Source organism: Streptomyces sp. NPDC012637 (genome assembly GCF_042954805.1).
In the GTDB taxonomy this organism is placed as follows: Bacteria; Actinomycetota; Actinomycetes; order Streptomycetales; family Streptomycetaceae; genus Streptomyces.
Genome location: NZ_JBIBDS010000005.1, coordinates 168,021 through 224,438, shown reverse-complemented (window position 1 = coordinate 224,438; position 56,418 = coordinate 168,021). Strand labels below are relative to the sequence as shown.

The window sequence follows — 56,418 nt, the reverse complement described above, 5'->3', positions numbered from 1 at the left end:
AGAAGATCCTCCGGCTCGCCGAGGAGGAGGCGAAGGACCTGCGCGAGGAGGCCCGGCGCGCCGCCGAGCAGCACCGCGAGCTGGCCGAGTCCGCGGCCCAGCAGGTCCGCAACGACGCCGAGGCGTTCGCCTCGGAGCGCAAGGCCAAGGCCGAGGACGAGGGCGTCCGCATCGTCGAGAAGGCCCAGGGCGAGGCGAACTCCCTGCGCGCCGAGGCCCAGAAGGACGCGCAGTCGAAGCGCGAGGAGGCCGACGCCCTCTTCGAGGAGACCCGCGCCAAGGCCGCCCAGGCCGCCGCGGACTTCGAGACCAACCTGGCCAAGCGCCGCGAGCAGTCGGAGCGCGACCTGGCCTCGCGTCAGGCGAAGGCCGAGAAGCGCCTGGCGGAGATCGAGCACCGCGCCGAGCAGCTCCGCCTCGAGGCCGAGAAGCTGCGCACGGACGCGGAGCGCCGGGCCCGCCAGACGGTGGAGACCGCGCAGCGCCAGGCCGAGGACATCGTGGCCGACGCCAACGCCAAGGCGGACCGCATCCGCAGCGAATCGGAGCGCGAGCTGGCGGCGCTGACGAACCGCCGCGACTCGATCAACGCCCAGCTGACCAACGTCCGCGAGATGCTGGCCACGCTGACCGGTGCCGCGGTGGCCGCCGCCGGCTCCCCGATCGACGACGAGCGGACCGCGGGCGTCCCCGCCCAGCAGACCCGCTGACCCTCCCCCGGGCGTACCGCTGACGCGAAAACCCCCTGCCATTCCGGTGGCGGGGGGTTTCGCGCACCCGTAGGTTGGTACGCATGATCGAGCTCGAGGGCCTCACCAAACGGTTCGGATCGAAGACGGCCGTCGACCATCTCACCTTCACCGTGCGGCCCGGCGTGGTCACCGGCTTCCTGGGGCCGAACGGGGCGGGCAAGTCGACCACGATGCGGATGATGCTGGACCTGGACAACCCGACGAGCGGGACGGTCCGGATCGACGGCCGGCACTACCGGGAGCTCCGGGAACCGCTGAAGTACATCGGGGCGCTGCTCGACGCCAAGGCGATGCACGGCGGCCGCTCCGCGTACAACAACCTCCTGTGCCTGGCCCAGTCGAACCGCATTCCGGCGCGAAGGGTCGGCGAGGTGCTCGACCTCGTCGGTCTGACGGCGGTCGCGAAGAAGAAGTCGAAGGGCTTCTCGCTCGGCATGGGGCAACGGCTGGGAATCGCCTCCGCGCTGCTCGGTGATCCCGAGATCCTGATGTTCGACGAACCCGTCAATGGTCTGGACCCCGAGGGAATTCACTGGATCCGCAATCTGATGAAGGCGCTCGCGGCGGAGGGCCGGACGATCTTCGTTTCCAGCCATCTGATGAGTGAAATGGCGCTGACGGCCGATCACCTGATCGTCATCGGGCAGGGAAAGCTGCTCGCCGACACGTCGATGGCGGATTTCATCCAGCAGAATTCCAGGAGTTACGTACGGCTGCGCTCGCCGCAGCAGGAACGCCTGCGGGACGTGCTCCACGCGAACGGATTCGTCGCGGTCGAGGCGGGCGGCGGGACGCTCGAGGTGGACGGCACGACGACGGAGAAGCTGGGTGAACTGGCCGCCTCCCATCAGATCGTGCTGCACGAGCTGAGCGCCCAGCGGGCCTCGCTCGAGGAGGCGTTCATGCAGATGACGGCGGGCGTGGTGGAGTACCACGCGCACGGTACGGACGTCCACGGCGGCGACGGGCCGGCCGGGCCCCGCTGGGGCGAGAGCTTCGAGGGAGTCTGATCGATGGCAGCGGCATCCGCGGTCCTCCAGTCGGAGTGGACCAAGATCCGGACGGTCTCTTCGACGGTGTGGACGCTGACGAGCGCGCTCGTGGTCACGGTGGCGATGAGCGCCGCACTGTCCGCGCTGATCAGGTCCACCTTCGACGACCTGAGCGAGGTGGAGCGGGCGACCTTCGACCCGACCTTCGTGAGCTTCTCCGGGATGGTGCTCGGGCAGCTGGCGATGGTGGTGTTCGGCGTCCTCGTGGTGGGCACCGAGTACTCCTCGGGCATGATCCGCACCTCGCTCGCGGCCGTACCGCAGCGGGCCACCTTCCTCTTCTCGAAGATCGCGGTGGCCGGCGGGCTCGCGCTGCTCGTCGGTCTGATGACGAGCTTCCTGTCCTTCTTCCTCGGGCAGGCCCTGCTCGGGGAACACCGCACCACGCTCGGCGCGGACAACGTGCTGCGGGCGGTGGTCGGCGCCGGCCTCTACATGGCCCTGATCGCGCTGTTCTCGATGGGCGTGGCCACGATGCTGCGCTCCTCGATGCTGTCGCTCGGCATCCTCGTGCCGTTCTTCTTCCTGATCTCGCAGATCCTGTCGGCCGTGCCGAAGGCCAAGGAGGTCGCCCGCTACTTCCCCGACCAGGCCGGCTCCAAGATCATGCAGGTGGTGCCGGACGCCCTGGGCTCGGAGAAGGCCCCGTACGGGCCGTGGGGCGGCCTCGGGATCATGCTGATCTGGGTGGCGGCCGCGCTGGCCGGTGGCTACCTGGTGCTGAAGCACCGGGACGCCTGAGCGAGCCCTGACCTTTCCCTGACCTTTCCCGGATCACGATCCGGGCTTCGCCGGAACCGTCAACGGCTGGATAAGCTCCTAGCTCATACGGGGGGCTCCGGCCGTCGGCCGTCACGCCCCGAGAAACACCCGACCATGTCGATGGGGCTGGAGAATGATCGAGGCAGTCGGCCTGACGAAGCGCTACGGCGCCAAGACAGCCGTGTACAACCTTTCCTTCCAGGTGAGACCGGGCCACGTGACCGGCTTCCTGGGCCCCAACGGCTCGGGCAAGTCGACCACGATGCGCATGATCCTGGGGCTCGACCGGCCGACGTCCGGCCACGTCACGATCGGCGGGCATCCGTTCCGGCAGCTGCCGAACGCGCCGCGCCAGGTCGGCGCGCTGCTCGACGCCAAGGCCGTGCACGGCGGCCGCAGCGCCCGCAACCACCTGCTCTCGCTCGCCCAGCTGGCCGGCATCCCGGCCCAGCGGGTCGACGAGGTGCTCGGCGTGGTCGGCCTCCAGGACGTGGCCAAGCGCCGCTCCAACGGCTTCTCGCTCGGCATGGGGCAGCGCCTCGGCATCGCGGCGGCGCTGCTCGGCGACCCGCAGGTGCTGCTCTTCGACGAGCCGGTCAACGGCCTCGACCCCGAGGGCATCCTCTGGGTGCGCAACCTGATGAAGAAGCTGGCCGCCGAGGGCCGGACCGTCTTCGTCTCCAGCCATCTGATGAGCGAGATGGCGCTGACCGCCGACCACCTGATCGTGATCGGCCGCGGCCAGCTGCTGGCGGACATGAGCGTCAAGGACTTCATCTCCGCGAACTCGGCCGACTTCGCCCGGGTGCGCACGCCGCACACCGAGCCGCAGCAGCGCGAGAAGCTGAGCACGGTCCTCACCGAGGCCGGCGGCCAGGTGATGCCGGAGCCGGACGGCGCGCTGCGCGTGACCGGCCTGCCGCTGCCGCGGATCAGCGACCTGGCGCACGACGCGGACGTGCGGCTGTGGGAGCTCTCCCCGCACCAGGCCTCGCTGGAGGAGGCGTACATGCGGATGACGCAGGGCGCCGTGGACTACCGCTCCACCGACGACCGGCTGGCCCACCTCCAGCCGCCGATGCCGCCCCACCAGCTGCCGCAGCCGCAGCAGCAGTACGCGGTCCCCGAGGTGCCGCAGCAGGGCTGGTACGCCCCGCCGCCGCCCGGACAGAACCCGTACGCCACCCCGCAGAACCCGCAGGGCCCGAACACCGAGGACGCCCGATGACGACCCCGTACTCGTACGTCTCCCCCATCCCCGTGCGCAAGGCGCACCTCGGGGACGCGCTCGCCTCGGAGTGGACCAAGATCCGCTCGGTGCGCTCCACGATCTGGACCCTCGGGATCATGATCCTGCTGATGCTCGGCATCGGGCTCGGGGTGGGCGCGATCGTGTCGGCGTCCGAGGTGTCCACCGAGGGCGAGACGGCACTCGGCCTCGGCTTCTTCGGTGTGCTGCTCGGCTCGATCTGCGTGATCACGCTCGGCGTGCTGACGATCGCGTCCGAGTACGGCACGGGCATGATCCGCACGACGCTGACGGCCTGCCCGAGCCGCGCCCGGGTGCTCGCGGCGAAGGCGATCGTCTTCTTCCTGCTCGTCTTCGGCATCACCACGCTGACCGCGACCGTCGTCGCGGTGGCCCAGGTGGCGATGGTGGAGGCCGCCGAGCCCACGACGGCGGAGTGGCTGCGGGCCACGGTCGGCGTCGGCCTGTTCGTCGCGCTGCTCGGGCTGCTGTCGCTGGGCGTCGGCGCGATCATCCGGCACTCGGCGGGCGCCATCACGATCATGATCGGTGTGCTGCTGCTGCCGCTGGTGTCGGCGATGTTCATGTTCGCGGAGTCGCTGGCCAAGGTGCGGGAGTGGCTCCTCGACTACGCGATCCCGAGCCAGCTGATCGCGCTGTACGCGGGCCGCTCGGCGGTGACCGTGGACGGCCCCTCGGGCTGGGACCCGGTCTGGATCATGGCCGTCCTGGCGGCCGCGGTGCTCGGCGGCGCGTTCGCGCTCATCAACAACAGGGACGTCTGAGGCCGCCGGCCGCTCAGTAGCGAGGCGCGTTGCGGGACCGCTGCACCCGGGTGGTGCGGCGGTCCTTCGCGTTCCAGCACGCCTTGTGCCAGTGGCGGCGGTCGTCGACCCCGCCGTACTCGGGCCAGGCCACCAGGTGCGGCGCACCGGAGGGGATCTCCTGGTCGCAGCCGGGGCAGCGGTAGCGCTTGCCGGGCGAGCTCGCGCCGGCGACGTGGCGCACGCACCACTCCTCGCCCTGCCAGGTCTCGGTGCTCTGCACACCGCCGTACCGGTCGCCCGGATCGCTCTGCCGCGGGGGCTGCGCGCCGCCTCGCGGGCGGTTGTGGCGCGGGGACACTTCGGCACCTCGCTCGGGGTCGGGGACACGGACGGTTCCGTCCAGCCTACGGGCCGCGACGGGGTGGCCCGGCACGGGTGGGCGGCGGATCAGCGGAAAATCGCAAGAACTTCATGTCGGGCCGTTGCCTTTGGCACGTGTCAGACGTTGTTGCCAGTACGAGGGGGACGCGCGGGCGAAGTCCGCGAAGGGGAGAACGCGCCGACCGCGAGGAGGCAGAAGCGATGCGCGTGGGTACGTTCGTGCTGGCCGCCCAGTTTCCGGGCCAGGGTCAGGGAGAAGCGCTGCACCGGGCGGTGCGGACCGCCGAGGTCGCCGAGGAGGCGGGCCTCGACTCGGTCTGGCTGGCCGAGCACCACTTCGTGCCGTACGGGGTGTGCCCGTCGGCCGTGACGCTGGCCGCCCTGCTCCTGGGCCGCACCCGCCGGCTCCGGGTCGGCACGGCGGTCAGCGTGCTGCCGACCGTCCACCCGGTGGCCCTGGGCGAGCAGGCGGCCCTGCTCCACGTGACGTCCGGCGGCAGGTTCACCCTCGGGGTGGGCCGCGGCGGCCCGTGGGTGGACCTGGAGGTGTTCGGCGCGGGGCTCCCCGCGTACGAGAAGGGCTTCCCGGAATCGCTCGACCTGCTGCTGCGCTGGCTGCGCGAGCCCCGGGTCGGCGCCGAGGGGGAACGATTCGCTTTCCGCGAGGTGGCCGTCGTACCGGCCCCCGGCGAGCTGATCGGCGGGCCCGCCGCGCCGGAGGTGGTGGTCGCCTGCACCTCGGCGAACAGCGTGCGGCTCGCGGCCGAGCGCGGGCTGCCGATGCTGCTCGGCATGCACTGCGGCGACGAGGACAAGGCCGAGATGGTGGCCTGCTGGGAGCGGGCCGCGCGGGACGCCGGACGCGACCCGGACGAGATCGCGCGGATCGGCGCCGGCCATGTCTCGGCGGGCGTGGTCCAGCTCGCCGACCGGACCGCGGACGCGGCGGAGGCCCTGGTGAAGGCGATGCCGGGCTGGCTGAAGCAGGGCCTCGACGCCCATGTGACGGTGGACGGCCGGTACCGCGCGATGCGCGACCCGGTCGCGTACACCGAGCTGCTGTGCGGGCTGCACCCGGTGGGCACGCCCCGGCTCGCCGCCGACCGGCTCGCCGCCACCGCCGAGCGCACGGGCATCACCCGCTTCGCGCTGCTCGCCGAGGGCTCCGGCGATCTCGCCGCCACCGAGGAGAACGTGCGGCGCCTGGGCGCCGAGGTGCTCCCGCTGCTCGTCTGAGACCGTGCGTGACCCGTGCGTGTGGTGGGGCATGTGGTGTCGCATGTGGTGGGCAGGACCATGCCGCCGCCCCGCGTCTCTTCGCTCTCCCGCCGACGCGGAGCGGTGGCACCAGGCCTGTCAGCAGTCGCGCAGTTCCGGCGACTGGTTGAGGAGCTGCGCCCGTACGGAGGTGAAGCGGGCGAGCCGCTCGTCGACCGACGGGTCCAGCGGGAAGACCGCCACGCGGTGGCAGTTCTGGAAGGCGAGTCGTACCCCGAAGTGTCGCTGAAGCGCACCACGGATGGCATCGCTCGCGAGAGCGCGCAGCAGCTGACCACGTGCCTGCTCGTCCGGCGGCGGCGTCTGGTTGTCGGCGAACTCTCCGCCGTCGACCTTCAGCTGTGCCACCAGAGAACTGATCATCTCCCATGCGTAGGGCAGGGAGGTCCGGACGCAGTCGACGAAGTCGGCTTCGTCGACCTCGCCTCGCTCGGCCTGATCCAACAGCGCCGGTGAGACGTCGAGCGACATGGGTTCTCCTCTCGCGACCCCGCCGGGCGGGGCCTTGCGGGCAGGGACAGGTGGCCGCGCCGCACACGCAGCGTGCCCGGACGACGACCTCCTGTCCTCCACGTTAAGCGCCGGGTCCTGCCCGCACCAGGAGAATGGGCGCACAACCGGCCAATAAGTGACGGGTGTTGGGCGCACGCCCGGCGGGCGCCGGCGGACGCCCGGCGCCCGAATCGCGTGCACGAGCCTCCGTCTTGTAGCGTTGCGGACCATGCGTCTCGTCATTGCCCGTTGTTCCGTGGACTACGCGGGCCGGCTCACGGCCCACCTGCCCTCCGCCCCCCGTCTGATCCTGGTCAAGGCCGACGGCAGCGTCTCGATCCACGCGGACGACCGGGCGTACAAACCGCTGAACTGGATGTCGCCGCCCTGCACGCTCAAGGAAGACGTCAACGGCGAGGCCGCCGAAGCCGGGGCCGCCGCCGTGTGGACGGTGATCAACAAAGCGGGCGAGAAACTGATCATCACGATGGAGGAGATCCTCCACGACTCCTCGCACGAGCTGGGTGTCGACCCGGGCCTCATCAAGGACGGCGTGGAGGCCCACCTCCAGGAGCTGCTCGCCGACCGCATCGAGACCCTGGGCGAAGGCTGGACGCTGGTCCGCCGCGAGTACCCGACGGCCATCGGCCCGGTGGACATCCTGTGCCGGAACTCCGACGGCGGCACGGTCGCGGTGGAGATCAAGCGGCGCGGCGAGATCGACGGCGTCGAGCAGCTGACCCGCTACCTGGAGCTGCTCAACCGCGACCCGCACCTGGCGCCGGTGAAGGGCATCTTCGCCGCCCAGGAGATCAAGCCGCAGGCGCGCGTGCTCGCGAACGACCGCGGGATCGACTGCGTGGTGCTCGACTACGACGCGCTGCGCGGCATCGAGGACGACAAGCTGCGGCTGTTCTGACGTATGGATGCGAGGAGGGCCCGGGTGCGGGGGATCGCGCCCGGGCCCTTCTCGTACGCGGTCAGGCCGCGGGGCTGCTGCTCTCGGAGGTGCCGGTGGCTGACTCGGAGCGGGAGGCGGTGGCGGAGTTGCCGGACTCGCCTCCGGTCCCGGTGCTCGGGGTCGCCGTGGTGGGCGGGGCGGTCGACGGCGTAGTGGTCGCCGTGGACGTCGGCGAGGTCGACGGAGAGGCCGACGAGCTCGACGGCTTCGGGGACGTCGACGGCTTCGGCGAGCCAGACGGCTTCGGCGATGTCGCCGGGTCGCTCGCCGTCGGACTGCCCGTCGCCGACGGCGAGCCCGACGTCGTCGGGGTGCCCGTCGTGCCGGTGGCGCCCGGGGTGGGCGTACCGGTCGTGGTCGGGGAGGCCGGGTCGGAGGGGCCGCCGGTGGCGTCCTCGGTGGGTTCGGCCTCGCCGCCGTCGCCGTCGTCGAAGGGGTCCTGGCTCGCGGTGCTGTCGGAGGTCACGCGTCCGGTGCCGCCCGGGTCCTCGGCGTCGCCGGAGGTGGCGCCGAGGGTGACGACGGTGCCGAGGACGGCGACGAGCAGGGCGCCGGCGCCGACGGCCGCCAGGTTGCGGCGGGCTCCGCTGAGGATGCCCTTGCGCAGGCCCTCCCGCCTGCCGTCCTGGCCCTGCTCCTTGTGCCGGTCCGGGCCGACGACGACGGTCGCGGGCTCGTCGGTGAAGGCCGCGAAGGCGTCGAGGGAGGCCTTCGAGGCGACCGGGGCCATCGGTCGCGCCGGGGTCGGCGGGGCGAGGTCCGGGAACGCGGGCTTCGCCGGGAGCGCGGGCTTCGTCGGGAGCGCGGGCTTCGCCGGGAGCGCGGCGGCTCTGGGGATGCCGCGCGCCGGCGAGGCGGGGCCGTCACGGCGCGGGAGCGCGGCGGGCCGGGGCGCCGACGGCAGCGCGGCGGTGGGCGCGGTGGCGGACACGGGAGCGGCGGGTGCCGCGGGCGTGGCGGGCGCGGGCTCCACGGGGGTGGCCTCGCCCGTGAGGTCGGCGACGAGCGCGAGGGCGCGGCGGCCGGCGACGGTGCCGCGTTTGTCGGCGAGGGCGCCGCGCATGGCGATGGAGGCCTCGAGTTCGGCGCGGGCCCGCTGGAGGCTGCCGCGGCAGAGCGCGAGGACGCCCAACTCATGGTGGAACCAGGCCTCTTCGGCGACCTCGCCGGTCAGTCGCGCGGCCTCCTGGCCGCCGCGCAGGGCCCGCTCCCAGGCGCTCCAGTGGAGTCCGGCGGCGAAGGCGGGCGCGGCGGCGCGGGCGAGCAGGACGGCGGTGGCGCTGTGCTCGGGGGTGGTGCCGGGGACCAGCGCGGCGAGGGCGGCGAGCAGCGAGTCGGCCTCGGCGGTGGCGCGTTCGGGCGTGACGGAGGGGTGTCCGGCCCACCAGGCGTAGTGCTGGGCGACGGTGTGGACGCGGGCGATGACGTCGGTCTCGTAGCGCTGCGCGACGAGCTGGGTGAGGACTCCGGCGGCGAGGCGGTAGCGGGTGCCGACCGGGGAGAGCAGTCCGCAGGCCATGAGTTCGCCGACGGCGGCGTCGGCGTGGGTGTCGCCGACGAGCGCGGGCAGGTGCGCCTGGTGCGGGACCTCGCCGCCGAGGGCGACGGCGAACCGCAGGGTGTCCTGGGCGGCGCGGCTGAGCCGGGAGGCGAGCAGCACGGCGGGGGCGGCGCCCTCGCCGAGGCTGGGCAGAGGTATGTCGCGCAGTTCGACGTCGGGGTCGTCGGCGGAGGCCGCCGGGTCGGCGGGTGCGGCGGCGCCCGAGGGGCCGAAGGCCTCTTCGAGTGCGCCGAAGGCGTCGAACTCGGCGGGGCCGACGCGGAGCCGGTCGCGCTGCCGGAGCAGGGCGCCGGCCTGGACGAAGCGCAGCGGCAGTCCCTCGGACTCGAACCAGAGGTCGCCCGCCCAGTTGATCTCGTCGTCGGTGAGGGCGCGGCCGGTGGCGTGCCCCAGGAGTTCGACGGCGGCGGCGCGGCCGAGGCCGGGCAGGGCGAGCTCTTCGAGTCCGGCGTCGGCGGAGGCGGCGGGCGTGTCGGGGCCGGCGGCGAAGAGGAAGGCGCAGTCGGGGGTGGCGGCGAGCAGCTCGTCGAGGGCGGCGCCGCCGAACTCGAGGTCGTCGACGAGGACGATGGCGCCGATGGTGCGGACCTCCAGGAGGAGTTCCTCACGGTCGGGCCGGAAGCCGGGAGCGTGCTGGACGGCGTGGAAGAGCTCGTACAGCAGGTCGGTGGGCGTGCGGTGGTTGCCGGAGAGCCGGACGACGCCGTCGGGCGCGATCGTGCCGCATTCGGCGGCGACGGCGTCGAGGAGGCTGGTGCGGCCGGAGCCGGCGGGACCGGTGACCCGGGCGGAGCGGCCCCGGGTGAGGTGCTGGACGAGCGTCTCGCGCTGTTCCTGCCGTTCGAGGAGCGGGAGTGAGGGTGCCGCGGGACCCGGCGGTACGGGCGGGGTGGCGGCGCGGGCGGCCTCGGCGCGCTCCTGGGCGGTGCGCCGGCGGGGTGCCGGGGGCGTCTCGCCGGGCGGGCAGACCTCGATCTCGCTGCCGTCGAGCGGGTTGACCGTGAGCAGGAGGCCGCCGGAGACCAGGCGGGCGGTACGCACGCGGGCAGGGGCGGTGGACAGGGGCGCGGGTGCGGCGAGACCGGGGCGGGCGTCCTCGCCCTCGGCGTCGTGACCGTACTCCTCCGGTCCCCGGTTGATCGGGTCCATGGTCCAAGCTCCCAAGCGGCGGGCGATGTGCAGGCGAGCCGACCCTAGACGGTTGTCCGTGCCCCGGGAACATCCGGGGGCCTGTGGAGACCAAGACGTCACGGTCTTGTGAGGATTGGGTGTGACGCCTGGTTCGCACAGGTGCTTCACAGCCCCGTGGTGTGCCCGTGACATATGCGTCATCGGTGCGCCACCGGAGGGATCGAGCACCGGTGGCCGGGCACGGGCCGTCGGACACCCACCGCGAGTGGCCGGACGCCGGTGGCCGGACGCCCTTGGCCGGGCGCGGGCGGTCAGACGCGGGGCAGGGACTCCGCGGCGAGGCCGCCCTCGATCGCGAGGATGCGGTGCAGCCGGGTGGCGACGAGCAGGCGCTGCATCTGGGGCGGCACTCCGCGCAGGACCAGGCGGCGGCCGCAGCGGCCGGCCCGGCGGTGGGCGCCCATGATGACGCCGAGTCCGGTGGCGTCCCAGGAGTCGAGGCCGGTCAGGTCGAGCACGAGGTCGCCGACTCCGTCGTCGACCGCCGAGTGCAGGACCGTTCGGGCGTCCGCCGCGCTGCGGACGTCGAGGCGGCCCCCGACGACCAGCTCGGCGTGGTCGCCCCTGATGTGCATATGCGCTCCCCGAGAGTGCTCCGTGTCGTGTGCCCGTCTACGCAACGCTTGACTGCCGCATCGGCAGAAGCGTTGCGCCTTGTAAGCGAACCGATATCGAAATTCACCCCTGGGGGCGATGGTGCCGGGGCGGTCGGACCCCTGTGCGTCATCGGAACGCCACCCCGGCCCGTGCTCGGCCGCGATGTCAGTACGTGTAGAAGCCCTGCCCGCTCTTGCGGCCGATGTCACCTGCGTCCACCATCCGGCGCATCAGCTCCGGCGGCGCGAACTTCTCGTCCTGGGTCTCGGTGTAGATGTTGCCGGTGGCGTTGACCAGGATGTCGACGCCGGTGAGGTCGGCGGTGGCGAGCGGGCCCATGGCGTGCCCGAAGCCGAGCTTGCAGGCGATGTCAATGTCCTCGGCGGTGGCCACGCCCGACTCGTAGAGCTTGGCGGCCTCGACGACGAGCGCCGAGATCAGGCGGGTGGTGACGAAGCCGGCCACGTCGCGGTTGACGACGATGCAGGTCTTGCCGACGGACTCGGCGAACTCGCGGGCGGTGGCGAGGGTTTCGTCGCTGGTCTTGTATCCGCGGACCAGCTCGACGAGCTGCATCATCGGGACCGGCGAGAAGAAGTGGACGCCGACGACGGACTCCGGGCGCTCCGTCACCGCGGCGATCTTGGTGATCGGGATGGCGGAGGTGTTGGAGGCGAGGACCGCACCGTCCTTGGCGATCTTGTCGAGGGAGCGGAAGATCTCGTGCTTGACCTCCAGCTTCTCGAAGACGGCCTCGACGACGATGTCGGCGTCGGCGACGGCGTCGAGCTCGGTGGTGGCGGTGATCCGCCCCAGCGCGGCCTCGGCGTCCGCGGCGTCCAGCCTGCCCTTGGCGACGAAGCGCTCGTACGAGGTCTTGATGGCGTCGGTGCCTCGGGTCAGGGCGGCGTCGGTGACGTCGCGCAGGACGACGTCCCAGCCTGCCTGGGCCGAGACCTGCGCGATGCCGGACCCCATGAGTCCGGCTCCGATGACGGCGAGCTTCCTGGCCACGTCTTCCACCCCTCATCGCCTTAACGGCTGTTCACTTCTGGCTCTTCGGCGGAGATTAGCGGGCGGGGGGCGCCATGTGACCGCTAAGTAAGCCACGTCACGCCCGGTTTGACGGACGTCACACTCGCGACACCCCGCGGGCGGCCCCGCGGGGTCCTCCAAGTGGCCTCGAGGCCCCTCGGGCGGACCCCCGCCATCCCCGGGCGGACTCGCGGACCCTCCCCGGGCGGACTCGCGGCCGGCCCTCCCCGGCCGGATCGCCGTCGGCCGGTGGCGCGCGCCGCACATCAGCCGGCGACGCGCACCGCGGATCAGCCGATGGCACGCACGACGTATCCGCCGACGGCGCGCACCGCGTGTCACCCGGCGGCGCGCACCGCGTAGCCGAGCACCTTCTCGCCGAGCAGGTCCTCGATCTCGTCGAGCAGGTCGAGGGCCTCGCGGGACACCTCGGTCGCCTTGCGCCCGGCGGTCATCTCGCCGCTGATGAACTCCACGAGGGTGCCCTGGATCCAGGCGATCTGGCCGCCGACGAGGACCGGCATCGGGTCGTCGGGCCCGGCCCCGGCCTCCTCGCGCAGGGTGGCGACGGTGACCTGGCGGACCTGCTGCTGGAGGGTGAGGAGCCGGGCCTGGAGGGTGGGGGCCTCGTCGATCACCCGCATGAAGTCGGCGTACCCGTCCATCAGCCCGTACGCGGGAGAGACGGCGGCGACATGGCCGCGGATCTCGCGCAGCACGGCCCGCGCGGCGGACTCCCCCGCGTCGCGGCCGCGGATCATCCGGGCGAGGCGGTGGGTGATGCCCTCCATGCGGTCGAGGAACAGGTCCTCCTTCGCGGGGAAGTAGTTGTACACGGTGTTGACGGAGACATCGGCCGCCTCGGCGATCTCCGCCACCGTGACGGCCGCGAAGCCGCGCTCCAGGAAGAGCCCGGTCGCGATGTCCGAGATCCGCTGTTTCGTCTGGCGCTTCTTGCGCTCCCTCAGCCCTTCAGCCACGCCGCCATCCTAGACCCCATGAAATTTTGGGGGCGTTGCAAAATTTCAGAGACTCTGTTTTTGTAGTCGCCATGGCAATCATCAGCACCTCCGGACTTTCCCGGACCTTCCGGACCAGGCACGGCGAGGTGACGGCGGTCCACGGGATCGACCTCACCGTCCGCCCGGGCGAGATCCTCGGCTTCCTCGGCCCCAACGGCGCGGGCAAGAGCACGACCCTGCGCATGCTCAGCACCCTGCTCCCGCCCACCGGCGGCGTCGCGACCGTCGCCGGCCACGACCTGCTGCGCGATGCCGTGGGCGTACGGCGGAAGATCGGCTACGTCGCCCAGTCCGGCGGCGTCGACCCGCAGGAGACCGTCCGCTCCGAACTCGTCCTCCAGGGGCGGCTCTACGGGCTCTCCCGCGCCGAGGCCGCCGCCCGCGCCGCCGGACTCGCCCGCGACCTCGACCTCACCGAGCTGCTCGACCGGGGCTCCACCGCGCTCTCCGGCGGCCAGCGGCGCCGGCTCGACATCGCCCTCGGCCTCACCCACCGCCCCGAGCTGCTCTTCCTCGACGAGCCGACCACCGGTCTCGACCCGGGCAGCCGGACGGCCCTGTGGGCGCTGGTGCGGCGGCTGCGGGACGAGCACGGCACCACCGTCGTCCTCACCACCCACTACCTCGACGAGGCGGACGCGCTCGCCGACCGGCTGGTGATCATCGACAAGGGCGTGGTCGCCGCCGAGGGGACACCCGCCGCGCTCAAGGCCGAGCACGCGGCGGACACCCTCCAGGACGCCTTCCTCGCCGTCACCGGGCGCGGCCCCGCGCCCGTCGACCGGACCCCCGTCGCCGTCTAGGAACCCACGATGCTTCTCCACGACACCGCGGTCCTCTTCGGGCGCTACGCCCGGCAGACCCTCCGCTCGCCGTTCCAGATCTTCTTCGGCACCCTGATGCCGTTGCTCTACCTGTTCTTCTTCGGCCCCCTGCTCACCGGGCTCCCGCTCGGTCGCGAGGGCGACTCCTGGCAGGTCCTGGTGCCCGGACTGCTGCTCCAGCTCGGCCTGTTCGGGGCCTCCTTCGCCGGGTTCGCGGTCATCATGGAGAAGAACTGGGGCGTCCTCGAACGGCTCCGGGTCACCCCGGTCAGCCGGCTCGCGCTGCTCCTCGGCCGGGTCCTGCGGGACGCCGCGCTCTTCGTCTTCCAGGCCGTGCTGCTGGTACTCGCCGCCCTGGCCATGGGCCTGCGGGCACCGCTCGCGGGCATCCTGATCGGCTTCGGCTTCGTCGCGCTGCTCACCTTCTCGCTCGCCGCGCTCTCGTACGTGCTGGCGCTGCGGCTGCCCAGCCCGCAGGAGTTCGGCCCCGCGGTGAACACCCTCGCCATGCCCGCGATGCTGCTGTCCGGACTGATGCTGCCGATGGCCCTCGCGCCCGGCTGGCTGGACGTGCTGTCCCACTTCATGCCGTTCCGCTACCTGGTGGACGCGGTGCGGGACGCGTACGTCGGGCAGTACGCGACCGCCTCGATGCTCCACGGCGTCCTCGTCGCCCTCGGACTCACGGCGCTGGCCGTGACTGTGGGCACACGCACGTTCCGGAAGGCCGGGGCGTAACTACGCTGGGGGCATGGTCAATCTGACGCGCATCTACACCCGCACCGGCGACCAGGGCACCACCGCCCTCGGCGACATGAGCCGGACCGCCAAGACCGATCTGCGGATCTCGGCCTACGCCGACGCCAACGAGGCCAACGCCGTCATCGGCACGGCCGTCGCGCTCGGGCAGCTCGACGAGGACGTGGTGAAGGTCCTCGTCCGCGTCCAGAACGACCTGTTCGACGTGGGCGCGGACCTGTCCACTCCGGTGGTCGAGGACCCGAAGTACCCGCCGCTGCGCGTCGAGCAGTCGTACGTCGACAAGCTGGAGGCGGACTGCGACCGCTTCCTGGAGCGGCTCGACAAGCTGCGCTCCTTCATCCTGCCCGGCGGCACGCCCGGTGCGGCACTGCTGCACCAGGCGTGCACGGTGGTCCGGCGGGCCGAGCGGTCCACCTGGGCGGCGATGGAGGTGCACGGCGAGACCATGAACCCGCTCACCGCCACCTACCTCAACCGGCTGTCAGACCTGCTCTTCATCCTCGCCAGGACGGCGAACCGCGAGGTCGGGGACGTGCTGTGGGTCCCGGGCGGGGACCGCTGACGCCTGCTCCCCGGCGGCCGGGACCTTCCCGGCCGGTTCCTTCTTCGGCCAGAGGGCGTACGACAGGGCGATGAGGCCGTGGATGCCGACCGCCCGCCAGGCCCCGTACATCCAGCTCTTCAGCGAGGAGGTGTCGCCGTCCCCGCCGACGTACGCCATCGCGGCGAGCAGCAGGACGGTCGCGACGGCGCCGCCGACCAGCGAGCCGAGCCACACCCTTCCCTCGTGGCGGGCGCGGGCCATGCCGTAGCGGGGCGGCTTCACCGGCGGCGGGCCGCCGCCCAGCCGGTGGGCGGCGTGGCCGTCGAGCCACTTCACCGTCCGGTGGCCGTGGCCCACGGTGTAGCCGATGTACAGGGCGGCCAGGCCGTGCTTCCAGCTCGGATCGGCGCCGTTCTTCAGGTCGATCGCGGTGACGACCAGCAGCACGACCTCCAGCAGCGGCTCGCACAGCAGCAGGGCCAGGCCGGTGCGCGGCATCTTCAGTCCGTAGCGGGTGGCGAGGCCCGCGGCCAGCAGCACCCAGAAGCCGACCTCACAGATCACGATCAGCGTGACGATCACGGCGGCACTCCTTCGTTCGATCCCCCGTCGTCCTTCCAGACTCCCGGCGGCCCGGCCCGGATTCGTCGTCGTCGGTGACGAACCGCGACTACATCCTTCGACGGAGGGGCGGATCGGCCCGGACGGCGAGGCCCCGCGGCCGCACGCCGTGTTGGATGGGGACGTGACACTCCCCCGACCGCACCGCGACGACCTGCTCATCGCCGCCGGCGGCCTCGCCATCGGCCTGCTGATGTGGTCCTTCGGGCTGCACACCCAGACCGACCGGCCGATCGACGCGCGCTGGGCCACCCTCGTGCCGCTCCTCGTCATGGCCGCGATGGAGGCCCTGCGCCGGACCCTGCCGCAGACCGCCCTGACGATCGGCACGCTCGCCCTGGTGGCGGACCAGTTCACCTACGGCAGCCTCGTCACGGCGCTGATGTTCACGGACGTGGTCTACGCGGCCGTGGTCTACGGGTCACCGGCCTCCGCCCGGCGCGTCCCGTGGAGCACCGGACTGATCACGATCGGTGTGACGATCGGCTTCCTCGTCTGGTGGCAGAACGCCGCCGCCCTGGTGATCGGCCTGATCACGGGCATGGTCTCGTTCCTGCCCGCCGTCACCGGCGCCGTCGTCCGCAACCACCGGGAGACCGCCGAGGCGGCCCGGCTGCGCGCCGAGCAGACGGCGCTGCTGGCCGAGATGGACCGGTCCCAGGCAGTGGTCGCCGAACGCGCCCGGATGGCCCGCGAGCTGCACGACATGGTCGCCAACCACCTGTCGGCGATCGCGATCCACTCCACGGCCGCGCTCTCGCTCGACGAGGCGGCCACCACCCGGCAGGCGCTGACCGTCATCCGGGAGAACAGCGTCGAGGGCCTGGCCGAGATGCGGCGGCTCATCGGCCTGCTCAGGGACAGCAGCGGCGACGCCGAGCCGGCGGCCGCGCCGACACTGGCCGGACTGGAGGCGCTGATCGCCCAGGCCCGGACGAACGGCCGCTCCAGCGGGCTCGCCTTCACCCTGGTGGACACGCGCGAGGAGGACGGCGCGCGGCTGCCGGCGCCGGTCGAGCTGGCCGCCTACCGGATCGTGCAGGAGTCGCTGACGAACGCGCTCAAGCACGCCTCGGCCGGTGCGGTCGGCGTGTTCCTGGGCCGGGACGCGCGGAGTCTGACCGTACGGGTGACCAGCCCGATCGGGGACCGCCCCGGGCCGCGCGCGCCGGGCTCGGGCGCCGGGCTCGTGGGCATGCGGGAGCGGGTGGCGCTGCTCGGCGGGGAGTTCGAGGCGGGGCCGGTCCCGGACGGGAACGGCTCGAAGACGTGGCAGGTGCGGGCCGTGCTGCCCGCCGAGGAGAGGACGCCGGAGGCATGACGATCCGGATCGTGGTCGCCGAGGACCAGAGCGCGGTGCGCGCGGGGCTCGTACTGATCCTGGGCAGCGCGCCCGACATCGAGGTGGTGGGCGAGGCGGCGGACGGTGAGCGGGCGGTGGAGCTGGCCCGTGAACTGCGGCCGGACCTCGTCCTGATGGACGTGCAGATGCCGAAGCTCGACGGGGTGTCGGCGACCGGGCAGGTCGTTTCCGAGGGCCTGGCGGACGTCCTGGTGCTGACCACCTTCGACCTGGACGAGTACGTGTTCGGCGCGCTGCGCGCGGGTGCCGCGGGCTTCCTCCTGAAGAACACGGACGCGAAGGACCTCATCGAGGCGGTGCGGACGGTGGCGCGCGGCGAGGGGCTGATCGCGCCGGCGGTCACCCGTCGGCTGATCGCCGAGTTCGCCGCCCCGCGCCGGCCGGTCCGGGTGCCCGGCGGCAAGGATCCGGCGGTCGTGGACCGGCTGACGCCGCGCGAGCGCGAGGTGCTCTCGGCGCTCGGCTCGGGCCTGTCGAACGCGGAGATCGCGGTGCGCCTGGACATGGCGGAGGCCACGGTGAAGACGCACGTCAGCAAGGTGCTGGGGAAGCTGGAGCTGCGCAGCCGGGTCCAAGCGGCCGTGCTGGCACAGGAGTTGGGGATCTGACGGATCGGGGACGGGCATCCGGCCCAGTCCGTTCCGACGTTGGTCTGGACCTCTTGACGGCTGGTCCAGACCTTTCTACGCTCGCGGGGCGCGCGCACCTTTCCCGGACCACCCCCACCCCTGTCGTCCGCAACTTGAGGAGCACCGTTGAGCACTCAAGCACCGACGCGCACCACCCGCTTCAGACGCCGCATCGCCGCCGGTCTGACGGCACTCGCCCTGCCCCTCGCGGCCATGGTCGGCCTCGCCGCCCCCGCCGAGGCGGCCACCTCCGCCACCGCCACGTACACCAAGGTCTCCGACTGGGGCACCGGCTTCGAGGGCAAGTGGACGGTGAAGAACACCGGCACCACCTCGCTCTCCTCCTGGACCGTCGAGTGGGACTTCCCCTCCGGAACCGCGGTCACCTCCGCCTGGGACGCCACCGTCACCAGCTCCGGCACCCACTGGACCGCCAAGAACGTCGGCTGGAACGGCACCCTCGCCCCCGGCGCCACCATCTCCTTCGGCTTCAACGGCACCGGCTCGGGCGCCCCGTCCGGCTGTAAGGTCAACGGCGGCTCCTGCGACGGCTCCACCCAGCCCGGCGACGCCGCCCCCTCCGCGCCCGGCACCCCGGTCGCCTCGAACGTCACCGACACCTCGGTCAAGCTGACCTGGACCGCGGCCACGGACGACAAGGGCATCAAGAACTACGACGTCAAGCGGGACGGCACCACGATCGCCACCGTCACCGGCCTGACGTACACCAACACCGGCCTCACCGCCGGCACCGACTACAGCTACACGGTCGTCGCCCGCGACACCGTCGACCAGACCGGCCCGGCCAGCGGCGCCGTCAGCGTCCGCACCACCGGCGGCGGAGGCAACCCGCAGCCCGGCAACACGGTGAAGATGGGCTACTTCACCAACTGGGGCGTCTACGGCCGCAACTACCACGTCAAGAACATCGTGACCTCGGGCTCCGCGTCCAAGATCACCCACATCAACTACGCCTTCGGCAACGTCACCAACGGCCGGTGCACCATCGGCGACTCCTACGCCGACTACGACAAGGCGTACACCGCCGACCAGTCCGTCGACGGCGTCGCCGACACCTGGGACCAGCCGCTGCGCGGCAACTTCAACCAGCTGCGCAAGCTGAAGAAGGCCTACCCGAACATCAAGGTCATCTGGTCCTTCGGCGGCTGGACCTGGTCCGGCGGCTTCGGCCAGGCCGTGCAGAACCCGACCGCCTTCGCCCAGTCCTGCTACGACCTGGTGGAGGACCCGCGCTGGGCCGACGTCTTCGACGGCATCGACCTCGACTGGGAGTACCCCAACGCCTGCGGTCTGTCCTGCGACACCAGCGGCCCGAACGCCTTCAAGAACATGATGCAGGCCATGCGCGCCAAGTTCGGCAGCAGCGCCCTCGTCACCGCGGCCGTCACCGCCGACGCCTCCTCCGGCGGCAAGATCGACGCCACCGACTACGCGGGCGCCGCGCAGTACATGAACTGGTTCAACGTGATGACGTACGACTTCTTCGGCGCCTGGGCGGCGCAGGGCCCGACCGCCCCGCACTCCCCGCTCACCTCGTACGCCGGTATCCCGCAGGCGGGCTTCAACTCCGCCGAGGCGATCGCCAAGTACAAGGCCAAGGGCGTCCCGGCCAACAAGCTGCTGCTCGGCATCGGCTTCTACGGCCGCGGCTGGACCGGCGTCACCCAGTCCGCGCCCGGCGGCACCGCCACCGGACCGGCCGCCGGCACCTACGAGCAGGGCATCGAGGACTACAAGGTCCTCAAGAACTCCTGCCCGGCCAACGGCACCGTCGCCGGCACCGCCTACGCCCACTGCGGCACCAACTGGTGGAGCTACGACACCCCCGCCACCGTCACCTCCAAGATGAGCTGGGCGAAGAACCAGGGCCTCGGCGGCGCCTTCTTCTGGGAGTTCAGCGGTGACACCGGCAACGGCGAACTCGTCGGCGCCATCAACAGCGGGCTGAACTAGCCCCGGTCCTCAACCCGCGGCCCGGCGGGGGCGGTGCAGCACGCCGCCCCCGTCGTGGCGGACGATCCGGTGCGCCGGGCCCAGCAGGGCCACGGCGCCCCGGTACCCCTCCCCGGCGTCGAGGTCGTACAGCCGCACCGGCGGGTGCGGCTGTACGGCTTCCCGCTGTTCGGCGGCCCGCTGCGAATCGTCCCGCCGGCCGCCCCCACGCCGTGCGGCGTCCCGGCCGCGCCAGCCGAGCAGCTCCGCCGGCCGGTCGGCCGCGGACACGGTGAGCCGCGCGGGATCCACCCGCAGCCCCTCCCCCGTGGCCTTGAGCACGGCCTCCTTGCGCACCCAGTACGAGGTGAAGGCCGCCGCCCGATCCGGTTCCGGCACCCGGTCGAAGACCGCCCGCTCCCGCTCCGACAGCACCGGAAGCGGCAGCTCGGCCAGCTCGGTGACCCGCTCGACGTCCACCCCCACCGGGGTACCCGAGGTCACGGCGACGGCCACCCGCTCGCCGGAGTGCGTCAGCGAGAACTCGACCGGGGCGTCCTCCACGTAGGGCTTGCCGTGCGGCCCGGCCGCGAAGACCAGCGCCGCCGGGTCACGGTCGAGCGCCTCGGCCAGGACCAGCCGCCGCAGGGCGTGCGCGGTCAGGTACAGCGCGCGGTCGGGCTCGCGGAGGAACGACGCGAACACCCGGCGCTCGGCGGCGTCGAGCAGCGCCTCGAGACCGGGGGAAACGGAAACGGCCCGGGCGGTCCACACGTGGCACTCACCGGGCCGTACGAGAACATCAGGCGACATCGGCCCTCCCCCGGGCTTCGTCCGGGGATACCCCCGCCCAACGAGACGGCCTTCTCAAGCGACGTTGACTCGTTGTCCGGGCGGCGCCGCCTCCAGCCACGCGAGGAAGCCGGTGAGAGCGTCCTCGCTCATCGCCAGCTCCAGGCGGGTCCCCTTCACCAGACAGCCCTGGATCACGGAGTCCGAGAGGAGTGCCAGCTCCTCCTCGCCCTCCGGCATCCGGCGCTCGAGGACCTCGATGGCCGAGCGCTCCAGGACCCGGCGCGGGCGGGGCGCGTACGAGAAGACCCGGAACCAGGCGATCTCGTCGCCGCTGTAACGGGCGACCCCGTACGACCAGCCCTTGCCGCTGGTGTCCGGGGTCTCGGGTACGTTCCAGCGCAGCGAACAGTCGAACGTGCCGCCGGCGCGCTGGATGAGTCTGCGGCGCAAGCCGAAGACGAAGAGCCCGATCACCAGCAGTGCGACGACCAGGCCGCACACGAGCAGCGCGAGGAACATCTTCACCGACCTCCTCGCTGCGTCCCGTGACCGGCGGAGCCGGCCTGACCGAATACAACCTGCATCTGCATCGCCTCAGCCGCGGCACGGTCTGGAAAATTCCAGCCGTACCGCGGCTGAGGGCTGGCTCTCGGCGCGGACCGCTAGCGGACCGCTACCGCGCGCAGCCGGACCTCGGCGCGCCGCTCGGCGGCGGCGTCCTCTCCGGCCTTGGCGCGCTCCAGCGCGCGCTCGGCACGCTGGGCGTCGATCTCGTCCGCCAGCTCGGCGATCTCCGCGAGCAGAGAAAGCTTGTCGTCGGCGAACGAGAGGAAACCGCCGTGGACGGCGGCCACGACAGTGCCGCCCTCGCTCGTACGGATGGTCACCGGGCCCGACTCCAGCACACCGAGCAGCGGCTGGTGGCCGGGCATGACGCCGATGTCGCCGGAGGTGGTGCGCGCGATGACCAGGGTGGCCTCGCCGGACCAGACACTCCGGTCCGCGGCGACCAGCTCGACGTGCAGCTCAGCAGCCAAGGGTGGCTCCTCGGGTCACCACCCGGCCGTGCTGCCGGGTGTTGGGTCAAAGTCTAGTCGGGCGTCCGGCACCGAAGTGCCAGAGCCCGCCCCCCGGGGGTGTGTGCCGGGGGTCCGGGGGTTCTCCCCCGGGAGATGCAGCTAGTGGGCGTGAAGAGGGGGCGGGAGCGATCCCGCCCCCTCAGGCGAGCACGGGGCTCAGGAGACGCCGAGCTCCTTGGCGTTCTTCTTGAGGTCCTCGAGACCACCACACATGAAGAAGGCCTGCTCCGGGAAGTGGTCGAACTCACCGTCGCAGATCGCGTTGAACGCGGCGATCGACTCGTCGAGCGGAACGTCCGAACCGTCCACACCGGTGAACTGCTTCGCCGCGTGGGTGTTCTGGGACAGGAAGCGCTCGACACGGCGGGCGCGGTGGACAACGAGCTTGTCCTCCTCGCTCAGCTCGTCGATACCGAGGATCGCGATGATGTCCTGGAGGTCCTTGTACTTCTGCAGGATGCCCTTGACGCGCATGGCGGCGTCGTAGTGGTCCTGCGCGATGTAGCGCGGGTCCAGGATCCGGGACGTGGAGTCCAGCGGGTCCACGGCCGGGTAGATGCCCTTCTCGGAGATCGGACGGGAGAGAACCGTCGTCGCGTCGAGGTGGGCGAAGGTGGTCGCCGGCGCCGGGTCGGTGAGGTCGTCGGCGGGGACGTAGATCGCCTGCATCGAGGTGATCGAGTGACCACGGGTCGAGGTGATGCGCTCCTGGAGGAGACCCATCTCGTCGGCCAGGTTCGGCTGGTAGCCCACCGCGGAGGGCATGCGGCCGAGCAGGGTCGACACCTCGGAACCGGCCTGGGTGAAGCGGAAGATGTTGTCGATGAAGAACAGCACGTCCTGCTTCTGCACATCGCGGAAGTACTCCGCCATGGTCAGACCGGCGAGGGCCACGCGCAGACGGGTGCCCGGGGGCTCGTCCATCTGGCCGAAGACCAGCGCGGTCTTGTCGAGAACGCCGGCCTCCTCCATCTCGACCATGAGGTCGTTGCCCTCACGGGTACGCTCACCGACGCCCGCGAAGACGGAAACACCCTCGTGCAGCTTCGCCACACGCATGATCATTTCCTGGATCAGAACGGTCTTGCCGACACCGGCGCCACCGAACAGACCGATCTTTCCACCCTTGACGTACGGGGTGAGAAGGTCGACGACCTTCAGGCCGGTCTCGAACATCTCGGTCTTGGACTCGAGCTGGTCGAAGGCCGGGGCCTTGCGGTGGATCGGCCAGCGCTCGGCGCTCGCGACCGTGGACGCGTCCTCGTTCAGGACCTCGCCCAGGGTGTTGAACACCTTGCCCTTGGTGACGTCACCGACCGGCACGGAGATGGCCGCACCCGTGTCGGTCACCGGGGCCTGGCGGACCAGACCGTCGGTGGGCTGCATCGAGATGGCGCGGACCAGGCCGTCACCGAGGTGCTGCGCGACCTCGAGGGTCAGCGTCTTGGTGCCGTCGCTGGCCGGGTCCGGCACCTCGACGTTCAGCGCGTTGTAGATCTCCGGCATCGCGTCGACGGGGAACTCCACGTCGACGACCGGGCCGATGACCCGGGCGACGCGGCCCGTGGCAGCGGCGGTCTCAACAGAGGTCGTCATTACTTGTCACTCCCCGCGGTCGCGTCGGCCAGGGCAGCAGTGCCACCGACGATCTCGCTGATTTCCTGGGTGATTTCGGCCTGGCGGGCCGCGTTGGCAAGTCGGGTGAGGCTGGTGATCAGCTCACCCGCGTTGTCGGTCGCCGACTTCATCGCGCGCCGCGTGGCGGCGTGCTTCGAGGCCGAGGACTGGAGCAGCGCGTTGTAGATCCGGCTCTCGACGTAGCGCGGCAGCAGGGCGTCCAGGACGTCCTCCGCCGACGGCTCGAAGTCGTACAGCGGGCGGAGCGTGTCCGACTCGCCGGCCTCCTTCGCGACCTCGTCGAGGCTGAGGGGCAGCAGCCGGGCCTCGACCGCCGTCTGCGTCATCATCGAGACGAACTCGGTGTAGACGATGTGGAGCTCGTCCACGCCGCCCTCGGCCGTGTCCTTCTCGATCGCCTCGATCAGCGGCTCGCCGATCTTCTTGGCGTCCGCGTACGTCGGCTCGTCCGTGAAGCCGGTCCACGTGTCGGCCAGCTTGCGCTCACGGAAGTTGAAGTGCGCGACGCCACGGCGACCGACGACGTAGATGTCGACCGCCTTGCCCTCGCCCTCCAGCTTGCGGACGAGCGCTTCCGCCGCCTTGATGGCGTTGGAGTTGAAGGCGCCGGCCAGACCGCGGTCGCTCGTGAGGAGCAGGACCGCGGCGCGGGTCGGGTTCTCCGCCTCGGTGGTCAGCGCGTGCTTGTCGTTGGCGCCGGTGGCCACCGCGGTCACCGCACGGGTGAGCTCGGTGGCGTACGGCGTCGACGCCTGCACCTTGCGCTGCGCCTTGACGACGCGCGAGGCGGCGATCATCTCCATCGCCTTGGTGATCTTCTTCGTCGCGGTGACGGATTTGATGCGACGCTTGTAGACCCGGAGCTGCGCTCCCATGAGTCAGGTCCCTTCCGTCGTCACTTCGAGACGTTGACGGCGGAGGCGTCGTCGCCGAGCAGCTTGCCGTCAGAGGTCTCGAACTGCTTCTTGAACTCCGCGATCGCGTCGGCGACGGACGTCAGCGTGTCGTCCGACATCTTCTTGCCCTCACGGATGGAGGTCATCAGGCCCGAGTGGTTCTGGCGCAGGAACGCCAGCATCTCGGCCTCGAAGCGGCGGATGTCCGCGACCGGGACGTCGTCCATCTTGCCGGTGGTGCCGGCCCAGATGGAAACGACCTGGTTCTCCGTGGCCATCGGCTGGTACTGAGCCTGCTTGAGCAGTTCGACCATGCGCTGACCGCGCTCCAGCTGCGCCTTCGACGCGGCGTCCAGGTCGGAACCGAAGGCGGCGAACGCCTCCAGCTCACGGAACTGGGCCAGGTCCACGCGGAGACGGCCGGAGATCTGCTTCATGGCCGGGTGCTGGGCGGAGCCACCGACACGGGAGACGGAGATACCGACGTTCAGGGCCGGACGCTGGCCGGCGTTGAACAGGTCGGACTCCAGGAAGCACTGGCCGTCCGTGATGGAGATGACGTTGGTCGGGATGAACGCCGAGACGTCGTTGGCCTTGGTCTCGACGATCGGCAGACCGGTCATCGAGCCGGCACCCAGCTCGTCCGAGAGCTTGGCGCAGCGCTCGAGCAGGCGGGAGTGCAGGTAGAAGACGTCACCCGGGTAGGCCTCACGGCCCGGCGGGCGGCGCAGCAGCAGCGACACGGCGCGGTAGGCGTCGGCCTGCTTCGACAGGTCGTCGAAGATGATCAGGACGTGCTTGCCCTGGTACATCCAGTGCTGGCCGATGGCCGAGCCGGTGTACGGGGCGAGGTACTTGAAGCCGGCCGGGTCGGACGCCGGGGCGGCGACGATCGTCGTGTACTCGAGCGCGCCGGCCTCTTCCAGGGCCGCGCGCACGGACGCGATGGTGGAGCCCTTCTGGCCGACGGCGACGTAGATGCAGCGGACCTGCTTGTTCACGTCGCCCGAGCGCCAGTTGTCGCGCTGGTTGATGATCGTGTCGACGGCCAGGGCGGTCTTGCCGGTCTGGCGGTCACCGATGATCAGCTGACGCTGACCACGGCCGACCGGGGTCATGGCGTCGACGGCCTTGTAGCCGGTCTCCATCGGCTCGTGGACCGACTTGCGCTGCATGACGCCGGGCGCCTGCAGCTCGAGGGCGCGGCGGCCCTCGGTCGCGATCTCGCCGAGACCGTCGATCGGGTTGCCGAGCGGGTCGACGACGCGACCCAGGTATCCCTCGCCGACACCGACGGAGAGGACCTCGCCGGTGCGCTGCACCGACTGTCCCTCCTCGATGCCGCTGAACTCGCCGAGGACGATCGCGCCGATCTCGCGCTCCTCGAGGTTCAGGGCGAGGCCGAGGGTGCCGTCCTCGAACTTCAGCAGCTCGTTCGCCATGGCCGAGGGAAGACCCTCGACCTTCGCGATGCCGTCGCCGGCCAGGCTGACCGTGCCGACCTCCTCGCGCGAGGCCGCGTCCGGCTGGTACGACTGGACGAAGTTCTCCAGCGCGTTCCGGATCTCCTCCGGCCGGATCGTGAGCTCCGCCATCTGGGTTCCCTGCTCTCCTTGTTGGGCCCGAAGTTTCTTAGGGGTCTGGGGGCGACCCCCAGGAATCTTCTGCAATCTCTGCACGGCCCAACCGGGCCGCTGGTCATGCTTGTTTCGTTGTGGCCGAGGTCAGCCGGCCAGGCGGCGGGTCGCCTCGTCGAGGCGCTCCGCGATGGTGCCGTCGATGACCTCGTCGCCGACGCGCACCGAGATCCCGCCGAGGACCGTCGGGTCCACGTCCAGGTTCAGGTGCATCTGGCGGCCGTAGAGCTTGGCCAGCACGGCACCGAGGCGCTGCTTCTGCTGGTCGGTCAGCGGCACCGCCGAGGTGACGACGGCGACCATGCGGTCCCGGCGCGCCGCGGCGAGCTTGGACAGGGACTCGAGTCCCGCTTCCAGGCTACGTCCCCGGGGCTGGGTCACCAGACGGACGACCAGCCGCTCGGTGACGGGGTTGGCCTTGCCACCGAGCAGGCTGCCGAGCAGCTCGCCCTTGGCGGAGGCCTTCGCGGTCTTGTCCGTCAGCGCCGAGCGGAGCTCGGTGCTGGAGGAGACGATGCGGCCGAATCGGAACAGCTCGTCCTCGACGTCGTCGAGGGCGCCCGCCTTCTGGGCGGCGGTGAGGTCGGCGATGTTCGCCAGCTCCTCGAGCCCGTCGACCAGGTCGCGCGACTGCGACCAGCGGGAGCGGACCATTCCGGAGACCACGTCGACGGTCTCGCCGCCCACCTGACCGGAGAGGAGTCGCTGCGCGAGCTCGGCCTTGGCCTCGCCCGACTGTGCGGGGTCGGTCAGGACCCGGCGCAGCGACACCTCGCGGTCGAGCAGTGCGGTGACCGCGGCCAGCTCACCGGCGAGCTTCGCCGCGTCGACCGAGGTGTTGTCGGTCAGCGCGTCGAGTGCCTCGCGTGCGGCGCTCAGTGCCTCGCGGCTCGCTCCGTTCATCGGACGGCCTCGGCCTTCTCCTCGAGCTCGTCGAGGAAGCGGTCGATGGTGCGGCTCTGGCGGGCGTGGTCCTCGAGGGACTCGCCGACCAGCTTCGCGGCCAGGTCCGTGGCGAGCTTGCCGACGTCCTGACGCAGCGCGGCGGACGCGGCCTTGCGGTCGGCCTCGATCTGGGTGTGACCGGCCGCGATGATCTCCTCGCGCTGGCGCTGGCCTTCCGCCTTCATCTCCTGGATGATCGCGGTGCCCTGCTCCGTCGCCTCCTGGCGGAGACGCGCGGCTTCGTGGCGGGCCTCGGCGAGCTGAGCCTTGTACTGCTCCAGCACACTCTGAGCCTCGATCTGGGCCGACTCGGCCTTCTCGATGCCACCCTCGATGGCCTCGCGGCGCTCGTCCAGAACCTTGTTGATGTTCGGGAGGAGCTTCTTGGCGAGGAAGCCGAAGACGATGACGAAGGCGATCAGGCCGATGACGAGCTCGTCGAGATGCGGGATGAGCGGAGGCTGCTCCTCCGCCGCTTCCGCAAGAAGCAGAGCGTTCACATCAGTGCCTTCCGTAAAAAGAATCGGGCTGTCGGTCCGGCTTACTTGTAGACGAAGCCCATGACGATGCCGATGAGGGCGAGCGCCTCACAGAAGGCGAAACCCATGATCTGGTTGGTACGGATCAGGCCGGCCGCCTCGGGCTGACGGGCGAGGGCCTGGGTGCCGTTACCGAAGATGATGCCGACGCCGACGCCGGGGCCGATGGCCGCGAGGCCGTAGCCGATGGAGGCGACGTTTCCGTTGACGGCGGCGAGAGTCTCGAGAGCGGACATGCCGGTTCTTCCTTCTCTTTCAAGGACCCGGTGGGGGTTGGCCACCGGACGACTGTGGGTTGGGTGAGTGGTTCTTGGCTGCTGCCGGGCCGGCTCAGTGGTGCTCGGAGAGCGCGCCCTGGACGTAGCTGCAGGCCAGGAGGACGAAGACGTACGCCTGGACGGCCTGGATGAAGAGCTCGAAGGCGGTCATGATGATGACCATCACGAACGAGGCGCCGGCGTAGACGAAGCCGAGGCCGTTCATGAGGTACCAGGTGGCCAGCGAGAACATCACGATGAGCAGGTGACCGGCGAACATGTTCGCGAACAGTCGGACCGCGTGCGTGAAGGGCCGGATGAGCAGGTTCGAGAAGAACTCGAGGACGACGACCAGGGGCAGGATCGGGCCGAGCGACTTGTCGTAGCCGACGATGTTCTTCCAGCCGCCGACGAAGCCGTGCTTCTTGAAGGTCAGCGAGATCCACAGCACGTACACGATCAGCGCGAGGGCCGCCGGGAAGGCGATCAGCGAGGTGACCGGGAACTGGGCGAGCGGGATGATGGACCAGAGGTTCATGATCCATACGAAGAAGAACAGGGACACCATCAGCGGGACGTACTTCTCGCCGTCCTTCTTGCCGATGATCTCGTAGACGATGCCGCGGCGCACGAAGTCGTAACCGGCCTCGCCGACCATCTGCATCTTGCCGGGGATCAGCTTGGGCTTGTTGAACGCGGCCCAGAAGAAGCCGACGACCACGATCGAACCCAGGATGGCGAGCAGCATCGGCTTGGTGAACTCGAAGCTGCCCACGGTGAAGATGGGTTCGTACATGAACGTGTGCAGGCCCGGCGCCGGGAAGCCGCATCCGGTGAAGATGTGGCAATCCGGGTCGAAGGCAAGCGTCTGGTCAGCACTCACCGCGGGCTCCTTCAGCGTGGCGCATAGGTACGGCAACCTCGTTGTGTCGGCGCGGCACGCAGCCGCGGGTCGGCACTGGACTGGTCTTACGGATAAGGGGGCGGCGGTTCGGCATCGAGCCTCGCGCTGGGACAGGCGCCGCTTCGGATGCCCGCGCCCGCAGTGCCGCAGTTGGCACCGGACGATAGCAGGAAGCCGAACGCGTCTTTATCCCGGCCCTACCCTTCACGACTTCGGCCCCGTGTTCTCGGGCTCGACGTACATGATCTTGGCCTTCATATAGGCCCGGGCCTGGGCGGCGACCCACACGATGGTCGTGGCGAGCAGCGTGAAGGCGAAGGCCTTGAAGTCGAACGCCGAAGTGTCCTTCAACAAGGCCAGGAAGATGAAGAGAACCAGCAGCTGGGCCGTGTAGAGCATCAGCCCCATGGCCTGGAAGAGCTGCGGAAGCTTCTTCGCCGTCCGCTGCAGAACCACCAGCCCGATGCCCATGAAGAGGAGTACGACCGCGGTGCCGACGACGGCGCCGAGCGCGCCCTTGCCACCGGCGACCACACCGCTGACGACCGTGGCGATGGCGCCTACGGCGGCGGTGGGGACTGCGGTGTGCAGCAGGGTGCGTGCGTCGTTGGACGGCATGGCGGTGTCTCCGCTTGCTGGAGGGGGCGATGGTGTCGTCATGGACGAGCGTAAGCCCGGTCCGAGGTGTGTCTCGGGGCCAACGAACCGTCGCACTACGGTCCTTCGGCACTGTCGCCGGGTCTCGTGAACCGTATCACAAACTATTTGAATAGGTCTTTACTCAGAGGGTGTGCCAACTCTCACACGTGAGAGTGAGTGCGCGCGTGTGTGCACGACAGCGGGGCGCCTTGTCTGGTATTGACCCCCGATGCGGCTTACGTCAACCGCGCGCCCCGGCCTTACTCCGGTCGGAGAAGCGCGAACGGTGGCCGATGGCGGTCGCTCCGTTGACCCCGGCGGGCACGGGCACCCGCTCCTCCTCGACGGCCGGCTCCTCCAGGGCGGGCTCCGGTTCCGGAACCGGCCTGCGACGCCGGTAGCGCGGCGGCACGACCGCCTCCGCCCAGCGCGGCGCGCGCGGCGTGAAGCGCGGCAGCAGGAGCAGCACCAGACCGACCGCGCTCAGGAAGACCACGGCGAGCACGATCCACATCGACGTCGAGTGCACGGAGTAGGCCAGCGTGCCGAAGGCGATGAGCGCCGACCAGAAGTACATGATCAGCACGGCACGGCTGTGCGAGTGCCCGATCTCCAGGAGCCGGTGGTGCAGGTGCCCGCGGTCCGCCGCGAACGGCGACTGGCCCTTCCAGGTGCGCCGCACGATCGCGAGCACCAGGTCGGCCATCGGGATCGCGATGACCGTCAGCGGCAGCACCAGCGGGATGAAGACCGGCAGGGCGGCGTGCGTGGCGGCCTTGGTCGAGCCCTCGAAGATCTTCAGCGCGTCCGGGTCGACCTGGCCGGTGATGGAGATGGCGGACGCGGCCAGGATCAGACCGATCAGCATGGAGCCCGAGTCGCCCATGAAGATCCGCGCCGGGTGCATGTTGTGCGGCAGGAAGCCCAGGCACATGCCCATGAGGATCGCGGCGAAGAGCGTCGCGGGGGCGGCCGCCTCGATCGTGTAGCCGAACCAGATCCGGTACGCGTAGAGGAAGAAGGCCGCGGCGGCGATGCAGACCATGCCGGCGGCGAGGCCGTCGAGGCCGTCGACGAAGTTCACGGCGTTGATGGTGAGGACGACCAGGGCGACCGTGAGCAGCGTGCCCTGCCACTGGGTGAGCGCGACCGTGCCGACGCCGGGGATGGGCAGCCACAGGATCGTCAGACCCTGCATGACCATCACACCCGCGGAGATCATCTGCGCGCCCAGCTTGATCAGCGCGTCCAGCTCGAACTTGTCGTCGAGGACGCCGATCAGCCAGATCAGGGCGGCGCCGGAGAGCAGCGCGCGGGGCTCGTTGGACAGCTCGAAGACGCTGTTCAGGTTCTGCAGGTGGTCGGCGACGAGCAGTCCCGCGCACAGCCCGAAGAACATGGCGATGCCACCGAGCCGCGGAGTCGGTTCTCGGTGCACGTCGCGGGCGCGGATCTCCGGCATCGCGCCGGTCGCGATGGCGAACTTCCGCACCGGACCGGTCAGCAGATAGGTCACCGCGGCCGTGACACAGAGCGTCAGCAGGTAATCACGCACGGGCTGCCCCACAGGAATCGCTGGCCATCTCAGCCCCACACCCTAGCCGGGCCGTCCCCATGGTCGAGGACATACGGGCGTCGCGAACGGTTCCGGCCGGGGCCTCTTTACCGGCCATACGGGGGAAAACGCCCGGCGAGCTCGCGTACTTCGGCCCGTACCCTGGCCGTCTCCTCCGCGTCGTCACGTAGCGCGGCAGTGAACAATGCCGCAATTCTCGCCATCTCCGGATCGCCCATGCCCTGGGTGGTGACGGCGGCCGTGCCGAGCCGGATCCCGCGCCCGTCCCCGTACGGCAGCGCACAGGTGTCGAGCACGATGCCGGCGGCGGCGAGGCGGGCGCGGGCGGTGCGGCCGTCGATGCCGAGCGGGGCCGGGTCGGCGGTGATCAGGTGCGTGTCCGTCCCACCGGTGGTCAGCGCGAATCCCTCCGCGCCGAGCGCGGCGGCGAGCACCCTGGCGTGCTCGACCACCTGATGGGCGTACGTGGTGAAGGCCGGAGTGGACGCCTCGCCGAAGGCGACGGCCTTGGCGGCGATGGTGTGCATCTGCGCGCCGCCCTGCGAGAAGGGGAACACGGCCCGGTCCACCCGCTCCGCGAGCTCCGCCCCGCACAGGAGCAGCCCGCCGCGCGGACCGCGCAGCACCTTGTGGGTGGTGCCGCAGACGATGTCGGCGTACGGGACGGGGCTGGGCGCGGCGCCGCCGGCGACGAGCCCGAGGGGGTGGGCGGCGTCGGCGATCAGATAGGCCCCGACCTCGTCGGCGATGTCGCGGAAGATCGCGTAGTCGAGGTGCCGCGGATAGGAGATGGACCCGCAGACGATCGCCTTCGGCCGGTGGTGCCGGGCGAGCGCGGCGACCTGCTCGTAGTCGACGAGACCCGTCTCGGCGTCGACGCCGTACGGGACGAAGTCGAACCAGCGGCCGGAGAAGTTCGCGGGCGAGCCGTGCGTGAGGTGCCCGCCGTAGGCGAGCCCCATGGCGAGGACGGTGTCGCCGGGCCGCAGCAGCGCCGCGTAGGCGGCGAGGACGGCGGAGGAGCCGGAGTGCGGCTGCACGTTCGCGTGCTCGGCACCGAAGAGCGCGCTCGCCCGCTCGACGGCGATCCGCTCGACGGCGTCGGCGTACTCGCAGCCGCCGTGATGGCGGGCGCCGGGATAGCCCTCGGCGTACTTGTTGGCCAGCTGCGAGCCCAGCGCGGCGAGCACGGCGGGCGAGGTGAAGTTCTCCGCGGCGATCAGCTGCAGACTGTCCGCCTGCCGCCGCACCTCACCGAGCAGCACATCGGCCACCTCGGGGTCCTGACGGCGCAGTACGTCGAGCGCGTGCTCGTCTTCGGTTGGCGCGGTGACCGGCATGGGGCACTCCGAGTGCGTGAGCGGGCCTGGAAACCCACTCTAGGCACCCACAGCGCCCCCCGCTCCCCCACTGCTCCACCCGGCCCCGCGGACCCGGGGGAACGCCTCGGCGCTCCGTGCGGGGGCGAACTCCCGTCACGGGCCCGACGGGCTGCCGGCCGGGCGGTACGCCGCCTCAGCGCTTCGTGTTCACACCCGTCAGGGCCGTCACCACCGGGTCCAGCGCCTGCTGGATCTCGTCGCCGATCGAGCGGAAGAACGTGATCGGAGCGCCGTACGGGTCGTTCACCTCGTCCGCCTCCGCCGACGGGGCCAGCAGCCACCCGCGTAGAGCCGCGGCCGCACGGACCAGCGCGCGGGCGCGGTCGACCGTGCCGTGGCCGTCCCGGGGGTCCGGAAGGGTGGCCGGATCTATCGCACGGACGAGGCGGGTGAACTCCTTCAGGGTGAAGGTGCGCAGGCCCGCCGAGTGGCCCATCGAGATGACCTGCGCGCGGTGGTCGCGGGTCGCGGTGAGGACCAGGTCCGCGCGGATGACGTGCTCGTCGAGGAGCTCCCGGCCGGTGAAGCCGCTGAAGTCCGCGCCGAAGTCCGCGAGGACCTGTTCCGCGTTGCTCTCCATCGGGGCGCCCTCGTGGCCCCAGGTGCCCGCGCTCTCCACGATCAGACCGCCGACCATGGGGTCGCCGAGGCGGTCGATCAGGGCATGGCGGGTCAGCCGCTCGGTGATCGGCGAGCGGCAGACGTTGCCGGTGCTGACGTGGAGGATGCGGAAGGTCTTGCCGTCTTGCTCGTGCCCCGCTATGCCACGCCCCTCAGGGGCGGTCAACTGGCCACCTCGAGGTCGGGTACCACCTTCCGGAGCTCCTCCGCCGACAGCGCGCCCTCGCGCAGCAGCACCGGCACCTTGCCCGTCACGTCGACGATGGACGAGGGGACGATGCCGGGGGTCGGGCCGCCGTCGAGGTAGACGGAGACGGAGTCGCCGAGCATGCCCTGCGCCGCGTCGCAGTCCTCCGGCGACGGGTGGCCGGTCAGGTTCGCCGAGGAGACCGCCATCGGACCGACCTCCGTGAGCAGCTCGATCGCGACCGGGTGCAGCGGCATCCGGATCGCGACGGTGCCCCGGGTGTCGCCCAGGTCCCACTGGAGGGAGGGCTGGTGCCTGGCGACCAGCGTCAGCGCGCCGGGCCAGAAGGCGTCCACGAGCTCCCACGCCATCTCGGAGAAGTCCGTGACGAGGCCGTGGAGGGTGTTCGGGGAGCCGATCAGTACCGGCGTGGGCATGTTGCGGCCCCGGCCCTTGGCGGCCAGCAGGTCCGCGACGGCCTCCGAGCTGAAGGCGTCCGCGCCGATGCCGTACACGGTGTCCGTGGGCAGCACGACCAGCTCGCCCCGGCGTACGGCGGACGCGGCCTCACGCAGACCCGTCGCACGGTCCGTCGCCTCGTTGCAGTCGTATCGCCGAGCCATCAGTCCCGGTCCTCCTCGTACACGTCGAACATGCTCGTCATGGGGTCGCCTTGCGCGCGGTCGCGAATCGCGGCCGGTTGTTCAGGTCGGGGTGGTCGGCGGCGTCCGCCCAGCCGGCCTCCTCGTTGAAGATCCACGGCACCTGGCCGCCCTGCGTGTCCGCGTGCTCGACGACCACGAGGCCGCCGGGCCGCAGCAGGCGGTGGGCGGTGCGCTCGATGCCGCGGATGGTGTCGAGGCCGTCCTCGCCGGAGAACAGGGCCATCTCCGGATCGTGGTCGCGGGCCTCGGGCGCCACGTACTCCCACTCGGTGAGCGGGATGTACGGCGGGTTGGAGATGACCAGGTCGACCTGGCCGTCCAGTTCCGGCAGCGCGCTCAGCGCGTCGCCCTCGTGCAGGACGACCCGTGAGCCCTGCACGTTCTTCCGGGTCCACACCAGGGCGTCCTCGGACAGCTCCACGGCGTGCACGGTCGACCGCGGCACCTCCTGCGCCATGGCGAGCGCGATCGCGCCGGAGCCGGTGCACAGGTCGACGATGAGCGGCTCGACGACGTCCATGGCCCGTACGGCGTCTATGGCCCAGCCGACCACCGACTCCGTCTCGGGGCGCGGCACGAAGACGCCGGGGCCTACCTGGAGCTCCAGGTAGCGGAAGAACGCGCGGCCGGTGATGTGCTGGAGCGGCTCGCGCGCCTCGCGGCGCGCGATGGCCTCCCAGTAGCGGGCGTCGAAGTCCGCGTCCTTGACGTTGTGCAGCTCCCCCCGCTTGACGCCGTGCACGAACGCGGCGAGCTCCTCGGCGTCGAAACGCGGTGAGGGAACGCCGGCGTCGGCCAGCCGCTGGGTGGCCTGGGCCACCTCGGCAAGCAGCAGGTTCACGCTGGTCCTCCGTGGTGCGGGTGGGGGCTTTACAAGGTCTTGCGCCGTCTTACGCTGCCGCGAGCTTCGCCGCGGAGTCGGCGTCGACGCAGGCCTGGATGACCGCGTCCAGCTCGCCGTCGAGCACCTGGTCCAAGTTGTACGCCTTGAAGCCGACGCGGTGGTCCGAGATGCGGTTCTCCGGGAAGTTGTACGTACGGATCTTCTCGGAGCGGTCGACGGTGCGGACCTGGCTGCGACGGGCGTCGGCGGCCTCGGCCTCGGCCTTCTCCTGCGCGGCGGCGAGCAGCCGGGAACGCAGGATGCGCATGGCCTGCTCCTTGTTCTGGAGCTGGCTCTTCTCGTTCTGGCAGGACGCGACGATGCCGGTCGGCAGGTGCGTGATGCGGACGGCGGAGTCGGTGGTGTTGACCGACTGGCCGCCGGGGCCGGACGAGCGGTAGACGTCGATGCGCAGGTCGTTCGCGTGGATCTCGACGTCGACCTCCTCGGCCTCCGGCGTGACGAGCACACCGGCCGCGGAGGTGTGGATGCGGCCCTGCGACTCGGTGGCGGGCACGCGCTGCACGCGGTGCACCCCGCCCTCGTACTTCAGCCGCGCCCAGACGCCCTGGCCGGGCTCGGTGGCCCCGTTGCCGCCCTTGGTCTTCACGGCGACCTGGACGTCCTTGTAGCCGCCGAGCTCGGACTCGGTGGAGTCGATGATCTCGGTCTTCCAGCCGACCCGCTCGGCGTAGCGCAGGTACATCCGCAGGAGGTCGCCGGCGAACAGGGCGGACTCGTCGCCGCCCGCGCCGGCCTTGATCTCGAGGATGACGTCCTTGTCGTCGCTGGGGTCGCGCGGGACCAGCAGCAGCCGGAGCTTGTCGGTCAGCTCCTCGCGCTGCTTCTCCAGCACCTTGACCTCGGCCGCGAAGTCCGGGTCGTCGTGCGCGAACTCGCGGGCGGTCTCGATGTCGTCACCGGTCTGCTTCCAGGAGCGGTAGGTGGCGACGATCGGGGTCAGCTCCGCGTAACGCTTGTTCAGCTTGCGCGCGTTGGCCTGGTCGGCGTGGACCGAAGGGTCGGCGAGCTTCTTCTCGAGGTCGGCGTGCTCGCCGACCAGTTCCTCGACCGCCTCGAACATCGGGGGCTCCTGGGTTTTCGTAAGTTGCTACGGGACGGCAAAGCGCCGGTCCCGGCCACCCCGCGCAGGGGCAGCCGAAGACCGGCGCAATGGCTCGCTACTTCTTGGCGGAGCCGGCAGCCTTGCCGAAGCGGGCCTCGAAGCGGGCGACGCGGCCGCCGGTGTCGAGGATCTTCTGCTTGCCCGTGTAGAACGGGTGGCACTCGGAGCAGACCTCGGCACGGATGGTGCCCTCGGTGAGGGTGCTACGGGTGGTGAACGACGCGCCACAGGTGCAGCTGACCTGGGTCTCGACGTACTCGGGGTGGATCTCGCGCTTCAAGGTGTCTCCTAGTTCCGGGAGGGCTCCGGGTCGCCCGTGCGGGATGCACATGCGTGAACCGGGGCCGACGTACCAGTCTGCCAGGACCGGCCGCATCTCCCAAAACCGGGGTCGGGCCGGAACTATTCCTGGGCTACTTCACGAGGCCTGCGGCCTGGCCGGTGGCCGCGTCCTTCGTCGCCGACGCGGGGATCGGCCGGTCGGCCTTGAGGGCCTCCCAGACCTGCTTGCCCTGGGCCTCCAGGGGCACGACCCGGTTGGGGTCCCTCGGGTCGTACTCGACCGGCAGCGTGATCATGTGGACGTCGTCGGCGCCGAGCCCGGACAGGCCCTTGGCGAAGCCCATCAGCTCGGTGACGGAGTCGAGCTCGGAGTCGGGCGTGATGGCCTTGGTGGCGGTGTCGGCGAGGTCGAGCAGTTTCTTCGGGTCGGAGAAGACGCCGACGCTCTTCACCTGGTCGATGAAGGCCTTCATGAAGGCCTGCTGGAGCTGGATGCGGCCGAGGTCGCTGCCGTCGCCGACGCTCTTGCGGGTGCGGACCAGGCCGAGGGACTGCTCGCCGTCGAGGGTGTGCGTGCCCGGTTCGAGGTCGAGGTGGCTCTTGGAGTCCCTGATGGCCTTGGTGGTGGTGATCTCGACGCCGCCGAGCCGGTCGATGAGCTTCTTGAAGCCGGTGAAGTCGACCTCGACGTAGTGGTCCATGCGGATGCCGGACATCGCCTCGACGGTCTTGACCGCGCAGGCCGGCCCGCCGACCTCGTACGCCGTGTTGAACATGGCCCGGTGCTCGGCCGCGACCTTGCCGCCCTTGTCGTCGGTGCAGGCGGGGCGGTCGATCAGGGTGTCGCGCGGGATGGAGACCACGGAGGCCTTCTTGTGGCCCTCGTAGACGTGGACGACCATCGCGGTGTCGGAGCGGGCGCCGCCCTCGTCCCTGCCGTAGTCGCCGTTGGCACCGGAGCGGGAGTCGGAGCCGAGGACGAGGATGTCCATCGAGCCGTTGTCGACGTCCTCGGGCCGGTCCTTGCCGAGCTGCCCGTTGATGTCGACGCCCTCGAGGTTGCCGTTGAGCTTGAAGTAGACGTAGCCGAGTCCGGAGCCGCCGGCCAGGACGAGCACGGCTGCGGTCCACGCGGCGGCGACCGCCGCGCGGCGGCCCTTGGCGGGCGGCTTGCGGCGGCGGCCGGTGCCCCGTATTCGGCCGCTCTGGTTCTGCTCGGTCATCGTCTTCCCTCAGCCCTATGGTTCACCTTGTGTGACGGCGAAGCACCCGAAAGGGTTGCATATGAGGCTGTGAGGTTTGGGCGGACGACGGACCGTAAACACGACTGCGCCCACCGTGCGGGCACGGTGGGCGCAGTCGTTTACGCAGGTCACGGCAAGGTTACGAGCCTGAGGTCAGCCTCTCGCCGTGTGACGAGCGTCTCGGCGTCAGTCGTTGTTGGCGCCGGGCGTCGTCTTCTGGATCTGGAGCAGGAACTCCGCGTTCGACTTCGTCTGCTTCAGCTTGTCGAGCAGCAGCTCGATCGCCTGCTGCTGGTCGAGCGCGTGCAGCACGCGACGCAGCTTCCAGGTGATGGAGAGCTCCTCGCTGCCGAGCAGGATCTCCTCCTTGCGCGTGCCCGAGGCGTCGACGTCGACGGCCGGGAAGATGCGCTTGTCGGCGAGCTTCCGGTCGAGCTTGAGCTCCATGTTGCCGGTGCCCTTGAACTCCTCGAAGATCACCTCGTCCATGCGCGAGCCGGTGTCGACCAGCGCGGTGGCCAGGATGGTCAGCGAGCCGCCGTCCTCGATGTTGCGCGCGGCACCGAAGAAGCGCTTCGGCGGGTAGAGCGCGGTCGAGTCGACACCACCGGACAGGATGCGGCCGGAGGCGGGCGCCGCGAGGTTGTACGCGCGGCCCAGGCGGGTGATCGAGTCGAGCAGGACGACCACGTCGTGACCCAGCTCCACGAGGCGCTTGGCGCGCTCGATGGCCAGCTCGGCGACCGTGGTGTGGTCCTCGGCCGGGCGGTCGAAGGTCGAGGAGATGACCTCGCCCTTGACCGACCGCTGCATGTCGGTGACCTCTTCCGGACGCTCGTCGACGAGGACGACCATCAGGTGGCACTCGGGGTTGTTGTGGGTGATCGCGTTGGCGATCGCCTGCATGATCATGGTCTTGCCGGTCTTCGGCGGGGCCACGATCAGACCGCGCTGGCCCTTGCCGATCGGCGACACGAGGTCGATGATCCGCGTGGTCAGCACGCCCGGGTCGGTCTCCAGACGGAGGCGGTCCTGCGGGTACAGCGGGGTGAGCTTGTTGAACTCGGGGCGGCCGCGGCCGGACTCCGGCGCCATGCCGTTGACCGAGTCGAGGCGCACCAGCGCGTTGAACTTCTCGCGGCGCTCGCCTTCCTTCGGCTGGCGCACGGCACCGGTGACGTGGTCACCCTTGCGCAGACCGCTCTTGCGGACCTGGGCGAGGGAGACGTACACGTCGTTCGGGCCGGGCAGGTAGCCGGAGGTCCGGATGAACGCGTAGTTGTCGAGGATGTCGAGGATGCCCGCGACCGGGATCAGCACGTCGTCCTCGGAGACCTGCGGCTCGCCGCTCGCGAAGTCGTCACGGCCACGACGCCCACGACGGTCGCGGTAGCGCCCGCGACGGCCCCGGCGACCGCCCTCGAAGTCGTCCTCGTCCTGCGGGCCGGCCGGCTGGCCGCCCTGCTGGCCCTGAGCGCCCTGGCCCTGGCGCTCCTTGCGCTGGCCGCCCTGGCCGCCGCCCTGCTGCTCGTCGCCCTTGCCGCGCTCGCGCTGACGGTCGCGGCGGTCGCGGCGGTCACCGCGCTCGCCACGGTCGCGACGGCCGCGGCCCTCGGCACCGTCGGCGGCCGCCTCGGCCTGCGGCTCGCCCTTGGTCTCCGTACGGGCCTCGGTCTTGACGACCTGGGCGGTCTCGCCCTTGGCCTCGGCGCCCTCCGGCGAACCGGCGGGAGCGGTGGCGCGCCGGCGACGGCGCTCGCCGGCCGGGGCGTCGCCGATGGAGGCACCTCCCTGCTCGAGCGAAGTCGAGAGCTTGGGGGAGGGCTGGCCCGGGATCTCGATCTGCTGCTGGGCGGTCGGCTCGCCCTGCTCGGCCTTCTCGGCCTTGGGCGCGGCGGTCTCGGCAGCGGTCTCGGCCGTACGGGCCTTGGAGGTGGCGCGGCGCTTCGGCTTCGTCTCGGCGGCGTCGCCGGACTTGGCGGGCGCGGCGGCGGAGCCTCCGGCCTGCGCCTCCTTGATGACCTCGATCAGCTGGCTCTTGCGCATCCGCGCGGTGCCCCTGATGCCGAGGCCGGACGCGACCTGCTGCAGCTCGGCCAGGACCATGCCCTCGAGGCCGGTGCCGGAGCGGCGGCGCCGTGCGGTGGTGCCAGTGGCAGCACCTGCGGCGGGCGCGGCGGTGTCGACGCTGTTGTCGGCAGTCACGCCCATCAGATCGGTGGTGTCGCTCACGAAGGGTCCTTCCCTGGAGCGGACGTCGGCCATCTGGCTCGGCGACCGGTTGTGCTGTCCGACAGCGGTCCTGCTTGGTGGACCGTGTCGGAGCGGTGGTCCCGCCGGGTGCGGCGGAAGAGAAAATGTGCTGTAAGTCCGGCCCGAGCGCCCCCTGCTCGGCCCTCACGCAATGAAGAAGAGCGAGGGGTGTCGTGCCGGTTCCGGAGCGTGCTCGAAACTGCTCAGGCAGGCTGCTCAGGCAGTGGAGGAGGCTCCCGGAAGAATTGGTGGTCCCTGATAGGGACACTCAGCACCGCGCCTCAAAGACGTCGGGTGCAAGCTTGAGGTTAACACTACCGGCTCCAACAAACATTCCCCCTCTCGGTCACCGGCAATCTCGTGTCCGCGCAGATCCGGGCCTTCCGGCCCGGTTCTCCACGCGCTGCCCGTCAGGGCGCCAGCGGCAGGACGCTCGCGCCGGGCATGTCGAGGTCGAGCCGGTTGGCGGCCCAGCCCTCGCCCGCAAGGAGGGCGACCTTGTCGGCCGTCCCGTGTTCGGCCAGTGCGAGCACCGTGGGGCCCGCGCCGGAGATGACCGCGGGCACCCCGTCCGCCCGCAGCCGGTTCACCAGGGCGATGCTCTCGGGCATCGCGGGCGCCCGGTACTCCTGGTGCAGCCGGTCCTCGGTGGCCGCGAGCAGCAGCTCGGGCCGGCGGGTCAGGGCCTCGACGAGGAGCGCGGCCCGGCCGGCGTTGGCGGCGGCGTCCACGTGCGGGACGGTGCGCGGGAGCAGACCGCGGGCGGTCTCGGTCAGTACGGGCTTCCCGGGGACGAAAACCACCGGAACGATGGAATCCGAGGGGTCCATCCTGATCGCCCGCGCGGCGCCGGCCTCGGTCCAGGCGAGCGTGAACCCGCCGAGCAGACAGGCGGCGACGTTGTCCGGGTGGCCCTCGATCTCGGTGGCGAGCTCGAGCAGCGCGGTCTCGTCGAGCCGCGCGTCGCCACCTATGGTCACGGCGCGGGCGGCCACGATGCCGGCGCAGATGGCGGCGGAGGAGGAGCCGAGGCCGCGGCCGTGCGGGATGCGGTTGGCGCAGACGACCTCGAGACCGCGCGGCTGCCCGCCGAGCAGGTCGAACGCCGTGCGCAGGGAGCGGATGAGCAGGTGGCTCTCGTCGCGCGGGAGGGTGTCGGCGCCCTCTCCGGCGATGTCGATGTGCAGCCCGGAGTCGGCGACCCGGACGACGACGTCGTCGTAGAGCCCCAGCGACAGGCCGAAGGCGTCGAAGCCCGGGCCGAGGTTGGCGCTGGTGGCGGGAACGCGCACCCGTACGGCGGCGGCGCGGAACGCGGGACCGGCCATCGCTCGATGACTCTCCTTGACGTGCGGACTTACGGATTTGTTCGGAGGAAGTACGGAGAACCCGGGGGCCGCTCGCGCCTCGGGCGCGACGACGGCAACAACACGACGCATATGCGTCGGGGCGGGTTCGGTACAGCCTATCGAAGGAAGGTTCTGTCGCGACATAGGGCGCACAGGAGGCGCACGATGCGTGTCGCGCGCCAACCTGTGCGCCTATGTAGGTTCCTGATCGGGTTTGACTCTTGATCAGGAACCTACAGTGCGCTGCCTGCAGCGCACCTCGCACTGCGTCGATTTCCGGCCAGATTCAGGCGAGGCCGAGGCGCGCGGCCGCGGCCGCGGCGTCGACCGGGACGGTGACCGGCTGCGGAGCACCGGCGACGGCCCAGTCGGGGTCCTTCAGGCCGTTGCCCGTCACGGTGCAGACGATCGTCTGGCCCGGGTCGACCTTGCCCTGGGCGGCGGCCTTCAGCAGACCGGCGACCGAGGCGGCCGACGCGGGCTCGACGAAGACGCCCTCCTGAGCGGCCAACAGGCGGTAGGCCTGCAGGATCTCACGGTCCGTCACCTCGTCGATGAAACCGCCCGACTCGTCGCGCGCGGCGATCGCGTAGTCCCAGGAGGCCGGGTTGCCGATGCGGATCGCGGTGGCGATGGTCGACGGGTCCTTGACCACCTCGCCGCGCACGAGCGGCGCGGAGCCGGAAGCCTGGAAGCCCCACATGCGCGGCGTGCGGGAGGCGATCCCGTCGGCCGCGTACTCGCGATATCCGCGCCAGTACGCCGTGATGTTGCCGGCGTTGCCCACGGGCAGCACGTGAACGTCGGGCGCGTCGCCGAGCATGTCCACGATCTCGAAAGCGGCCGTCTTCTGGCCCTCGATGCGGACCGGGTTCACCGAATTGACCAGCGCCACCGGGTAGTTCTCGGACAGCGAGCGGGCCAGGGTGAGGCAGTCGTCGAAGTTGCCGTCGACCTGGAGGATCTTCGCGCCGTGCACGAGCGCCTGGCCCATCTTGCCGAGCGCGATCTTCCCCTGCGGAACGAGGACGGCGGAAACCATGCCGGCGCGCACCGCGTACGCGGCGGCGGAGGCCGAGGTGTTGCCGGTGGACGCGCAGATGACGGCCTGCGCACCCTCCTCCTTGGCCTTGGAGATGGCCATGGTCATGCCCCGGTCCTTGAAGGAGCCGGTGGGGTTGGCGCCCTCGACCTTGAGGTGCACCTCGCAGCCCGTGCGCTCGGAGAGGACCTGAGCGGGGACGAGCGGCGTGCCGCCCTCACGGAGCGTGACGACCGGCGTCGTGTCCGTGACCGGAAGACGGTCCCGGTACTCCTCGATGATGCCGCGCCACTGGTGGGTGCCCTTGCTGGTCATGGGTCCTTACTCCCCTTCAACACGCATGATGCTGGCGACACCGTGCACGGTGTCGAGCTTGCGCAGCGCCTCGACGGTCCCCGAGAGGGCGGCGTCGGGCGCGCGGTGGGTGACGACGACGAGCGATGCCTCGCCGTCTCCGTCCTGTCGACCGTGCTGGCGCACGGTGTCGATGGATACGCCGTGCTCGGCGAAGACCGTCGCGACCTGGGCGAGCACGCCAGGCTTGTCGGCCACGTCGAGGCTGATGTGGTACCGCGTCACCACGTCGCCCATGGGGCTCACGGGCAGCTGGGTGTACGCGGACTCACCGGGGCCGTTGGCCTCGCTGAGCTTGTTGCGGCACACGGCGACCAGGTCGCCGAGCACGGCCGATGCGGTCGGCGCGCCGCCGGCCCCGGGGCCGTAGAACATGAGCCGCCCGGCGGCCTCCGCCTCGACGAAGACCGCGTTGTACGCCTCGCGCACGGAGGCGAGCGGGTGGCTGAGCGGGATCATCGCGGGGTGCACGCGCGCGGTGACGGACTCGCCGTCGGCGGCCCGCTCGCAGATGGCGAGCAGCTTGATGGTGCAGCCCATCTGCTTGGCGGAGGCGAAGTCCGCGGCGGTGACCTCGGTCATGCCCTCGCGGTAGACGTCGTCGAGGCGCACGCGCGTGTGGAAGGCGATCCCGGCGAGGATGGCGGCCTTGGCGGCGGCGTCGAAGCCCTCGACGTCGGCGGTCGGGTCGGCCTCCGCGTACCCGAGCGCGGTGGCCTCGTCCAGGGCCTCGGAGTACCCGGCGCCCGAGGTGTCCATCTTGTCGAGGATGAAGTTCGTCGTGCCGTTGACGATCCCCATCACGCGGTTGATCTTGTCGCCGGCGAGGGACTCGCGCAGCGGCCGGATGAGGGGGATGGCCCCGGCGACGGCGGCCTCGTAGTACAGGTCCTGCCCGTGCTGGTCGGCGGCCGCGTAGAGGGTCGCGCCGTCCTGGGCGAGCAGCGCCTTGTTGGCGGAGACGACGGAGGCGCCGTGCTCGAACGCGGTGGTGATGAGGGTGCGGGCCGGCTCGATCCCGCCGATGACCTCGACGACGACGTCGATGTCCCCGCGTTTCACGAGGGCGGTCGCGTCGGTGGTGATCAGCTCGGCGGGCACTCCCCCGCGCACCTTGTCGGGCCGGCGGACGGCCACGCCGGCGAGCTCGACCGGAGCGCCGATGCGCGCGGCGAGGTCGTCGGCGTGCGTCGTCATGATGCGCGCCACCTCTGAGCCGACCACTCCACAGCCCAGCAGCGCCACCTTCAGCGGACGCGTACGCATCATCCGACCTCGTCTCTCGTACGACTTCGACTTCGGCTTCCGCATTTCTGCGGACGCCTTTCCTTCGGTTCCGCGGGGCGGGAAATCCCGGCTTTCCCCACGATGGGAACCAGTCTCACTCACCGGACGGACGTTTCAGCGCCTGGTCCGAATGGCGAGACATGGTTTCCACCACCTGACTATTTCATCACCCGACGTCGAGACGCAGGAGATCTTCCTCCGTCTCGCGGCGCACGATGACCCGTGCTTCTCCGTCCCGGACGGCGACGACCGGGGGGCGCAGCGCGTGGTTGTAGTTGCTGGCCATCGAGCGGCAGTACGCACCGGTGGCCGGTACGGCGATCAGGTCGCCGGGCGCGATGTCGGCGGGCAGGAACGCGTCGCGTACGACGATGTCACCGCTCTCGCAGTGCTTGCCCACCACCCGGGACAGCATCGGCTCGGCGTCGCTCGTGCGCGAGACCAGCGCGACGGTGTACTCGGCGTCGTACAGGGCGGTGCGGATGTTGTCCGACATGCCGCCGTCGACGGAGACGTACGTGCGCAGTCCTTCGAGCGGCTTGACGGTGCCGACCTCGTAGAGCGTGAAGGCGGTGGGCCCGACGATGGCGCGCCCGGGTTCGACGGAGATGCGGGGCGTGGCGAGCCCGGCGGCCTCGCACTCCCGCGTCACGATCTCGGTGAGCGCCTTGGCGATGTGGTGGGGCTCGCGCGGGTCGTCGTCGGAGGTGTACGCGATCCCGAGGCCGCCGCCGAGGTCGATCTCGGGCAGCTCGACCCCGTGCTCGTCGCGCACCTCGGCGAGCAGCTGGACGACCCGCCGCGCGGACACCTCGAACCCGGCCATGTCGAAGATCTGCGACCCGATGTGCGAGTGGATCCCGATGAGCTCGAGCCCGTCGAGCCGCAGGGCCCGCCGCACCGCCTCGGCGGCCTGCCCGCCGGCGAGCGCGATCCCGAACTTCTGGTCCTCGTGCGCGGTGGCGATGAACTCGTGCGTGTGCGCCTCCACGCCGACCGTGACCCGGATCTGCACCCGCTGCCGCTTGCCGAGCGACTGCGCGACGTGAGCGACCCGGACGATCTCCTGGAAGGAGTCGAGCACGATCCGCCCGACGCCGGCCTCGACGGCCCGCCGGATCTCGTCCTCGCTCTTGTTGTTCCCGTGGAAGGCGATGCGCTCGGCGGGCATGCCGGCGGAGAGGGCGGTGCTGAGCTCGCCGCCGGAGCAGACGTCCAGGTTGAGCCCTTCTTCCTTGAGCCATCGGACGACGGCCCGCGAGAGGAAGGCCTTCCCCGCGTAGAAGACGTCGGCGTCGCTGCCGAAGGCGTCGGCCCAGGCGCGGCAGCGGGCTCGGAAGTCGTCCTCGTCGAGGAAGTACGCGGGCGTGCCGAACTGCTCGGCGAGCTCGGCGACGCTCAGCCCGCCGACGGTCACCTGCCCCTGCTCGTTCCGGCTCACGGTCCGGGCCCAGACCTTGGGATCGAGCCGGTTGAGATCGGCGGGCGGAGCGGAGTAGTGCCCCTCGGGAAGGACGTCGGCGTGGCGGGGCCCGGCGGGGTGTGCGGAACGGCTCATGGTCTGCGTCTTTCAGATCTGGTCGGGTGCGCTGATGCCGAGCAGGGAGAGGCCGCCGGCGAGCACCGTCCCGGCGGCTTCGGCGAGCGCGAGCCGGGAGCGGTGGGCGACCGAGGGTTTCTCGTCGCCGAGGGGCAGAACGGTGTGCTGGAACGCGAGGAGCGCGTCGGCGACGGCCTCGAGGTGCCGGGCGACCCGGTCGGGGGCGCGGTGGCGGGCGGCGGAGAGCAGGACGGCGGGGTGGTCGCCGAGGAGGGCGGTGAGCTCGGGCGCCTCGACGGCCTGCAGCGGCTCGCCGCGGAACCCGAGTTGGTCGGCGTTGTCCGCGAGGCGCCTGGCGCGCGCGTGGGCGTACCGCACGCGGAAGAGCGGATTGCGCTCGTGCTGGTGGAGCAGCTCGTCGGTCAGCTTGGCGTGGTCGTGCGCGGCGGCGGAGAGCAGCCCCCAGCGGGCCGCGTCGACGCCGAAGCGGCGGTGCAGCTCGGCGGCTCCGTACGGCACGGGCAGGGGGGCGACGGTGGTGGCGAGGCGGCCACGGGCGTGTGCGACGTCGGTGCGCGCCTGGAGCAGGTCCCACTCGGGGTCGACGCCGTCCTCGCAGGCCACGCGCACGGGGTGGCCCTGCGAGACGAGGAGCCGCCGCACGGCGTCGGCGGTGACGGCGGCGCGGACGTCGGCACGATGGACGAGCTGTACGGCCGCGCCGCCGGGAGGCAGATGCCCGTACGGCCGCCCGTCCCGTCGTCCATCCCGCTGTCCGCCCAGGAGGACGGCCCGCACGAGGTCCTGCTGGGCGTCGGGACGGAGGGTGAAGTTGAGGAACCCCGGCCCGGTGATCTCGACCCGGTCGAGGTCGGGGTGCGGGAGGAGCCGCTCGGCGAGGAGCTCGGCGACATGGCGGGGGGTGGCGTCGGCGGCCCGGGCGAGCACGAGCGCGACGTTGCTGGCGTAGTCCCCACGCCCACCTGCCCGGGGCCTCTCGACCCGCACGAGCTCGGGCACCTCGACGGCCAGCACGCCCTCGTCGACCGCACGGCGCACGGCGTGCAGCACGGTGAGGGAGAGGTCCGCGGGGGTCACGGGACAAGCGTAGGGGAGGAGGGGGGTCGGAAAGCGAACCGGTTTCGGCATGTGGGCGGCGGGGGGCGGGGGCCGCGATGCCAGGACGTACCAGAGCGGGGATTCCTCTCACCCGCGGCTGTCCCGCCATTTGCCCGCGGCTATCCCACCATCCCCCCGCGGTCGTGCCGCCCCCGCGGAAATCCCTCCGGGGTCACCCCTCGCCGCGCCGCCCGGTCCGGCTGACTGCGGGCGGCTCCTCGGCGTCGGCACCGTCGCGGGGTTCGCGCCGCTCCTGGTGCATGAGCTGCCGGACGACCCGCACGAGGTCGGCCGGCTCGAAGGGCTTGGCAAGGAAGGCGTCGACGCCGGCGGCTCCCCCGCCCGCGCCGTCCGTCCCGTACTCGGTGCAGGCGCTGATGATCGCCACCGGCAGATGACTGGTCCGCGGGTCCTCCCGCAGCCGCGCGGCGGTCTTCAGCCCGTCCAGTCTGGGCATGACGACGTCGAGGGTGACGACATCAGGACAGACCTCATGCACGACATCCAGACACTCGGCACCATCGGCCGCGGTCACCACCTCGAACCCCTCGAGTTCGAGATTGACCCTGATCAGCTGGCGGATCACCCGGTTGTCATCGACAACCAGCACCCGCCCGGACACGCCTGACACACGTCGAGAGTAGGTCGCGGGGAGCACCCGCGTCCGGCTTTTGCCCACTTCTGACCCGTGCGAGGGAACACCCCCCTGGTGACGCGGTGGAAATACCTGTTCACAGGCACCCTGCAGGAGCTGGTAGTGTTCTTCCCGTCGCCGCGAGAAGCGGCGGACGCCCCCGTAGCTCAGGGGATAGAGCAACGGCCTCCGGAGCCGTGTGCGCAGGTTCGAATCCTGCCGGGGGCACTTCGCAGGAAGTGCCAAGACCCTCCAAACAGTGTCAGAACTGTTGGGGGGTCTTCTTGCGTTCCGCAAGAGGAAAGCCCGCGCTGACCAAATTCCGGGGAACCGGCACCGTGGACGACCGGCTCCGCGACTTCGCGAAGGAGTCACCGACCCCGACTGCAGACGTCTCCACGCTGCTCCCAGGCATCGCCGCGGCCGTCGCCCGGCGCGACCAGCTCCGTGAGACACGGCAGGAACAGGGCGAGGCGGAGCGAACGCCGTGTGAACGCGAGCCCCGGCCCGGGTCGGCAGCGCTTTCGTGTTCGACCTCCTCGCTCCAGACCCCTGCGGCTCACAGCCCGTGTTCGTCCAACAGCCGCATCAGGTTCCGCTTGCGCTTCTGGGCGGCGCGCAGGTCGGTGACGTACGCGGCGAAGTCGCCCGGTGTGCCGAGGCGGTGGTGGCTGTCGCGGATGCTCAGGAGCAGGCTGACGAGCTGTTCGTAGGCGTGCATTCCGGTCTCGCGGGTGAGGCGGGCGGCCAGGCGGTGGTAGACGGCGAGGGAGTCCGCGGGGCGGGTCGGGCGGGACTGGTCGGCGAGAGCGAGCCACTGGCCGTCGTGGGCGCCGTGCTCGCGGGCCGCCTGCCAGGCGGCGTCGACGTCCTTGTCGTCCAGCAGGACGTCGACGAGGACCCGGCCACCGTACGCGTCAGTCCGTTCGGCATCGGCGCGGAGAAGCTCCAGCGCCTTCTCCCGCTCGGTCGACCAGCAGTCGGCGGCCACGGCTGCGGCACGCAGCTGCTGGTAGGTGAGCAGGGTGCGGCGGGCGGTGAAGTGCTCTCGGCGCAGGGTGACGGCGTCGGCGAGCCGGTCGGTGCGGGCGTAGCGGTCGGCGAGGTGGTCGACCAGGGCGGTGTCGACGCCGGCCAGGTCCTCGGTCTCCCGGATGCCGCGCTCGGCCCATTCCAGCGCTTCGGCGGTACGGCCGGCCGTGTCCAGCTCGCGGGCGATGAGCAGGTGGGTGTGACCGTTCGGCGCGAGGTCGGCGGCGTGCACGGCGATCACCGTGTCGGTGTCCCGCCCCGACTTCGCGAGGCGCTGCATGAGGTGCTTCTCGGCCCAGCCGGTGCGGTTGGCCTGCCAGGCGTCGACCGCGTACCGGCGAAGGGCGGCCATCCCCCGCTCGCCGAGCAGGTCCTCGTAGTCGAGCGGGTCGACGTCCGTCAGGTCGGCCGCCTCGTCGAGGGCATGGGCCACCAGCCATTGCGCGAGTTCCTCCGGATCGGGGCGGGCCGCGCGGCAGGCCTCGTGGTGGGCGTCGGCGAGATCGGTGCCGACCTGGCCGAGTCGACCGTCGGAGTCGTCGACACGTTCGACCACGGAGCCCAGCAGGCCGATCGCCTCCCGAGCCAGAACCGTCGCGTCGGTCGCCTGACCGGAGGCCGTCAGCGATCGGATCGCGGTGACCGCCTGCCCGGCCTGGTCGGCATAGGCACCGGCGTCGGCGTACTCGACGTAGCCGTACTGGGCGAAAGGGCCGATGTCGAGCAACTCGCGGACACGGGAACGGATCCCGGCCACGTCGCCGCGGGCGCTCGCCGCCCGCAGTTCCAGACGCCTCCGCAGGTTCCCGTCCTCGTCCATCTCCTCCCGCACGAGGGCGAGGAGGTCCTCCCGCGACAGGCCCATCAGCCAGGCGTCGAGGCCTCGGGCCCGGTCCCGGGCCGCATTCCGCAAGCGAGGGAGGTCGGCCTCCTGAGCAATCACCGTCAGGCCGAGCGCGACCAGATGCTTGCAGAAATTGCCCTCCTGGCCGTACGGGCAATCGCACGTGCCCGCCGGCCTTCTGCGACCGCCGAGGAGCAGCTCCACCTCGTACCGCTCCGTGCCACGTACCGATGCCCTGACCCAGCCGTCACCGAACTCGACTCGGGACACCTCGTCGACGTAAGCACGTCCACGCGCGAACGAACGCTCCCCGGCCACCGCCTTCAACTTCGCTTCCGTGAGACCGCCCATTCCTCCGCGCATTCCTCCGCCCACTCCTCCGCCCATTCCTCCGCGCCTCGATTCGGCTCGGGCCCCCGAACGGCCCTCACACTGTCGCCCGCCAGATCGAACAGTCCCAGGGTTCAGTGCGGCTGGCCCCCTACGCGAGTCGTTGCCGGCTTCGCCGACTCACCTGTCCTCCGGTTCCCGCCGGCTCCGCGCCCAACCGACGGCCCCTCCTCTCGCCGGGCCGTCGACGCCGATTCACCGACCGGAACATCAGCGTGTACGACCTCCGGCCGTCCCGGCTGTCGTACACCGGCGCAGACGGCCGAACGAGCCGAACGACCGATTCCCTGCGACGTATCGTGCCCCGCCTGTATGGTCGGCGCCCAACCCGGCTCCCTGGATCGTCCCCCGGAAGGTGCCGCATGCCCCAGCCCGCCACCGTGGACCTGACGAAGGCCACCCCCACCGTCTCCCTGGCCAAGCACGGCGTGACGTCGGGGCTGATCAAGGTCAACCTCAACTGGACCTCGCCGCAGGCCGCCGCCCGGCAGGCGGCCGGCGAGGCGCGTGGCCTGTTCGGCCGGCTACGGGCCTCGCTGCGGTCGGCAGCGGCCAGAACGGTGGACCTCGACCTCGGCTGCATGATCCGCTGCACCGACGGTTCCAAGACCGTGGTGCAGGCCCTGGGCAACGCGTTCGGCGCGGTGGACGGCTTCCCGTACGTCGCCCTCGACGCGGACGACCGGACCGGGGCCCGGGAGACGGGAGAGAACCTGGTCATCAACCTGGATCACCAGGCCGAGTTCCAGAAGCTCCTGCTCTTCGTCTACATCTACCAGGGGTCGGGTGACTTCCGCGGCCTGGACGCGGTAGTGACCCTGACCTCCGACCGCGGCGACCGCTTCCGGGTGGTACTGGACGAGTGCCCGCCGCAGGCGCACGCCTGCGCCATCGCCCTCATCAAACGGCAGAAGGGCGAACTCGTCGTCGGACGCGAGGTGCGCTGGTTCACCCCGGCGGACGGCCCCGGCGTCCAGGACGTGATCTCCCGCGCCTACCGGCTCGGCATGAAATGGACACCCGGCCGGAAGTAAACTGCGGCCTATGACTCACAACCGAAAGGGCCATGCCGCGTAGGCGGCCCTCCAGTCTCCGGGAGCGACGCAAGTGCTCGCCCGGGCATCGGACTTACTCGAAGGTCGGCCGGCTGTCCGGGTCGGCACAGGCGCAGATCATCCGGTTGGAACGGACTCGGCTTCAACCGGGCTCGATTGCACGGGCGCTTGCTCGTTGGGCTTCCATCGCCAGGTCACCGAAGGACCGGCTCCCCGCACCGTTCGGCAACCGGTGTGGAGTCACCGAGTGCTGCCCAGAGCCGGCAGACGAACGGGATTTGCTGGAACTGGCCATCTGCGCGCTCCCCAAGAAGAGCTCCCGGGAGCTACGCAGCAGCGTGCACGCTCTTGATCTGCGCATCCTCGCACGTCCCGACGCCTATCCGTACGAGAATCCACCTCGTCATTGGTGGCGGAGCTCCTTTTGACCCGGCCCAGCACACCCGAGAGACCCGTCTTCCAGCGGAATCGGTACGGGTGGGTGGGCGAATGGGGATGGAGGGTCATCCTCGTCGGACACGTCCACGCCCGGGTTATGCGGCAGGTGGCCGACCTCGGTCGCTCGTATTTCCACGTCCGGTCCTCGAAGCCCGGGTACGGAGTCGGCACTTCGGTGCGGAGGTAGGGGCGGGTGGGGTCCGGAGGCCGGTGCCCTCGGGAGCGCGAGGCGTTCTCCGGCCTGAGAACGCGGACGGGGCCGCCCGGTGTGCCGGGCGGCCCCTGGTTCCCCACGTGTGGGGTGCGTGTGCGGGCGCGTTACTTGACGTTGACGGCCTTCCACGCCGCGTTCACCGCGTTGTACTCCGCGCTGCCCGCGCCGTAGAGGTCCGTCGCCGCCGAGAGGGTGGCGGTGCGGGCGCCGGCGTAGGTCGTGGACGAGGTCATGTAGGTGGAGAGGGCCTTGTACCAGATCTTGTAGGCGGCGGCGCGGCCGATGCCGGTGACCGCGGAGCCGTCGTACGTCGGGGAGTTGTAGGTGACCCCGTTGAGCGTCTTCGTGCCGCTGCCCTCGGACAGCAGGTAGAAGAAGTGGTTGGCCGGGCCCGAGGAGTAGTGGACGTCGAGGCGGCCGAGGCTGCTGGACCAGTAGTCGGCGGAGTTGCCGTCCTTGCTGGGCTTGTCCATGTAGCGGAGCGGCGTGCCGTTGCCGCGGATGTCGATCTTCTCGCCGATGAGGTAGTCGCCGGCGTCCGACGAGTTGTTGGCGTAGAACTCGACCGCGGTGCCGAGGATGTCGGAGGTGGCCTCGTTCAGGCCGCCCGACTCCCTGCTGTAGCGCAGGCCCGCGGTGGACGCGGTCAGGCCGTGGGTCATCTCGTGGCCGGCGACGTCCAGGGAGGTCAGCGGCTTGGCGTTGCCCGCACCGTCGCCGTACGTCATGCAGAAGCACTGGTCGGACCAGAAGGCGTTGACGTACGCGTTGCCGTAGTGGACACGGCTGTACGCGGCGACGCCGTCGCCGCGGATGCCGTTGCGGCCCAGCTCGTTCTTGTAGAAGTCCCACGTGACGGCCGCACCGTAGTGCGCGTCCGCGGCCGCGGTCTCGCGGTTGGACGCGGAGCCGTTGCCCCAGACGTCCGTGGAGTTGGTGAAGAGGGTGCCGGTGCCGGACGTGCCGCCGTTCAGGTCGTACGTCTTGTGGCCGCCGCGGGCGGTGTCGGTCAGGGTGTACGACGGCGCCGTGCCGAGCGTGACCTGGCCGCTGTACTGGGTGTTGCCGACGCCCGTCTCGATCGCCTCGAAGGAGTGGAGCTCCTTGCCGGTGGTGGCGTCCGTGATGACGTGCAGCTCGCTCGGCGTGCCGTCGTGCTGGAGCCCGCCGACGACGGTCTCCCAGGCGAGGACGGGCTTGCCGGTGGCGGCCCAGATCACCTTGCGGGCGGAGGACGCGGTCGCGCCCTCGGCGTCGGCGGCGGCCACCGCCGACTGCTTGGCGGTGGTGGCGGCGACGGCGGGGGTGGTGCTCGCCACGGATATGCGGGCCTCGGTCGCCTTGGTGGCGGAGCGGGCGCCGTTCTTCTTCTGGTGCACGACGAGGTCGCCGCCGAGGACCGGCAGGCCCTGGTAGGTGCGCTCGTAGCGGGTGTGGACCGTGCCGTCGGCGTCCTTGACGACGTCCCGGACGACCAGCTTCTCCTGGCCGGACAGGCCGATGGCCTTGGCGGTGCCGGCCGCGGCGGACTGCGCCTCCTGGATGGCGGCGGCGCGCTGGGTGCCGGTGAGCACGAGCGCGGTCGCGCCCGCCTCGCGCTGGGCATCGGCGCTGGCGGATCCGGACTGGATTCCGACGACGACCATGGCGGCCGATGCGATCAGGGCGGCGGCTCGGGCGGTGGTGTGACGACGAGGCGAGGTCTGCTGGCGGGTCACGCGGGCTCCTTCGCTGTTACGCGTGGGGGATCTGTGTGGGGGGTGGTGCGCGAGTGAGCGTGCCAGCGAGCAGCCCCGATTGACAGGTATGCAACAAGGATTTGACCATCAGTTGTCCGAAGGGTGGCCAACTCCGTCCGCTATGCGGAGGGTTGACCGCTCCAAGGGTCATAGAGGGTTCGAATAGGGGCGCGGGAGGGGTGCCGGAGCGGCGCGGGAGCCGGTGTCGGGGACGCACCTGAGTGGGTGCCGGAGCCCCGTCGGACCCCAGCCGATGCGGTGCCGGATGCGCGACGAAGGCGTGCCGATGCGGGTTGCGGAGATGTACCCGAGCAGGTGCCGGGACCCTGCCGGACCCGTGCCGGGGCGGTGCCGAAGGCGACGCGGGCGTGCCGATGCCGTGCCGGAGGCGCGCGAGAGCCGGTACGGAAGGCTGCCGGAGCCCTGCCGGCTCCGCGCCCCGGCCGGCCCTCCCCTACGTCAGACGGTCAGGTGGTGCAGCCGCGGCGGCTCGGTCGTCGCGTGCGGGGCGCGCAGCGCGACCGCGGCATGGTGGGACGTGCCGCACGGCAGGTCGTGCAGGGACCAGCCGGCCGGGGCCTCGGCCCCGGTGCTCAGGTCGTCCAGGTGCGGGGCCCGGCCGAGGCCGGTACCGAGGCCCTTCAGATAGGCCTCCTTGCGAGCCCAGATGCGGCCGAACGCCGCCGCCCGCCGCGCCGGGTCCCGCTCCGCCCCGGCCGAACCGCCCTCGGCCCCGACCTCGGCCCCCGCCTCGACCTCGGCCCGTTCCGCCGGGTGGAGTACGGACACCAGTTCCCGTACCGCCTCGGGCTCCGGGCGCAGCTCGACGTCCGCGCCGACCGGGACGGGCGCCGTCGCGATCAGCACCCGCCCGCGCGTGTGCGAGAGCGAGAAGTGCAGCGGCGGCTCGGGCAGGGACACGGCGAGGGCCGGACGGCCGTGCGGCTCGCCGCAGCACGGGCAGGGCTCACGCGTGAACGTCAGGTCCTCCGGGCGCTCCCCGAGCAACCCGCCGAGTACGGTGCGCAGCGCGACGTGGGCCACCGTGTACAGGGTCCGGTCGGCGGGCCGCAGGAACGCCGCCGCCCGCTCGCGCTCCCGCGCGTCGAGGACGCTCACGTCCAGGACGCTCGTACCCAGGACGCTCGCACCCAGGACGCTCGCGTCGAACAGCGGTTTGCGCGCGCTTCCCTCCAAGTCGGGCGCGAAGCCCCGCAGTTCGTCACGCGTCCCGTCGAGTTCCAGGAGCCAGGCGTCGGCCCGCATCGGTCGGTTCCTCCCGTTCCGCGCGGCGGGTGCCGCGGCGGGCTCGACCGTACACGTGTCCGCCGAACGGGCCGACGAGGACGTCGGCCACGAGTCGATCGTCCTTACGCCGTGCGCCTGCGCGGAGTCGCCTTCTTCGCCGCCGTCTTCTCCGCCGCCTTCTTCGCGGTCTGCTTCGCCGGCTGCTTCGCCGGCTGCTTCTTCGCCGTCGACTTGGCCGTCGACTTCGTGGTCGACTTGGCGGTCGACTTGGTCGGCGCCTTGGCGGTGGACCTGGTCGCCGTCTTCGCCGTCGACTTCCTCGCGGGCGCGGCCGCCGTCTTCTTCGCCGCCGTCTTCGCCGTGGACTTCTTCGCGCCCGTCTCCTTCGGCGCCGCCGCCGAGGTCCGTGTCGCAGCCGTCCTGGTCGCGGCGCGCTTCCGCGGCCTGAGCTCGGTGACCTCAGCCGCCTCATCCGCCTGGGCCGCCTCAGCCGCTCCCGCGCCCTCGCCCTCGGCGCCCGCCTCTCCCCGGGCCTGCTTCGCCGCCCGTACGCTGCTCTCCAGGGCCGCCATCAGGTCGATCACCTGGCCGCGACCGGCGGCCGTGGGCTCGGGCGGGGCGAGGCCGGCGCCGCCCTCCGCCTTCGCGGCGATCATCTCCTCCACGGCCTCCCGGTAGTCGTCGTGCAGCGAGGAGATGTCGACCTCGCCGAGCGTGGCCATCAGGGCGTCGGCCAGGTCGAGTTCGGCCTCGCGTACGGTCACCTGGGTCTCCGGCGCCACGCCCTCCGGTGCGCGGATCTCGTCCGGCCAGAGCAGCCCGTGCATGGCGATCACGTCGTCGACGACCCGCAGCATCCCGAGCCGCTCGCGCCCGCGCAGGGCGTACTTCGCCACCGCCACCCTGTCGCTGCGCTTCAGCGCCTCGCGCAGCAGGGTGTACGGCTTGGCGGCCGGCACGCCGTTGGCGGAGAGGTAGTACGCGGCGTCCATCTGGAGCGGGTCGATCTCACCGGCGGCGACGAAGGCCACGATCTCGATCGTCTTGGCCGTCGGCAGCGGCAGTGCCGCCAGGTCCTCGTCGGTGATCGGGATCATGGTCCCGTCGGCGTCCTCGTACGCCTTGCCGATCTCCGCCTGCGTGACCTCCTCCCCGTCCAGCTCGCACACCTTCTTGTAGCGGATCCGTCCGCCGTCCTCGGCGTGGATCTGGCGGAAGGAGACCGAGTGGCTCTCGGTGGCGTTGACCAGCTTGATCGGGATGCTGACCAGGCCGAAGGATATGGCCCCGTTCCATATGGATCGCACTGTTCATCCCCTTCGCACCATTGGTCGGGAATCATGGGATTCTCATCGTATGACGCCCATCACAGAGGTGGAGGGGCGGCGCCTGGTCCTCAGGAACCTCGAAAAGGTCCTCCACCCCGCCACCGGCACCACCAAAGGCGAGCTGCTGCACTACTACGCCACCGTGGGGCCCGTGATCCTGCCGCATCTGCGCGACCGGGCGGTCTCCTTCCTGCGCTATCCGGACGGCCCGGACGGGCAGCTGTTCTTCACCAAGAACCCGCCGCCCGGCACGCCCGCCTGGGTGAACACCACCCCCGTCCCCCGCTCCGACGCGCCCCGCGCCCGACAGGTGATGATCCAGGACCTGCCGTCGCTGATGTGGGCGGCGAACCTGGTCGTCGAGTTCCACACCCCGCAGTGGCGGGCCGACTCCCCCGGCGTCGCCGACCGGCTCGTCCTCGACCTCGACCCGGGTCCTCCCGCGACCGTCGTCGAATGCTGCCGGGTCGCCCTCCACCTGCGGGAACGGCTCGCTGCCGACGGTCTCACGGCGTACGCGAAGACCTCGGGGTCCAAGGGCCTGCACCTGCTCGTGCCGCTGGTCCCGGCGCCCTCCGAGGAGGTGTCCGGCTACGCCCGACGGCTCGCCGTCGAGGCGGAGGCCGAGCTGCCGCGGCTCGTCGTGCACCGGATGGCGAAGGCCCTCCGGCCCGGGAAGGTCTTCGTCGACCACAGCCAGAACGCCGCCGCGAAGACCACCGCGACCCCCTACACCCTGCGGGCGCGCCGGCTGCCCGCCGTCTCCGCCCCGGTGACCTGGGAGGAGGTCGAGGAGACCGCCGAGACCGGGGAGACCGGAGCCGCGGGGAACGGCGGGGCGGAACCGCTGGTCGTGCTGCTGGAGGACGTCGCGCCACGCCTGGAGACGTACGGCGAGCTGCTCGCGCCGCTGTTCGACCCCGCGGTCGCCGGAGCGCTGCCATGAGCCCCTCCCCGCCGCCCGTACCCCCGCCCCCGCCCGACGCCGCCGGCCGTGGCCCCGGCCCCGGCTCCGAACCTGGCCGCGCCCCGGACCCCGACCCGGCCCCGGACCCCGGCCCCGGCCCGGACGTCGTGCTGCGGCCGCCCGTCGACGTCATGCGCCCACGCGCCGCCGACGAGCTGCCCCGGCAGGGCAGTGTTCCGGGCGGCTTCCAGTACTCCCTCAAGCTCGACGGCTTCCGCGCCCTCGCCTTCGTCCTCGAGGACGGCGAGGTCTTCCTGCAGTCCCGTGCCCGGCGCGACCTCGCCGCGGAGTTCCCGGGCATCGCCGCGTACCTCGGTGAGCGGCTGCCCCCGGGGATCGTCCTGGACGGCGAGCTCTGCGCGTACCGCGAGGGGCGGCTGAGCTTCACCGACCTGCTCCGCACCCACCGGGACCGCGAGCGGGCCGGGGTCCCCGTCTCGTACATCGCCTTCGACCTGCTCGCCCTCCCCGGCCACGACCTGCGCGGCCGGCCG

At 71.2% G+C, this 56,418-nt stretch carries 53 protein-coding genes and 1 tRNA gene (2 of these 54 running past the window's edge); 17 read left to right on the top strand and 37 right to left on the bottom strand.

Annotated features, from left to right (window positions below; genetic code table 11):
- The 5 genes from ACFY8W_RS21400 to ACFY8W_RS21380 form a co-directional block, all read left to right on the top strand.
- Positions 1–710, top strand: the 3' portion of a protein-coding gene (locus ACFY8W_RS21400) for a cellulose-binding protein (protein ID WP_391107391.1). Its footprint begins 226 nt before the window's first position; the window shows 710 of its 936 coding nt (coding positions 227–936); its start codon lies off the left edge, out of view; its stop codon occupies positions 708–710.
- A gap of 83 nt (positions 711–793) precedes the next feature.
- Entirely contained in the window at positions 794–1,762 is a 969-nt protein-coding gene (locus tag ACFY8W_RS21395; RefSeq protein WP_391107388.1) for an ATP-binding cassette domain-containing protein, read from the top strand.
- 3 nt (positions 1,763–1,765) lie between these two features.
- Complete coding sequence (locus ACFY8W_RS21390; RefSeq protein ID WP_391107386.1) at positions 1,766–2,545, top strand: ABC transporter permease subunit; 780 nt, start codon at positions 1,766–1,768, stop codon at positions 2,543–2,545.
- Positions 2,546–2,699: 154 nt separating this feature from the next.
- A complete protein-coding gene (locus ACFY8W_RS21385; protein WP_391107383.1) occupies positions 2,700–3,794 on the top strand; it encodes an ATP-binding cassette domain-containing protein in 1,095 nt (364 codons plus the stop codon).
- A complete protein-coding gene (locus tag ACFY8W_RS21380; RefSeq protein ID WP_391107380.1) occupies positions 3,791–4,600 on the top strand; it encodes an ABC transporter permease in 810 nt (269 codons plus the stop codon). The genes ACFY8W_RS21385 and ACFY8W_RS21380 overlap by 4 nt, the downstream gene beginning before the upstream one ends.
- A gap of 13 nt (positions 4,601–4,613) precedes the next feature.
- Here the strand turns inward: ACFY8W_RS21380 and ACFY8W_RS21375 are convergent, their stop codons facing one another.
- Positions 4,614–4,940 (bottom strand): ATP/GTP-binding protein, encoded by a 327-nt coding sequence (locus ACFY8W_RS21375; protein WP_391107377.1) that lies wholly within the window; start codon positions 4,938–4,940, stop codon positions 4,614–4,616.
- Between the two features lie 224 nt (positions 4,941–5,164).
- On the opposite strand from ACFY8W_RS21375, the gene ACFY8W_RS21370 reads away from it, so the two are divergent.
- A complete protein-coding gene (locus tag ACFY8W_RS21370) occupies positions 5,165–6,199 on the top strand; it encodes an LLM class flavin-dependent oxidoreductase (protein WP_391107374.1) in 1,035 nt (344 codons plus the stop codon).
- Between the two features lie 120 nt (positions 6,200–6,319).
- Here ACFY8W_RS21370 and ACFY8W_RS21365 read toward each other — a convergent pair whose 3' ends face one another.
- A complete protein-coding gene (locus ACFY8W_RS21365) occupies positions 6,320–6,712 on the bottom strand; it encodes an SCO5389 family protein (protein WP_384413606.1) in 393 nt (130 codons plus the stop codon).
- 250 nt (positions 6,713–6,962) lie between these two features.
- Between ACFY8W_RS21365 and nucS the strand changes: the two genes are divergently transcribed.
- The gene (gene nucS, locus ACFY8W_RS21360) at positions 6,963–7,652 is read left to right on the top strand and encodes an endonuclease NucS (RefSeq protein ID WP_391107371.1); all 690 of its coding nucleotides are present in this window, start codon (positions 6,963–6,965) and stop codon (positions 7,650–7,652) included.
- Positions 7,653–7,713: 61 nt separating this feature from the next.
- Here the strand turns inward: nucS and ACFY8W_RS21355 are convergent, their stop codons facing one another.
- The 4 genes from ACFY8W_RS21355 to ACFY8W_RS21340 all read right to left on the bottom strand — a co-directional run bounded on the left by ACFY8W_RS21355 (position 7,714) and on the right by ACFY8W_RS21340 (position 13,058).
- Positions 7,714–10,404: an ATP-binding protein gene (locus tag ACFY8W_RS21355; RefSeq protein WP_391107368.1), complete on the bottom strand. Its 2,691-nt coding sequence runs from the start codon at positions 10,402–10,404 to the stop codon at positions 7,714–7,716.
- 293 nt (positions 10,405–10,697) lie between these two features.
- On the bottom strand, positions 10,698–11,021 hold the full coding sequence (locus tag ACFY8W_RS21350; RefSeq protein ID WP_019889522.1) for an STAS domain-containing protein: 324 nt from the start codon (positions 11,019–11,021) through the stop codon (positions 10,698–10,700).
- 187 nt (positions 11,022–11,208) lie between these two features.
- The gene (locus ACFY8W_RS21345; RefSeq protein ID WP_385692546.1) at positions 11,209–12,057 is read right to left on the bottom strand and encodes a 3-hydroxyacyl-CoA dehydrogenase family protein; all 849 of its coding nucleotides are present in this window, start codon (positions 12,055–12,057) and stop codon (positions 11,209–11,211) included.
- Between the two features lie 359 nt (positions 12,058–12,416).
- Positions 12,417–13,058 carry a TetR family transcriptional regulator gene (locus ACFY8W_RS21340; RefSeq protein ID WP_391107364.1) on the bottom strand — a complete coding sequence of 214 codons (642 nt, stop codon included), beginning with the start codon at positions 13,056–13,058 and terminating at the stop codon, positions 12,417–12,419.
- A 71-nt stretch (positions 13,059–13,129) separates the two neighbouring features.
- Here ACFY8W_RS21340 and ACFY8W_RS21335 point away from each other — a divergent pair, with 71 nt between their 5' ends.
- Genes ACFY8W_RS21335 through ACFY8W_RS21325 form a run of 3 tightly spaced genes read left to right on the top strand, consistent with a single transcriptional unit; the run spans position 13,130 to position 15,248 of the window.
- A complete protein-coding gene (locus ACFY8W_RS21335; protein WP_391107361.1) occupies positions 13,130–13,903 on the top strand; it encodes an ATP-binding cassette domain-containing protein in 774 nt (257 codons plus the stop codon).
- 9 nt (positions 13,904–13,912) lie between these two features.
- The gene (locus tag ACFY8W_RS21330) at positions 13,913–14,662 is read left to right on the top strand and encodes an ABC transporter permease (RefSeq protein ID WP_391107358.1); all 750 of its coding nucleotides are present in this window, start codon (positions 13,913–13,915) and stop codon (positions 14,660–14,662) included.
- 13 nt (positions 14,663–14,675) lie between these two features.
- Complete coding sequence (locus tag ACFY8W_RS21325) at positions 14,676–15,248, top strand: cob(I)yrinic acid a,c-diamide adenosyltransferase (RefSeq protein ID WP_391107355.1); 573 nt, start codon at positions 14,676–14,678, stop codon at positions 15,246–15,248.
- On the opposite strand, the gene ACFY8W_RS21320 is transcribed toward ACFY8W_RS21325, so the two are convergent.
- A complete protein-coding gene (locus tag ACFY8W_RS21320) occupies positions 15,168–15,812 on the bottom strand; it encodes a hypothetical protein (RefSeq protein ID WP_391107352.1) in 645 nt (214 codons plus the stop codon). The genes ACFY8W_RS21325 and ACFY8W_RS21320 overlap by 81 nt on opposite strands.
- A 163-nt stretch (positions 15,813–15,975) precedes the next feature.
- On the opposite strand from ACFY8W_RS21320, the gene ACFY8W_RS21315 reads away from it, so the two are divergent.
- From ACFY8W_RS21315 to ACFY8W_RS21305, 3 genes are all read left to right on the top strand, one after another.
- On the top strand, positions 15,976–17,172 hold the full coding sequence (locus tag ACFY8W_RS21315) for a histidine kinase (protein WP_391107349.1): 1,197 nt from the start codon (positions 15,976–15,978) through the stop codon (positions 17,170–17,172).
- Positions 17,169–17,822 (top strand): response regulator, encoded by a 654-nt coding sequence (locus ACFY8W_RS21310; protein WP_391107346.1) that lies wholly within the window; start codon positions 17,169–17,171, stop codon positions 17,820–17,822. The genes ACFY8W_RS21315 and ACFY8W_RS21310 overlap by 4 nt, the downstream gene beginning before the upstream one ends.
- Before the next feature lie 147 nt (positions 17,823–17,969).
- Positions 17,970–19,817 (top strand): glycosyl hydrolase family 18 protein, encoded by a 1,848-nt coding sequence (locus ACFY8W_RS21305; protein WP_391107343.1) that lies wholly within the window; start codon positions 17,970–17,972, stop codon positions 19,815–19,817.
- Positions 19,818–19,826: 9 nt separating this feature from the next.
- On the opposite strand, the gene ACFY8W_RS21300 is transcribed toward ACFY8W_RS21305, so the two are convergent.
- The 26 genes from ACFY8W_RS21300 to ACFY8W_RS21175 form a co-directional block, all read right to left on the bottom strand.
- Positions 19,827–20,609 (bottom strand): 4'-phosphopantetheinyl transferase superfamily protein, encoded by a 783-nt coding sequence (locus ACFY8W_RS21300; protein ID WP_391107341.1) that lies wholly within the window; start codon positions 20,607–20,609, stop codon positions 19,827–19,829.
- Positions 20,610–20,663: 54 nt separating this feature from the next.
- A complete protein-coding gene (locus ACFY8W_RS21295; RefSeq protein ID WP_128984701.1) occupies positions 20,664–21,110 on the bottom strand; it encodes a DUF2550 domain-containing protein in 447 nt (148 codons plus the stop codon).
- 143 nt (positions 21,111–21,253) lie between these two features.
- Entirely contained in the window at positions 21,254–21,628 is a 375-nt protein-coding gene (locus ACFY8W_RS21290) for a F0F1 ATP synthase subunit epsilon (protein WP_391107338.1), read from the bottom strand.
- Between the two features lie 198 nt (positions 21,629–21,826).
- A complete protein-coding gene (gene atpD, locus ACFY8W_RS21285) occupies positions 21,827–23,266 on the bottom strand; it encodes a F0F1 ATP synthase subunit beta (protein WP_391107335.1) in 1,440 nt (479 codons plus the stop codon).
- The gene (locus tag ACFY8W_RS21280; RefSeq protein WP_384420654.1) at positions 23,266–24,183 is read right to left on the bottom strand and encodes a F0F1 ATP synthase subunit gamma; all 918 of its coding nucleotides are present in this window, start codon (positions 24,181–24,183) and stop codon (positions 23,266–23,268) included. Before ACFY8W_RS21280 ends, atpD begins: the two co-directional genes overlap by 1 nt.
- Positions 24,184–24,203: 20 nt before the next feature.
- Complete coding sequence (gene atpA / locus ACFY8W_RS21275) at positions 24,204–25,799, bottom strand: F0F1 ATP synthase subunit alpha (protein WP_391107332.1); 1,596 nt, start codon at positions 25,797–25,799, stop codon at positions 24,204–24,206.
- Between the two features lie 129 nt (positions 25,800–25,928).
- Positions 25,929–26,744, bottom strand: a complete 816-nt coding sequence (locus tag ACFY8W_RS21270; RefSeq protein WP_391107329.1) for a F0F1 ATP synthase subunit delta — start codon at positions 26,742–26,744, stop codon at positions 25,929–25,931.
- The gene (locus ACFY8W_RS21265) at positions 26,741–27,286 is read right to left on the bottom strand and encodes a F0F1 ATP synthase subunit B (protein ID WP_391107326.1); all 546 of its coding nucleotides are present in this window, start codon (positions 27,284–27,286) and stop codon (positions 26,741–26,743) included. The genes ACFY8W_RS21270 and ACFY8W_RS21265 overlap by 4 nt, the downstream gene beginning before the upstream one ends.
- A gap of 41 nt (positions 27,287–27,327) precedes the next feature.
- Positions 27,328–27,561: an ATP synthase F0 subunit C gene (gene atpE, locus ACFY8W_RS21260; protein WP_010474382.1), complete on the bottom strand. Its 234-nt coding sequence runs from the start codon at positions 27,559–27,561 to the stop codon at positions 27,328–27,330.
- A gap of 94 nt (positions 27,562–27,655) precedes the next feature.
- The gene (gene atpB, locus ACFY8W_RS21255) at positions 27,656–28,465 is read right to left on the bottom strand and encodes a F0F1 ATP synthase subunit A (protein WP_391107323.1); all 810 of its coding nucleotides are present in this window, start codon (positions 28,463–28,465) and stop codon (positions 27,656–27,658) included.
- 225 nt (positions 28,466–28,690) lie between these two features.
- On the bottom strand, positions 28,691–29,104 hold the full coding sequence (locus ACFY8W_RS21250; RefSeq protein WP_391107321.1) for a hypothetical protein: 414 nt from the start codon (positions 29,102–29,104) through the stop codon (positions 28,691–28,693).
- Between the two features lie 262 nt (positions 29,105–29,366).
- Positions 29,367–30,680, bottom strand: coding sequence for an MraY family glycosyltransferase (locus ACFY8W_RS21245; protein ID WP_391107318.1), 1,314 nt, complete (start codon positions 30,678–30,680; stop codon positions 29,367–29,369).
- Positions 30,681–30,787: 107 nt separating this feature from the next.
- A complete protein-coding gene (glyA, locus tag ACFY8W_RS21240) occupies positions 30,788–32,041 on the bottom strand; it encodes a serine hydroxymethyltransferase (protein ID WP_391107315.1) in 1,254 nt (417 codons plus the stop codon).
- Between the two features lie 175 nt (positions 32,042–32,216).
- The gene (locus tag ACFY8W_RS21235) at positions 32,217–32,870 is read right to left on the bottom strand and encodes a protein-tyrosine-phosphatase (protein ID WP_391107312.1); all 654 of its coding nucleotides are present in this window, start codon (positions 32,868–32,870) and stop codon (positions 32,217–32,219) included.
- Positions 32,867–33,514: an L-threonylcarbamoyladenylate synthase gene (locus ACFY8W_RS21230; protein WP_391107309.1), complete on the bottom strand. Its 648-nt coding sequence runs from the start codon at positions 33,512–33,514 to the stop codon at positions 32,867–32,869. The genes ACFY8W_RS21235 and ACFY8W_RS21230 overlap by 4 nt, the downstream gene beginning before the upstream one ends.
- A 37-nt stretch (positions 33,515–33,551) precedes the next feature.
- On the bottom strand, positions 33,552–34,397 hold the full coding sequence (prmC, locus tag ACFY8W_RS21225) for a peptide chain release factor N(5)-glutamine methyltransferase (protein ID WP_391107306.1): 846 nt from the start codon (positions 34,395–34,397) through the stop codon (positions 33,552–33,554).
- A gap of 49 nt (positions 34,398–34,446) precedes the next feature.
- On the bottom strand, positions 34,447–35,523 hold the full coding sequence (gene prfA, locus ACFY8W_RS21220) for a peptide chain release factor 1 (protein WP_391107303.1): 1,077 nt from the start codon (positions 35,521–35,523) through the stop codon (positions 34,447–34,449).
- 97 nt (positions 35,524–35,620) lie between these two features.
- On the bottom strand, positions 35,621–35,845 hold the full coding sequence (gene rpmE, locus ACFY8W_RS21215) for a 50S ribosomal protein L31 (protein ID WP_030761597.1): 225 nt from the start codon (positions 35,843–35,845) through the stop codon (positions 35,621–35,623).
- Positions 35,846–35,978: 133 nt separating this feature from the next.
- Positions 35,979–37,070 carry an LCP family protein gene (locus ACFY8W_RS21210; protein WP_391107300.1) on the bottom strand — a complete coding sequence of 364 codons (1,092 nt, stop codon included), beginning with the start codon at positions 37,068–37,070 and terminating at the stop codon, positions 35,979–35,981.
- 207 nt (positions 37,071–37,277) lie between these two features.
- The gene (gene rho, locus ACFY8W_RS21205; RefSeq protein ID WP_391107297.1) at positions 37,278–39,323 is read right to left on the bottom strand and encodes a transcription termination factor Rho; all 2,046 of its coding nucleotides are present in this window, start codon (positions 39,321–39,323) and stop codon (positions 37,278–37,280) included.
- A gap of 431 nt (positions 39,324–39,754) precedes the next feature.
- The gene (gene thrB, locus ACFY8W_RS21200) at positions 39,755–40,672 is read right to left on the bottom strand and encodes a homoserine kinase (RefSeq protein WP_384420628.1); all 918 of its coding nucleotides are present in this window, start codon (positions 40,670–40,672) and stop codon (positions 39,755–39,757) included.
- A 307-nt stretch (positions 40,673–40,979) separates the two neighbouring features.
- Entirely contained in the window at positions 40,980–42,050 is a 1,071-nt protein-coding gene (gene thrC, locus ACFY8W_RS21195) for a threonine synthase (protein WP_391107294.1), read from the bottom strand.
- 6 nt (positions 42,051–42,056) lie between these two features.
- Complete coding sequence (locus tag ACFY8W_RS21190) at positions 42,057–43,355, bottom strand: homoserine dehydrogenase (protein WP_391108255.1); 1,299 nt, start codon at positions 43,353–43,355, stop codon at positions 42,057–42,059.
- 187 nt (positions 43,356–43,542) lie between these two features.
- Positions 43,543–44,934 (bottom strand): diaminopimelate decarboxylase, encoded by a 1,392-nt coding sequence (gene lysA, locus ACFY8W_RS21185; RefSeq protein ID WP_391107292.1) that lies wholly within the window; start codon positions 44,932–44,934, stop codon positions 43,543–43,545.
- 12 nt (positions 44,935–44,946) lie between these two features.
- The gene (nrtL, locus tag ACFY8W_RS21180) at positions 44,947–46,014 is read right to left on the bottom strand and encodes an ArgS-related anticodon-binding protein NrtL (protein WP_391107289.1); all 1,068 of its coding nucleotides are present in this window, start codon (positions 46,012–46,014) and stop codon (positions 44,947–44,949) included.
- A gap of 193 nt (positions 46,015–46,207) precedes the next feature.
- A complete protein-coding gene (locus tag ACFY8W_RS21175; RefSeq protein WP_391107286.1) occupies positions 46,208–46,666 on the bottom strand; it encodes a response regulator in 459 nt (152 codons plus the stop codon).
- 159 nt (positions 46,667–46,825) lie between these two features.
- Here ACFY8W_RS21175 and ACFY8W_RS21170 point away from each other — a divergent pair.
- Positions 46,826–46,897, top strand: a tRNA-Arg gene (locus ACFY8W_RS21170).
- A 331-nt stretch (positions 46,898–47,228) separates the two neighbouring features.
- Here ACFY8W_RS21170 and ACFY8W_RS21165 read toward each other — a convergent pair.
- Positions 47,229–48,896 carry a DUF6880 family protein gene (locus tag ACFY8W_RS21165; RefSeq protein ID WP_391108252.1) on the bottom strand — a complete coding sequence of 556 codons (1,668 nt, stop codon included), beginning with the start codon at positions 48,894–48,896 and terminating at the stop codon, positions 47,229–47,231.
- Between the two features lie 401 nt (positions 48,897–49,297).
- Here ACFY8W_RS21165 and ACFY8W_RS21160 point away from each other — a divergent pair, with 401 nt between their 5' ends.
- Positions 49,298–49,969, top strand: coding sequence for a hypothetical protein (locus tag ACFY8W_RS21160; protein WP_391107283.1), 672 nt, complete (start codon positions 49,298–49,300; stop codon positions 49,967–49,969).
- Positions 49,970–50,746: 777 nt separating this feature from the next.
- Here ACFY8W_RS21160 and ACFY8W_RS21155 read toward each other — a convergent pair.
- The 3 genes from ACFY8W_RS21155 to ACFY8W_RS21145 all read right to left on the bottom strand — a co-directional run bounded on the left by ACFY8W_RS21155 (position 50,747) and on the right by ACFY8W_RS21145 (position 54,936).
- Positions 50,747–52,288, bottom strand: a complete 1,542-nt coding sequence (locus tag ACFY8W_RS21155; RefSeq protein ID WP_391108249.1) for a M4 family metallopeptidase — start codon at positions 52,286–52,288, stop codon at positions 50,747–50,749.
- Positions 52,289–52,840: 552 nt separating this feature from the next.
- Positions 52,841–53,647 carry a 4'-phosphopantetheinyl transferase superfamily protein gene (locus tag ACFY8W_RS21150; RefSeq protein ID WP_391107280.1) on the bottom strand — a complete coding sequence of 269 codons (807 nt, stop codon included), beginning with the start codon at positions 53,645–53,647 and terminating at the stop codon, positions 52,841–52,843.
- Positions 53,648–53,751: 104 nt separating this feature from the next.
- Positions 53,752–54,936: a Ku protein gene (locus tag ACFY8W_RS21145; protein WP_391107277.1), complete on the bottom strand. Its 1,185-nt coding sequence runs from the start codon at positions 54,934–54,936 to the stop codon at positions 53,752–53,754.
- 49 nt (positions 54,937–54,985) lie between these two features.
- On the opposite strand from ACFY8W_RS21145, the gene ligD reads away from it, so the two are divergent.
- Positions 54,986–55,903, top strand: a complete 918-nt coding sequence (gene ligD / locus ACFY8W_RS21140; protein ID WP_391107275.1) for a non-homologous end-joining DNA ligase — start codon at positions 54,986–54,988, stop codon at positions 55,901–55,903.
- Positions 55,900–56,418 carry the start of a DNA ligase gene (locus tag ACFY8W_RS21135; protein WP_391107273.1) on the top strand. The gene runs 525 nt beyond the window's last position, so only the first 519 of its 1,044 coding nucleotides appear in the window; the start codon lies at positions 55,900–55,902; its stop codon lies off the right edge, out of view. The genes ligD and ACFY8W_RS21135 overlap by 4 nt, the downstream gene beginning before the upstream one ends.

Bases quoted from the DNA above. Each gene is read 5' to 3' on its own strand.
- ACFY8W_RS21190 (WP_391108255.1), bottom strand. From the start codon at position 43,355: ATGCGTACGCGTCCGCTGAAGGTGGCGCTGCTGGGCTGTGGAGTGGTC.
- ACFY8W_RS21365 (WP_384413606.1), bottom strand. From the start codon at position 6,712: ATGTCGCTCGACGTCTCACCGGCGCTGTTGGATCAGGCCGAGCGAGGC.
- ACFY8W_RS21280 (WP_384420654.1), bottom strand. From the start codon at position 24,183: ATGGGAGCGCAGCTCCGGGTCTACAAGCGTCGCATCAAATCCGTCACC.
- ACFY8W_RS21270 (WP_391107329.1), bottom strand. From the start codon at position 26,744: ATGAACGGAGCGAGCCGCGAGGCACTGAGCGCCGCACGCGAGGCACTC.
- ACFY8W_RS21150 (WP_391107280.1), bottom strand. From the start codon at position 53,647: ATGCGGGCCGACGCCTGGCTCCTGGAACTCGACGGGACGCGTGACGAA.
- ACFY8W_RS21325 (WP_391107355.1), top strand. From the start codon at position 14,676: ATGGTCAATCTGACGCGCATCTACACCCGCACCGGCGACCAGGGCACC.
- ACFY8W_RS21335 (WP_391107361.1), top strand. From the start codon at position 13,130: ATGGCAATCATCAGCACCTCCGGACTTTCCCGGACCTTCCGGACCAGG.
- ACFY8W_RS21310 (WP_391107346.1), top strand. From the start codon at position 17,169: ATGACGATCCGGATCGTGGTCGCCGAGGACCAGAGCGCGGTGCGCGCG.
- ACFY8W_RS21350 (WP_019889522.1), bottom strand. From the start codon at position 11,021: ATGCACATCAGGGGCGACCACGCCGAGCTGGTCGTCGGGGGCCGCCTC.
- ACFY8W_RS21390 (WP_391107386.1), top strand. From the start codon at position 1,766: ATGGCAGCGGCATCCGCGGTCCTCCAGTCGGAGTGGACCAAGATCCGG.
- ACFY8W_RS21165 (WP_391108252.1), bottom strand. From the start codon at position 48,896: ATGGGCGGTCTCACGGAAGCGAAGTTGAAGGCGGTGGCCGGGGAGCGT.
- atpA (WP_391107332.1), bottom strand. From the start codon at position 25,799: ATGGCGGAGCTCACGATCCGGCCGGAGGAGATCCGGAACGCGCTGGAG.
- atpD (WP_391107335.1), bottom strand. From the start codon at position 23,266: ATGACGACCTCTGTTGAGACCGCCGCTGCCACGGGCCGCGTCGCCCGG.
- nucS (WP_391107371.1), top strand. From the start codon at position 6,963: ATGCGTCTCGTCATTGCCCGTTGTTCCGTGGACTACGCGGGCCGGCTC.
- ACFY8W_RS21380 (WP_391107380.1), top strand. From the start codon at position 3,791: ATGACGACCCCGTACTCGTACGTCTCCCCCATCCCCGTGCGCAAGGCG.
- ACFY8W_RS21295 (WP_128984701.1), bottom strand. From the start codon at position 21,110: ATGTTCCTCGCGCTGCTCGTGTGCGGCCTGGTCGTCGCACTGCTGGTG.
- thrC (WP_391107294.1), bottom strand. From the start codon at position 42,050: ATGACCAGCAAGGGCACCCACCAGTGGCGCGGCATCATCGAGGAGTAC.
- ACFY8W_RS21370 (WP_391107374.1), top strand. From the start codon at position 5,165: ATGCGCGTGGGTACGTTCGTGCTGGCCGCCCAGTTTCCGGGCCAGGGT.
- ACFY8W_RS21155 (WP_391108249.1), bottom strand. From the start codon at position 52,288: ATGGTCGTCGTCGGAATCCAGTCCGGATCCGCCAGCGCCGATGCCCAG.
- atpE (WP_010474382.1), bottom strand. From the start codon at position 27,561: ATGTCCGCTCTCGAGACTCTCGCCGCCGTCAACGGAAACGTCGCCTCC.
- ACFY8W_RS21330 (WP_391107358.1), top strand. From the start codon at position 13,913: ATGCTTCTCCACGACACCGCGGTCCTCTTCGGGCGCTACGCCCGGCAG.
- thrB (WP_384420628.1), bottom strand. From the start codon at position 40,672: ATGGCCGGTCCCGCGTTCCGCGCCGCCGCCGTACGGGTGCGCGTTCCC.
- ACFY8W_RS21300 (WP_391107341.1), bottom strand. From the start codon at position 20,609: ATGTCGCCTGATGTTCTCGTACGGCCCGGTGAGTGCCACGTGTGGACC.
- ACFY8W_RS21395 (WP_391107388.1), top strand. From the start codon at position 794: ATGATCGAGCTCGAGGGCCTCACCAAACGGTTCGGATCGAAGACGGCC.
- ACFY8W_RS21210 (WP_391107300.1), bottom strand. From the start codon at position 37,070: ATGACCGAGCAGAACCAGAGCGGCCGAATACGGGGCACCGGCCGCCGC.
- ligD (WP_391107275.1), top strand. From the start codon at position 54,986: ATGACGCCCATCACAGAGGTGGAGGGGCGGCGCCTGGTCCTCAGGAAC.
- lysA (WP_391107292.1), bottom strand. From the start codon at position 44,934: ATGAGCCGTTCCGCACACCCCGCCGGGCCCCGCCACGCCGACGTCCTT.
- ACFY8W_RS21250 (WP_391107321.1), bottom strand. From the start codon at position 29,104: ATGCCGTCCAACGACGCACGCACCCTGCTGCACACCGCAGTCCCCACC.
- ACFY8W_RS21355 (WP_391107368.1), bottom strand. From the start codon at position 10,404: ATGGACCCGATCAACCGGGGACCGGAGGAGTACGGTCACGACGCCGAG.
- ACFY8W_RS21385 (WP_391107383.1), top strand. From the start codon at position 2,700: ATGATCGAGGCAGTCGGCCTGACGAAGCGCTACGGCGCCAAGACAGCC.
- ACFY8W_RS21160 (WP_391107283.1), top strand. From the start codon at position 49,298: ATGCCCCAGCCCGCCACCGTGGACCTGACGAAGGCCACCCCCACCGTC.
- ACFY8W_RS21230 (WP_391107309.1), bottom strand. From the start codon at position 33,514: ATGGCTCGGCGATACGACTGCAACGAGGCGACGGACCGTGCGACGGGT.
- glyA (WP_391107315.1), bottom strand. From the start codon at position 32,041: ATGCCGGTCACCGCGCCAACCGAAGACGAGCACGCGCTCGACGTACTG.
- prfA (WP_391107303.1), bottom strand. From the start codon at position 35,523: ATGTTCGAGGCGGTCGAGGAACTGGTCGGCGAGCACGCCGACCTCGAG.